Below are 55,985 nucleotides of genomic sequence, written 5' to 3' on the forward strand. Positions count from 1 at the left end.
GAGTTCCTCGACGCCCACGGCGCGACAGAGAGCGGGTGATCCCATGGCCGACCTGCGCACCCCACCCGGACGGGCCGGTCGGATGCGGCTGCGCCACAGCCTGGCGGTCGCGCGGCGCGGTGCGGACCTGCTCGACCAGAAACTGCGCATCCTGCGAGCCCGGCACGAGGCGTTGCTGGCTGCCGAGCACACCGCGCAGGGCCGCTGGCACGAGCGGCTGAGGGAGGCCGAGACCTGGCTGCGGCGCGGACTGCTCCTCGGTGGCGAAGCGACCCTGGACGCGCTGCCCCCCACGCGTCCCGCCGAGGTGGAGATCGTATGGACGTCCACGATGGGCGTAGGACACCCGCAGACCGCGTCCTGCGCGGTGCCGGAGCGCGAGCCGGACGCGCTGTCGCCCGCGAACACCGCCCTGATCCATGCCGAGGCCGCCTACGCCGAGGCCGTGCGGGCCGCCGCCGAGTACGCCGTTGCCCGCGCCGCGGCGCGCGCCGTCGGCGCCGAGGTGCTCAGTACCCGTCAGCGCGTGCGGGCCCTGCAGCGCCACTGGATCCCGCAACTGGAACAGGCGCTGACCCGCGCCGACCTCGCCCTGGAACAGAGCGAGCACGAGGACGCGGTGCGCAGGCGCTGGGCCGCCCGTGTCCTTGAGGACGGCACCTGACGTGGCCGGTCGCACGAACCGCCAGCGAGGACGAGGACCATGCGGAGTGCGGTCGCCGGCCAACCTGGCGATCCTGCGTGGCGCCGTGCGGGCCTTGGCCGCAGTGGTGTGGGGCGTACGGGTTCCGGAACACCCCGGCCTGCGGACACCGTGGGTCATCGGCGAGGACGTGTGCGCCGCCGATCCCGGCACGAACCGGGTGGCCGAAGGCCTGCAAACGTGCCCGCTCGTGGGGTGCCGCCGGCCATGCCGACGTCGTGCTGCCGGTCACGTCCGGGCCGGAAAAGGACGGCACCTTGGTCGACTTCGACCGCCGGTTCCAGCGGGTCCGGCCCGGGTGCGGACGACTCACGCCCGTTTTCGCCGGACTCACCCACGAGCGGCTGGACCGCGCGGGTGCCGTCCCCCGGCCCTGCCCGGAATCGGGACAAAGTCCCGACTCGGGCCGTGGCACTCGGCGCTGGGGCGGCCGCTGTCACTTCGCCGTGAGGACCGCGTCGGCCGGTCGTCGTGGGGTCGGCCGACCGCGGGTGGCGTGGCCGAGGCGCAGGATCATCTGCGGGAACTCTCCGCGGGCGAGCGTCGTGCGTACCTGGGCGCGCAGCCGGGGCACTTCGAGGGGCTGGGTGTGGAAGGCGGCCACGGCCCAGCGGGTCGTCGTGTGCAGCAGGACCCGCTGCAGGGCCTGTCCGGCGCACAGCCAGTCCTCCGGGGTGTCGTGCCGCGTGGTGAGAAGGACGACCAGTCCCGTTCCGGGCTGCCAGACCTCGGGTACGACGGGCGGGGTGCGGGTGAGCCCGAGGAAATCGCGACCGACGAGACCGGTGCGGTCCGGCGAACAGGCGCAGGTGTCCAGGGGGACGCCGTCCGGACGCCCGTCCAGGGTGGCCCGGGTCCAGTGGGCCAGTTCGGCGACGTGTCCGGGATCGTCGCGGTACATGGCTTCGGCAGTGAGGACCAGTTCCGCGAGGTGACGCCGCGCGTGGGTGGATTCCACCGTGTAGAGCTCGGCGCCCTCGGCGCGGGCGTGTCGGCGCAGTTCCCCGATCAGCGGCTGCGGGAGCGGGAAGCGCTGGAACGGGCCGCGGTGCGTGTGCCGTTGCCACAGGGCGCGGTACATCAGGTTGTCGTCGGTGCTCGGCCTGGCGGATGTTCCCCAGCCGACGCGGGCGAGATGGGCCGGGTTCCACGGGTCGGGGATCAGCTGTACGACGGGCTGGGAGCCCAGGTGCCGCATGGCGATCCGCAGGTTGAACAGGGCCGCGCCGCAACTGATGACCTGCTCCCGCCCGTCCGGGTCGGTGAGCGGGAGCCGGCGCGCGGGGTCCGCGTACAGGTCGAGCCCCGTCTCCCGGTTGACGAACAGCCACGGCTGGGTGTTGTGGACCGAGGGCGCGGTGACGGCCGCGCGGACCAGGTGGTTGGCCGCGTGGTCGACCCGGGTGTGTGTTGCGTCCATGGCGGGCACCGCCCTTCGTCGCCGGTTCCTCGCGCGTGGTGGATCACGGCGCGCCCGGGGCGGCGCGGACCAGGTGGGTGGTGGCCCTGCCCTTGACGACCGTCTCGGTCACCTCGTCGCACGCGTCGCCCACGTCGATGCCGAGGACGACGTCACGGTAGGGCGGGAGGAGCGATGCGTTTCCGCCCCCGTCCGGCAGATGCTCGTCCTCGGACCGCTTCCCGGCCTCGACCAGGACGACCGGCCGGGTCGCCCGGGCCACGGCCGCCGGGCCCTCGACCTTCGCGTCGGTGAGCCGCACCTCGGGGCAGGTTCGACCGATGCGGCCCTCAGCCTTGCGCGGGATGCTCCGTCCCACCTGGCGCCGTACCGCGCTCGCCGCGGCGCAGGGCGCCCGATCCGGGCTCTCGGGGGATCCGTCCACTCCTGCGACGACCGGTCGTGACACGGTGTGGCACCTCCGTGGCTCTCGCCTGGGCGGTCTCTCAGTCCTCTCATCGTCGTGCCGGGCCGTCGCCCGGCGGAGGGGCCACCAGTCCCGGGCTTTGGCCCGAAGGACCCCTGCGCGGAGAGCCGCGCTGCGGATGACGGTGGGGCACGGAGGTAGTGGGGTGCTGTGTCCACGTGGGAGGCGAACCGGCATGGGGCGGACGATCGTTGCGGGAGTCGACGGCTCCGCGCGGAGCGGGTTGGCGGCGGACTGGGCGGCGCGGGAGGCTCTCCGGCGCGGACTGCGGTTGCAGGTGGTGCATGTGTCGGGTCCGTCCGTTGAGGACCTGCCCGAGCCGTGGCGCTACCTCCCGGAGGAGCGACCGGGCCGGACAGCGGCCGAACTGACCTCCCACACAGTGGAGTTGGTGGTGGAGGCGATCCGGGTCGAGGGTGAGCCGGCGCCGGAGCTGCTCGCCCTGGGCGCCTCGGCCGAACTGCTCGTGCTCGGGATGCGCGGCGCCGGGGGGTTCGCGGGGCTGGCGGTCGGCTCGGTGGCCCGCACGGTGGCCGAGCGCTCCGCCCGGCCGGTGGTGCTGGTGCCGGGCGGGCCCGCCTGCACGGGCACCGGATGGCGCACGGACAAGGTCGCCATCGGCATCGACGCACGGCAGCCGGACGACGAGGCGATCGATTTCGCCTTCGACAGGGCGAGTCACCTGAACGCCCGCCTGCGCGCGGTGCACGCCTGGAAGATGCCGGAGCCCAAGGCTGCCCCGCCCCTCTTCGCCGCACCGGACAAGGGCCGGGCCGCCCGGGAGGACGACGAGGTACGGCTCCTGTCCGACGCCCTGCGCCCGTGGCGGGAGAAGTACCCGCGGGTGCGGGTCCTGGAGGATGTCGTGCTCTTCGGCGTCGGGGAGGCCCTGGTGCGGGCGTCGGGCCGGGCGGAACTGCTGGTGGCCGGCCGGCGTGGGAACAGGCTCGGCTCCGCTCTGAACAGGCTTGTCGAGCATGCCGGGTGCCCGGTGGCCGTGGTGCCTGTGTGACGAAAGCCGGCTGACCGGTCTGTACCTGGTGCCCCCGCGGCGGACCTGGTGGTCATGACACGCTTCCCTCGCCCGGTTCCGGCCGGTCGGGCCGGATACGGAAGACGGGAACCCGGTCGGCGATCCGGGCGAACTCCTCCAGCGGGGCCCGTCGGTCCACCGGCAGATGCGGCCGGGCTCCCGGTGCGAGGGCGAGGTAGCGTTGCAGAACGGGCGCGCGGGCGCCGACCTCCACCTCTTCGAGACGTACGGCCTCACGTCGGCCGTGCCGCAGTATCACCCGTCCGCCGGCCGCCCGGACGTTGCGCACCCAGTTCGCGTCCCGGCCGAGCATCGCCACCAGATAGCGCTCGCCCTCAAGGTCCGCGACCACCAGAGGCAGCGAGATACGGCGGCCCGTACGGCGCCCGCGCACCTCCATCGTCACCAGGCGCCGCGGTGCCAGCCCCGCAGAAGCGGCGAGTACCGTCTGCCGGTTCATCACGCGTGCCAGGCGGCCCGGGCGGCCGCCCCGGTACATCCACCGGTCGAATCGGTGGAGGCGGCGTCCCGCGTCGCGTCCCATGTCTCACACCCGCCTCGGGACGCCACCGCACTCCCGCGGGGCGACACGCCTCCGGGCGAGGAACTCCGCTGCGGCTTGCCTGGTCGTGAGCACGATCGTCCCCTCTCCGCGCCGGACGGGGCCGGACGGTTCACCCCTCGTCCGCCGAACTCCGCTTGATATCTGCCGCTGCCCCGGCCGGAACACCGGCTCCACCCGTTCCGCTCGGCGAACGTCCCGCAGGAACAAGGAGTTCACCCGGGCCTTCGCAGGTTCACCGTCCAGCATCGACGAGTGCGGCCGACGTGTCGAAGGGACCGAACGGCTCCGCGTCGGGGCCGTCCGGCCCGCGCCCGTGAGGCCGGGAGCCGCGGATCCTGGGGGGATGAACCCCGCGTATGCGCCGCAGCGGTCACCACGTGCGATCCCGGGTACCGGGATTGCGGCCCGGAACAGCGGCCCCCACGATGAGGACATGGCCGCCCGCTGCGATCCCCTCCGGGGCCACCCGGCCGCGGTGCCCGAGCCCACGGTCTTACACATGGTGGCGCCGTGACGGCGAGCGGTCCCGCGGTGCAGACCCTGGGTACCCGGGACGTCTTCGCCGCCCTGGACACCTCGCCGCGGGGCCTGCCGCCCGCGGACGCGGCCGTGCGACAGGAGCGGTACGGCCCCAACGAACTGCCGCGGGCCCGGCGCAGGGGCTGGTGGCGGGACCTCGCCGGCCAGTTCACGGACCTGTTCGCGCTGATGCTGGTCATCGCGTCCGCGATCACCTTCCTGGCGTACGGGCTCCAGGACCCCCGGGACACAGGCACCCTGCAGCTCGCCGTGGCGATCCTCTGCGTGGTGCTGCTGAACGCCGCCATCGGCTTCGTCCAGGAGTACTCCGCCGAGCGGACCGCCGAGTCGCTCCAGGCGATGGTGCCGCACACCTGCCGGGTGCTGCGCGGCGGGGAGCGGCAGGAGCTGTCCGCGCGCGACCTGGTCCCCGGGGACGTCGTGGTCCTGGAGGCCGGAGACGCGGTGCCGGCGGACTGCCGTCTCGTGGAGGCACACGAGGTCTCGGTGAACAATGCGTCGTTGACGGGGGAGAGCGACGCCGTCGGCCGCACCCGTCAGCCGGTGGCGGACGGGCCGGTGCTGGAGGCCCGCAACTGCGTGTTCATGGGGACCGATGTCGTGGCCGGCTCCGCGAAGGCCGTGGTCTTCGCGACGGGCGCGGCGACCGAGTTCGGACGGATCTTCCGGCTCGCCTCCGCGGCGCCGCGCCAGAAGACCCCGCTGCAGCGTCAGGTCGCCTCGATGGCCCGCCGGGTGGCGGGCGCGGCGCTGGCGATCGGGGCGCTCCTGTTCGCCGTGCGCCTGCCCGCCGGTGAGCCCCTCGTCGAGACATTCGTCTTCGCGCTCGGCGTGATGGTCGCCCTCGTGCCCGAGGGCCTGCCCGCGACGCTGTCGGTGTCGCTGGCGATCGGCGTGCGGCGCATGGCCCGCCAGCATGCCCTGGTCAAGAAGCTGCTGGCGGTGGAGGCGCTGGGCTCCACCACCGTCGTGTGCACGGACAAGACCGGCACCCTCACCCAGGCCGAGATGACCGTCGTACAGGTGTGGGCGGGCGGCGTCCGGCACCCCGTCTCCGGAGTGGGGTACGCACCGATCGGCGAGGTGACCGACCCGGAGCCGGTGCGCGAGCTCCTGCGGACGGCGGCGCTGTGCTGCGACGCCCGGATGGTTCCGCCGTCGGACCACGAGGGCTGGGGCGTCCTCGGCGACACGACCGAGGGAGCCATACTCGTCGCCGCCGCCAAGGCAGGTCTGGAGCCGGCCGTCGAGGAAGGTGCGACGCCCCGTGTGACGGAGTTCCCCTTCGACTCGACCCGCAAGCTGATGAGTACCGTGCACGACGACCCGCACGGCGGCCACCACGCGTACGTCAAGGGTGCCCCGCAGGAACTGTTGGCCCGCTGCACCGCCGTTGTCTGGAAGGGCGATCGGCAGCCACTGACCGAGGAACTGCGCGCGGCGGTGATCGGCGCCAACGACGAACTGGCCGCCCAGGGACTGCGGGTACTCGCTGCGGCCTCGCGATCCCTGCCCGACGGCCGCCCCACCCAGGACGAGGCCGAATCGGACCTCACCCTGCTGGGCCTCGTCGGCATGCTCGACCCGCCCCGCCCGGAGGTGACCGACGCCGTCGCCGCCTGTCGGCACGCCGGTATCCGCATCGTCATGGTCACCGGCGACCACCCGCTGACCGCGGAAGCCGTCGCCCGCCGGGTGGGCATCGTCCGACAGCCCGATCCCACCGTCGTCACCGGCACCGGGCTGGACACGCTGGACGACGACGCCCTGGACACATTGCTCACCGAGTCGGACGAACTGCTGTTGTGCCGGGTCAGCCCCGAACACAAGATGCGGGTGGTCACCGCCCTGCAGCGGCGCGGCGAGGTCGTCGCCGTCACCGGCGACGGCGCCAACGACGCGCCCGCCCTCAAACACGCCGACATCGGCGTCGCCATGGGTGCCTCCGGAACCGACGTCGCCCGGGAAGCCGCCGTCATGGTGCTGCTGGACGACTCCTTCGCCTCCATCACCACCGCGGTGCGCCTGGGCCGGTCGGTCTACCAGAACATCCGCAAGTTCCTGATCTACCTCTTCAGTCACAACATCGCCGAGCTCGTCCCGATCCTCGCCGCGACCTTCGTGGGGTTCCCGCTGGTCCCGATCACCGCCGTACAGATCCTCGCCATCGACCTGGGCTCCGACGTCCTGCCCGCCCTGGCGCTGGGCGCCGAGCCACCCGAACCCGACGTCATGGACCGCCCGCCGCGCTCCCGGCGTGAACGGCTGTTCTCCACCGCCGTGATGGGCCGGATCCTGTTCCTCGGCGGCATCCAGGCCCTCGGCGTGTGCGCCGTGTTCTTCTGGCACATCCACGCCTCCGGCATCCCGTACGCCGACTTCACCGAGGACGACACCGTCTACCGGGAGGCGATCACCATGGTCCAGGCCGGCATCGTGGTCAGCCAGTTCTTCAACGCGCTCGCCGTGCGCACCGACCGGCAGAGCGTGTTCCGGATCGGCCTGCTGTCCAACCCCTGGCTGCTGGCGGCCGGCTGCTTCGGCATCGCCCTGATGGCGGCCATCAGCTACGCGCCGCCCCTGCAGGCCGTCTTCAACACCGCCCCGCTGGCCGCCGCCGACTGGGCAGTCCTGGCCGGATTCGGCGCACTGCTGCTGGCCGCCGAGGAATCCCGCAAGTGGTGGCTGCGCCGCCGCCGGCCCGTACCCCGGAGGGAAGGAGCGCAATGAGAGTGATCATCGCGGGTTGTGGCCGGGTGGGATCCGCCCTCGCCGTCCAGCTCGTCGCCGAGGGCCACGACGTGCAGCTCATCGACCGCCAACCCAAAACCCGCAGGCTGCTGCCGACCGGCTTCCCCGGCGGCTTCCACCAGGGCAACGCGTACAGCCGTACGGTGCTCGAGGCCGCCGGCATCGAGCACGCCGCCGCGTTCGTCGCCGCCACCTCGGGTGACAACAGCAACATCGTGAGCGCCCGCACGGCCAAGGAGACCTACCGGGTCCCCGTCGTCCTCGCCCGTATCTACGACCCACGCCGCGCCGACATCTACCGCGAGCTCGGCATCCCCACCATCGCCAGCGTCCGCTGGACCGTGCATCAGATCCACCAGATGCTCCTGCACCGCCATCTCACTCCGGAACTCACCTTCGGCAACGGCGAGACCCTGCTGGTCCGCTCCGAACTGCCTCCCTACGTCAGCGGGCGGCGGCTGGCCGAGTTCGACGTGGACGGCGAGATCCGTGTCGTCGAGGTCACCCGCACGGGCCGCTCGCTCGTGCCCGCCCACAGCACCCGCGCCGAGCCCGGGGACGTGGTCACCTTCGCCGTCGCGGCCACCGCGCTCGGCCGCCTGCGCGGCTTTCTGGACAAGGAGCTGGGGACATGAAGGCTCTCATCGCCGGTGCGGGCCGCCTGGGCACCCAGATCGCCCAGGTCCTCGCCGCGGCCCGCAACGAGGTCACCCTCGTCGACATCGACGACGACCGCGTCGCCGAGCTCGAAGGCCGCCTCCCCGTACGCCTCCTGGCCGGGGACGCCTGCGAACCCGGCGTCCTGGAGCACGCGGGTGTCCTCACCGCCGATCTCGTCATCGCGGCCACCGGCGACGACGAGGACAACCTCGTCATCAGCCTGCTCGCCAAGCGGCAGTTCGAGGTGCCCCGGGTCGCGGCACGCGTCAACGACGCGGAGAACACCTGGCTGTTCGACCGGAACTGGGGGGTCGACACCGCGGTCCCCGCGGCCACGCCGCTGATCTCCCTCATCGAGGAGGCCACCGGCGCCACGGACACCGTCGCCCTGCTGCGCCTGAGCAAGGCCGGCGTCGACGTCATCGAAACAGCCATCACAGCGCAGTCCCGCGCCGCGGGGCGCGCCCTCGCCGAGATCACCCTTCCCGCGGGCACCGTCATCGCCACCGTCGTCCGCGACGGCCAGCCCACCGTCCCGACGCCCGAGATGCGGCTCCGGCCCGGCGACGAGCTCCTCGTCGTCTCGCACGCCGCCACCGAACAGGAGATCCACGCCGCCTTCCAGTGACCGTCCCCGCCTCCGGCCACGACGGCTGTTGACCGGCGGAACCGCCCCCAGCTGGGCTTTCGGGGGCGTCCGCGATCAGCCCGTGGTTACTTTCACCGCTCCCCGTAAGCTGGAGACATGGCCTACGAGATTCCGGTGACGCAAGCCAGGGCTGAGCTCGCCGACCTGATCAACCGGGTGGTGTACGGCGGTGAGCGCGTCGTCGTGACGCGGCACGGGAAGCCCCTCGTCGCCCTGGTCTCCGCCGCTGACCTGGAACGACTCGAAGAACTCGACGAGCCGGTCGAGGAGCAGGTGATCAGCGCGGTCTCCAGCGTCCGCGAGGTGGCGTCGGCTCCCCGTGAACGGCAGCGGTTCGGGATCGCGGCGGAACACCGGGGGCCGAACCCCTCGTAGGACGGCCCATGAGCACGCCGTATACGGTCTGCTCCTCGAGCGTGTCCCGGCCGAGGGCCACAGGGCGAGGGCGGCGAGGAGGGGGAGGGGACGACGGCCGCGACGAGGCGGTGAGTGTGTCCTGGCGAGGACGGCGCCGCGCGCTGTTTCGGCCCGCAACGGCTTCCACCTTCGGTCCGACGCCCGTCGATGTCCCCCAGGACGGTCCACGGGCGTTGATGAGCGTGTGGGACACGCCCACCGGCGGCGACAAGCATCACAGCTCGGTTAACTTGCTTGAAACTCGGTCCAACTAGCCTGCCGATCCACGCCACCAGGGACTTTGCCCCGTGGCTGCGGCAACCGGACCCCGCACGGTCCGGAGCGAGGACTGTGAGGTGGGACGTGCAACTGACCCCGCACGAGCAAGAGAGGCTGCTGATCCATGTGGCGGCCGACGTGGCCGAGAAGCGGCGGGCCCGCGGGCTGAAGCTCAACCACCCCGAGGCCGTGGCCCTCATCACCGCACACATCCTCGAAGGCGCACGTGACGGCCGTACCGTCGCCGAACTCATGGCCTCCGGGCGCAAGCTGCTGACCAGGGACGACGTCATGGTGGGCATCCCCGAGATGATCCACGACGTGCAGGTCGAGGCGACCTTCCCGGACGGCACCAAGCTCGTCACCGTCCACGACCCCATCGTCTGACGGAGGAGGCCGCCGTGATTCCCGGAGAGATCCTGTTCGCCGAGGACCCGATCGTCTACAACGAGGGCCTCGACGTCACCAGCCTGACTGTTCTCAACGCCGCCGACCGGCCCGTCCAGGTCGGCTCCCACTACCACTTCGCCGAGGCCAACCCCGGTCTGGACTTCGACCGCGCCGCCGCGCGCGGCAAGCGGCTGAACATCGCCGCCGGGACCGCCGTGCGCTTCGAGCCCGGCATCCCCGTCGACGTCGAACTCGTCCCCCTCGCCGGCGCCCGTGTCGTGCCCGGTCTGCGCGGGGAGACCGGAGGTGCCCTCGATGCCTGAGATCTCGCGTGCCGCGTACGCCGACCTGTTCGGCCCGACCACCGGCGACCGTATCCGGCTCGCCGACACCGACCTGCTGATCGAAATCGAGGAGGATCGTTCCGGTGGCCCCGGGCTCGCCGGTGAGGAGGCCGTGTTCGGCGGCGGCAAGGTCATCCGGGAGTCCATGGGCCAGTCGCGTGCTACGCGCGCAGACGGCACCCCGGACACGGTCATCACCGGTGCCGTGATCGTCGACCACTGGGGGATCGTCAAGGCCGACGTCGGCATCCGCGACGGCCGGATCACCGGCATCGGCAAGGCGGGCAACCCCGACACCATGGACGGGGTGCACCCGGATCTGGTGATCGGCCCGGAGACCGAGATCATCGCCGGCAACGGGCGGATCCTGACCGCCGGCGCGGTCGACGCGCACGTCCACTTCATCTGTCCGCAGATCGCCGACGAGGCGCTGTCCGCCGGAGTCACCACGCTGGTGGGCGGCGGCACCGGTCCGGCCGAGGGCTCGAAGGCCACGACCGTCACGCCCGGTCCCTGGCACCTCGCCCGCATGCTGGAGGCGATGGAGCAGTACCCGCTCAACATCGGCTTCCTCGGCAAGGGCAACACCGTCTCGCACGAGGCGATGCTGTCGCAGATCCGGGGCGGTGCGCTGGGGCTCAAACTGCACGAGGACTGGGGGTCGACCCCGGCCGTCATCGACGCCTCGCTCACGGTGGCCGACCGGACGGGCATCCAGGTCGCCATCCACACCGACACGCTGAACGAGGCCGGGTTCGTCGGTGACACGCTCGCCGCGATCGCCGGGCGCGGGATTCACGCCTACCACACCGAAGGTGCGGGCGGCGGGCACGCTCCGGACATCATGACCGTCGTCTCCGAGCCGCACGTGCTGCCGAGCTCGACCAACCCCACCCGGCCGTACACCGTCAACACCGCCGAGGAACACCTCGACATGCTGATGGTGTGCCACCACCTGAACCCGGCGGTGCCGGAGGATCTGGCCTTCGCCGAGTCGCGGATCCGTCCCTCGACGATCGGGGCGGAGGACATCCTGCACGACCTGGGGGCCATCTCCATCATCTCGTCCGACGCCCAGGCCATGGGCCGGGTCGGCGAGGTCGTCCTCCGGACCTGGCAGACCGCGCATGTCATGAAGCGGCGGCGGGGTGCGCTGCCCGGGGACGGGCGGGCGGACAATCGGCGAGTGCGGCGGTATGTCGCCAAGTACACGATCAACCCGGCGATCGCGCAGGGGCTGGCCCGGGAGATCGGGTCCGTGGAGAGCGGGAAGCTCGCCGACCTCGTGCTGTGGGAACCGGCGTTCTTCGGGGTCAAGCCGCATCTCGTGGTCAAGGGCGGGCAGATCGCGTACGCGCAGATGGGCGACGCCAACGCGTCGATTCCGACGCCTCAGCCGATCCTGCCCCGGCCGATGTACGGGGCGATCGGGCGGGCGCCCACGTCCAACTCGTTCAACTTCGTCGCGCCGCTCGCCATCGAGGACGGCCTGCCGGAGCGGCTGTCGCTGGGCAAGCGGTTCGTGGCCATCGAGTCGACGCGTGGGGTCACCAAGGCCGACATGCGGGAGAACGACGCGCGGCCGCGGGTGCAGGTCGATCCCGACAGCTTCGCCGTGCACATCGACGGGGAGTTGGTCGAGGCGACTCCCGCCGCTGAACTGCCCATGGCTCAGCGGTACTTCCTCTTCTGATGTCCAGGGCGGCACTGCTGATCCTGGCCGACGGCCGCTTCCCCGCCGGAGGGCATGCGCACTCCGGTGGGGCCGAGGCGGCGGTGAAGGCCGGGCGGATCACCGGGGGCGCGAGCCTGGAGGAGTTCTGCCGGGGGCGATTGCACACGGCCGGCCTGGTGGCTGCGTCGCTCGCCGCCGCTGCCGTGCTCGGTGTGGATCCCGGAGAGTTGGACGCGGCCGCGGACGCGCGGACGCCCTCGCCTGCGTTGCGGGTCGCCGCGCGGAAGCTGGGGCGGCAGTTGATGCGGGCCGCTCGGGCCACCTGGCCTTCGGCGGAACTCGACGCCGTGGCGCGGGAGTTTCCCAAGGGGACGCATCAGCCCGTGGTGTTGGGGCTTGCGGCTCGGGTGGCGGGGCTGGGGGCCGTGGACGCGGCTTACTGCGCGGCGTACGAGTGTGTCAGTGGACCGGCCTCGGCGACGGTGCGGTTGTTGAGTCTTGATCCCTTTGACGCCACGGGGGTGTTGGCTCGGTTGGCGCCCGAGGTGGATCGGGTGGTGGACCGGGCGGTGGAGGCGGCGGGGCGGGTGGTCGACGACGGGGTCGATGCGTTGCCCGCGGCTTCGGCGCCGCTGATGGAGATCGCCGCTGAGGTCCATGCCGCGTGGCCTGTACGTCTGTTCGCGTCCTAGAGTCTCGACCCCACCAGGCCGAGAGTGCCTGGACCGCGCTGAAAAGTACCGTGGATACACCGTAGGAGCCGCCCCATGCACCTCGACCACTCCCACGACGGCCCCTCCGCCGTCAGTGCCGATGCGCACCGTCCCGATGGAGCCCGTCGTGCCCTGCGGATCGGGCTCGGTGGTCCCGTCGGGTCCGGGAAGACCGCCACCGTCGCCGCCCTCTGCCGGGCCCTGCGGGACGAGCTGTCGCTTGCCGTCGTCACCAACGACATCTACACCCGCGAGGACGCCGACTTCCTGTTGCGGGAGGCCGTGTTGCCGCCCGAGCGGATCACTGCCGTGGAGACGGGGGCCTGTCCGCACACCGCGATCCGGGACGACATCTCCGCCAATCTGGAGGCGGTGGAGGATCTGGAGGACGAGGTCGGGCCGTTGGATCTGATCCTCGTGGAGTCCGGTGGGGACAATCTCACCGCCACCTTTTCCAAGGGTCTTGTCGATGCTCAGATCTTCGTGATCGACGTCGCGGGGGGTGACGACATCCCGAGGAAGGGCGGGCCCGGTGTGACCACCGCCGATCTGCTCGTCGTCAACAAGACCGATCTCGCGCCGTACGTGGGGTCCGACCTGGAGCGGATGGCGGCCGACGCGAAGGAACAGCGAGCCGAACTGCCCGTTGTTTTCCAGTCGTTGAGGGGCGAGGCGGGGGTCGCGGACGTCGCCGCCTGGGTGCGGGGGCAGCTCGCGGCCTGGGCGGTGTGACCGTGAGCGGGGTGCGGGCCACCGCTCGGATCGTTGCTCGGGCTGATGGGAGGGGCGGTACCTCCCTGCCTGTTCTGGAAGGGGAGGGACCGCTTGCCCTGCGCCGGACCCGGGGGAGTGGCAGCGAGGCTCGGGTCATGCTCGTCGGGGCGATGAGCGGGCCGTTGGGCGGGGACCACTTCGGCGTCGAGGCGGAGGTGGAGGACGGGGCTCGGCTGCGGGTCGGGTCGGCCGCCGCCACCATCGCGTTGCCGGGGCAGGCGAAGGGAGAGGCTCGGTACGACGTGCGGCTGCGGGTGGCCGACGGGGGTGAACTCCAGTGGCTGCCCGAGCAGTTGATCTCCGCCGGTGGGAGCGATCTGCGGGTCGCCACTCGGGTCGATGTCGGTGCGGGGGCTCGGGTCGTGTTGCGGGAGGAGCAGGTGCTCGGGCGGGTCGGGGAGCAACCCGGGCGGTTGAGCAGTCGTCTTGCCGTGCGGATCGAGGGGCGGGTCGTGCTCGATCAGGAGCTCGGGTGCGGGCCCGGTGCGCCCGGCGGCTGGGACGGCCCCGCCGTGCTGGGTGGGAATCGGGCCGTGGGCCAACTCGTCGTCGTCCGGCCGGAGTTCCGGGTGGAGCCGGTGGCGGCCCGGGTGCTGGGGGAGGGGGCCGTACTCGTCCCGTTGGCCGGACCTGCGGTGCTCGTGAGCGCCGTGGCGGATGATGCGCTGCGGCTGCGGCGGGTGTTGGACAAGGCCTTGGCCGGGCTCGGGTGACATTCCGCTGAGCGGGACACGGTAGTCCGTTTATCGGAATGGTAAAGAAGGTCAACCGGACCTGTTCACAGGGTGCTCACAACCGCAAGGATCCCTCTGACAATCGAAGAGTTGGAGGGGGAGGTCCCACTTGAGGGGCATCAGAGCGAACAGGCGAACGACGGCGCTCGGCTCGGCCGGACTGCTCATCACGGCGACGCTGATAGCCGGCGCCGCCGCGGCGCCCATCGCCAGTGCGAGCCCGCGGCACGGGCAGGACCGTGAGGCCCGGGGCGAAGCCATCGCCGCCGCGCGGGCCGCGAAGGCCGGCATCGACTGGCAGGACTGTCCCACCGACTGGGGCTTCGCCAAGCCCATCCAGTGCGGCTGGGTCAGCGTCCCGCTCGACTACGCCAAGCCCAACGGCAAGCAGCTCAAGCTCGCCGTCGACCGCATCGGCAACACGGGGACGAAGGAAGAGCGTCAGGGGGCGCTGGTCTACAACCCGGGCGGGCCCGGCGGCTCCGGCATGCGCTTCCCGACCCGCGTCACCAACAAGAACCCGATCTGGGCCAACGTGGCCAAGGCCTACGACTTCGTGGGCTTCGACCCGCGCGGCGTCGGCCACTCCGCGCCCATCTCCTGCATCGACCCACAGGAGTTCGTCAAGGCGCCCAAGGCCGACCCGGTCCCGGACAGCGAGGCCGACAAGCTCGCCCAGCGCAAGCTGGCCCGTGAGTACGCCGAGGGCTGCGCCGAGCGCAGCGGCAAGGCGATGCTCCAGCAGATGACCACGCCCAACACCGTGCGCGACCTGGACGTCATCCGTGCCGCGCTCGGCGAGAAGAAGCTCAACTACCTGGGCGTCTCCTACGGCACCTACATCGGCGCCGTCTACGGCACGATGTTCCCCGGCCATCTGCGCCGCATGATCGTGGACAGCGTCGTCAACCCCTCGCGGGAGAAGATCTGGTACCAGGCCAACCTGGACCAGGACGTCGCCTTCGAGGGCCGCTGGAAGGACTGGGAGGACTGGGTCGCCGCCAACGACGCCGCCTTCCACCTCGGCACCACCCGCGACGCCGTCCAGGCGAAGTGGCTGGAGCTGCGCGCCACCGCGAAGAAGAACCCCATCGGCGGGGTCGTCGGCCCGGCCGAGCTGATCTCCTTCTTCCAGAGCGCCCCGTACTACGACTCCTCGTGGGTGCCGGTCGCCACGGTCTTCGCCAAGTACGTCGCCGGCGACACCCAGGCCCTGGTCGACGCCGCCGCCCCGGACCTGTCCGACACCGCGGGCAACATCTCCTCGGAGAACGGCAACGCCGTCTACACGGCCGTCGAGTGCACCGACTCCAAGTGGCCCACCAGCTGGAAGAAGTGGGACAAGGACAACACCGAGCTCAACAAGAACTACCCGTTCATGACCTGGGCCAACGCCTGGATGAACCTGCCGTGCGCCACCTGGCCGGTCAAGCAGCAGACGCCCGTGGACGTCAAGACCCACAAGGGCCTGCCGCAGGTCATGATCGTGCAGTCCACCCGTGACGCCGCCACCCCGTACGACGGCGCCGTCGAACTGCACCACCGCTTCAAGGGCTCCCGCCTGATCACCGAGAAGGACGCGGGATCCCACGGCGTGACCGGTCTGGTCAACCCGTGCATCAACCAGCGGGTCGACACCTACCTGCTCACCGGCAAGCTGGACACCGCGGACGTGACCTGCACTCCGCACGCAACGCCCAAGCCGTAAAAGGCGGTTGTACGAAGTGAGGGGCGGCCGGAACACTCCGGCCGCCCCTTGCCCGTGCTCGGACCGCCCTATCCCAGCGGCATCCGGGGGAACTTGCGCTCCTTCTCGGCGATCCCGGCCGCCTCGGCCTGCTGCGCCTTGACGACGGCCGCGTACTCGTCGACGTACTCCTGCTCGGAGAGCTTCAGGATGGCGTACATGATCTCGTCGGTGATGGCCCGCAGGATCGCCTTCTCGTTCTCCATGCCGGCATAGCGGGAGAAGTCGAGGGGCTTGCCGAAGCGGATGACGACGGGGTGGAGGTTCGGGATGACCTTGCCGGGCGGCTGCGCCTCGAAGGTGCCGATCATCGCGCAGGGGATGACCGGGACCTGGGCCTTGAGTGCCATGACGGCGACGCCGACCTTGCCCTTGTAGAGGCGGCCGTCGTGCGAGCGGGTGCCCTCGGGGTAGATGCCGAGCAGCTCGTTCTTGCGCAGCACGCCGAGGCCCTCACGAATGGCGGCCTGGCCCGCCTCCTTGCCGGTGCGGTCGACCGGGATCTGTCCGGCGCTGCGGAAGAAGGTCGCGGTGAGCCGGCCCCTGATGCCGGGACCGGTGAAGTACTCCTTCTTCGCCAGGAACGTGATGCGGCGCTTGAGGATCGCCGGCATCAGGAAGTGGTCCGAGAAGGAGAGATGGTTGCCGGCGACGATGGCCGGGCCCTCGGCCGGTACGTGTTCGAGGCCTTCGATCCGAGGCCTGAAGACCAGTCTCAGCAGAGGTCCCAGCAACACGTATTTGAGCAGGTAGTAGAACAAAAGGGTCGCTCCTCACTCCGGCGGGTCGCCTGGGCCGCCGCGTTCCAGCAGGTCAACCGGCGTGTTGTGGGGCTGCCAGTGTATGTCCAGGCGCAGTTCGCCGGAACACGGCGGACGCCGCGTGGCGTGCGGGGGGACAACTGCGGGACCAGCCTCCTGTTACTGATCGGTACAGATCAAGCTGAACGCCCAGTTCGGCGCGATCGTCCCCGTGGGCAACCGCGATCGCCCCTGTGAAAAACCGCGCGCGCAGACCGGCCCGGCGGCGATACGGTCCCCGAATGCTCGATGAAGACGGCTACTTCGGAGAAGACGTCGCGGCCCGGTACGACGACTCGTCGGCCGACATGTTCCGCCCCGAGGCGGTGAGCCCGGCGGTGGACCTGCTGGCGGAACTGGCCGGCGACGGCCGAGCGCTGGAGTTCGGCATCGGCACCGGCCGGATCGCCCTCCCGCTGGCCCGCCGCGGCATCCCGGTGCACGGCATCGATCTGTCCCGCGCGATGGTGGCCCGGCTGCGCGCCAAGCCGGGCGGCGAGGGTGTCGGCGTGACGATCGGCGACTTCGCGACGGCCGAGGTGGAGGGGGAGTTCTCCGTCGCCTACCTGGTCTTCAACACGATCATGAACCTGACCACGCAGGACACCCAGGTGGAGTGCTTCCGCAATGTCGCACGCCACCTGCGGCCGGGCGGCTGTTTCGTCGTCGAGGTGATGGTGCCCGAACTGCGCAAACTGCCGCACGGGCAGAATGCCGTGCCGTTCACCATCAGTTCCACCAAATGGGCCTTCGACGCGTACGACGTCGCCACCCAGGCGATGAGCTCGAACTACGTCACCATCCGCGACGGACACGCCGAGCACTGGTCCATCCCGTTCCGCTACGTGTGGCCGGCCGAGCTGGACCTGATGGCGAGGCTGGCCGGAATGCGGCTGCGCGACCGGTGGGAGGACTGGACGCGGAAGCCCTTCACGGCGGAGAGCCCCCGGCATGTCTCGGTGTGAGAGAAGGCGGCGGACTGACCCGCCCTGCACGGGCAGGTGGTGCAGGACGTCGTTCTCCGCGATCATGCGGTCCTGGAGGGCCGTGACGACGGTCCTGTCCCGGCCCATCCGCAGATAACGTCCGCGGCGCCCGCCCCCAGGTCCGGGCGCGCCCGACGGCCCGGCCGCCGTACGCCGTCACGCCGGTCGGCGGTACGCCAGTTGAGGCGCAGCATGCCCAACTCGGCGGGATCGCAGATGAGTTGGGCGAGCGTCCTGATGGCCTGCTACCTCTCGGGCAGAAGGCGGCCATTTGACGTCCTCTCCTCTTAGCCATGCCGTTGCGTTCCGCGGCGTTGACGCCGCCCGTGTATGTGGTCATGCCGACGACGCTGCGAATCCCGCCGGCGCCGGACCATGGCCCTGTGCCCCCGCCCGCAGGTGTACGTGACGACACCCCGGCGCTCACAGCCGCACGATCACCAGCGCCGTGTCGTCCGTCGCGCCCCCCGGCGGCAGCAGCTCCAGCAGGACGGCGTCCGCCAGGCGCTCGGGGTCCAGGGCGCGGTGCCGGGCGAGGGAGTCGGCGAGGCGGGTCAGGCCGGTGTCGATGTCCTCGTGGCGGCGTTCGATCAGGCCGTCGGTGTAGAGGGCGAGGGTGGCTCCCGCCGTGTAGGCCGTAGAGGCCTGGGGTCTGGGGGCCGGGTCGGGGTGGGCGTCGAGCGGCGGGTCGGTGGCCTTGTCGAGGAACTCCACACGGCCGTCCGGGTGGACGAGGACCGGAGGGGGGTGGCCCGCGCTGCTGTAGGTGATGGTGTGGTCGTCGAAGTCGATGAAGGTGGTGACGGCGGTGGCCGACTCGGCGCCGTCGACCACGTTCGCGTACCGGCCCAGGACGTTCAGTGCCTCGGCCGGGCCCGCCGCGACACGGGAGGCGGCGCTCAGCGCACTGCGCAGCTGGCCCATCACCCCGGCGGCCGCCAGGCCGTGCCCGACCACGTCGCCCACCGCCACCCCGAGGCGGTTGCCGCCCACCAGGTCGACGAGGTCGTACCAGTCGCCGCAGACGTTCAGCGCGCCGACCGCGGGCCGGTAGCGCACGGCGGCCCCGTGGTGGCCGACCTGTCGGCGGGCGGGGAGCATCGCCTCCTGGAGGGCGAGGGCGACCTCGCGCTCGCGGGCGTGGGCCGCGCGCAGCCGTTCGTTGAGATCCTGCAGTTCACGCGCGCGTGTGTAGAGCTCGGCCTCCAGGACCCGCGCCCGGCCGCTGGTGGGCCCCCCGCGGGCCCGGATCAGCTCGGTGACCTCCTCGACCCGGTGCACCACGAGCACCACCTCGCCGTCCGGGCCGAGCACCGGCGCGTTGACCGGGCTCCAGTAACGCTCCTCCCACTGCCCGGGCCGGTCGGGGTACTCGACGTCGTATCGCTGCAGAGCCATGGTGTCGCGCTCGCCGGTCTCCAGTACCCGGCGCATCGAGTCCCCCACGTTGCGCACCCCCCGCGCGGTCGGGCTGCCCGGGTTCTCCGGGAAGACGTCGAAGATGTAGCGGCCGATCAGCTGCTCGCGCTTGCGTCCGGCGCCGCGCAGGAAGTCCTCGTTGACGTCCGCGTAGATCAGCTCGGGCGTCATCAGCGCCACCATTCCGGGCAGCGCGTGGAACACCGCCGCGTAGTCGATCGCCGGGTCGCTCATGGCACCGCCTCACCGCCAGGTTTGTACTAGTTTTGCACGTCATGTCACAGGGTGGACGGCGGATCCCGTCGGTCAGGCCGGCGGCTCGGTCAGCGACTGCTCGGCCCAGATCACCTTCCCCTCGGGCGCGAACCGGGTACCCCAGCGCTGGGTGAACTGCGAGACCAGCAGCAGTCCGCGGCCGCCCTCGTCGGTGGTGCGGGGATGGCGCAGATGGGGCGCGGTGGCGCCGCCGTCGGAGACCTCGCAGATCAGGGCACGTTCTCTGATCAGCCTGAGCCGGATGGGGCCCTCCGCGTGCCGGATGGCATTGGTGACCAGCTCACTGACCACCAGTTCCGTGGTGAACGCCAGCTCCTCGAGACCCCACTCGGTCAGCTGTCGGGTCGCCTCCTTGCGTGCGTCGGCGACCACGGCCGGGTCGGCGGGCAGGTCCCAGTCGGCGACCTGGTCGGCGCCGAGCAGGCGGGTGCGGGCCATCAGCAGGGCCACGTCGTCGTGCGGCCGGGCCGGGATCAGCGCGTCCACGACGGTCCGGCAGCGCAGGTCGAGCGAGGAGGCGGCACGCTCCAGGGCCCGGCTCAGCCGATCCCGATCCTGGTCGACGGACCAGTCCTGGTCCTCGCGGGCCAGCAGTCCGTCGGTGTGCAGCGCGAGGGTGCTGCCCTCGGCCAGGGCCAGCTCGACGGACTCGAAGGGCGGGCCGCCCGAGCCGAGCGTCGAGCCCTGCGGCAGGTCGACGAAGCTGACGGCACCGTCGGGCAGCACGACCGCTGGGGCGGGATGGCCCGCGGCGGCCATGGTGCACTGTCCGTCGACGGGGTCGTAGACGACGTACACACAGCCGGACCCGGCGACCTGCGGGGCGTCCGGATCGACGCCCTCCTCGAGGGCCGTCCGGGAGGCCAGGTCGTCGAGGTGCGCCAGAACCTCGTCGGGCGGCAGATCGAGCGCGGCGAGGGTGCGTACGGCGGTGCGGAGCCGTCCCATGGCCGCGGCGGCGTCGATGCCGTGCCCGGGCACCTCGCCGACGACCAGGGCGACACGGGCGCCGGACAGCGGAATGAGGTCGTACCAGTCGCCGCCGAGACCGGTGAGCTCGTCGGCGGGGCGGTAGCAGGCGGCCACCTCCACCGCGTCCTGCTCGGGCAGCCGACGCGGCAGCAGGCTGCGCTGGAGCACCAGGGCCGCGTCGCGCTCGCGGGTGTAGCGGCGGGCGTTGTCCACGCAGACCGCGGCCCGCGACACCAGGTCCTCGGCCAACAGCAGGTCGTCCTCGTCGAACGGCTCCTGGCGCCCGCGCCGGAAGAAGCTGGTGACGCCGAGCGTGACGCCCCGCGCGCGGATCGGCACGATCACCACGCTGTGCAGCCCCAGCTCCAGGAAGGTGGCCGTCCGGCCGCCGGGTATGTCGGTCGCCCACTCCTTGGCGAGCGGGTCCAGCCGCCCCTCGCGCCAGGACAGGCCCGTGGTGAGGGAGCGGACCGGTGGCGAACCGGCCAGATAGGCCGCCACCTCGCCGACCTCCACGACGGCCTCCGGGACACCGATGTTCACCGACTGCTGTCCGGCCCGGCGCAGCGGCACCCGGTCCGGGTCGACCGCCGGCCCGGCCGCCGGCTCCGCGCCCTGCAGCACCGAGTCCAGCAGGTCCACGCAGACGAAGTCGGCGAACCCCGGCACGGCCACGTCGGCCAGCTCCTGCGCGGTCCGCGTGATGTCCAGGGTGCGGCCGATGCACTCGCCGGCCCGGTCTAGCAGGGCGAGCCGCTGCCGCGCCCGGTGCTTCTCGGTGATGTCGACGACGGTGTAGTAGACGCCCATCGGGTGGCCGCGTTCGTCCTCCAGGCGGGTGAACGACAACATGTGCGCCGTCTCACGGTGCGGCGCGGAACGCACGTGGCCGACATGCTCGTACCCGACCACCGGCCACCCGGTCTCCAGCACGCGCCGCATCTGGGTCTCGATGCCGGCGAAGTCGATGCCCGGCTGGATCTCCCCGAGCCGCCGCCCGAGCCGCTCCGCGGCGGAGCCGCCGCCGAACCGCTCCAGGGCCGCGTTGGACCACACGCACCGCAGATCGGCGTCCACGATCGCTATGCCGACGGGCGAGCCGGTCACCATCTGCTCCAGGACCGTACGGCTCATGTCCCAGCCGCGTGCCCCGGCCGGCACGTCGGAGAGCAGGACCAGCCAGCGGGGCGCTTCGCCGGGTTCCATCGCCGGGGTGATGCGCACCATGACGCGGACCGGCCGCCCGTCCTTGTGCCGGGCGGTCAGCAGCCCGGCCCAGCCGCCGTCCCTGCGGCACCGTTCGACCAGGTCGGGCACGCGCGCGGCGTCCTCCGCGGCCAGCAGACCGGAGACCGGGGTGCCCACCACCTCGGCCGGCGCGTACGCCAGCAGCCGCTGGGCGTCTCCCGTCCAGCTCCGCACCACACCCTGCGCGTCGAGCAGCAGGGGCGCGGCATCGGCCACGTCGAACCGCTGCCGGGCAGCGTCCCGCTCCTCGTGAGTGCCCACGGCCGACCTCTCTGTCGCTGAGAGTGGTCTACCACCTCTTGACCCAGTCTTCACCCTTCGGGCACGACTGGGGTCGCGGGGACCACCGGCGCCGTACCGGACACCGATCGTCCCCACAGCCCCACCGTGGGTCAGGTGCCCTGGGTCAGCACCCTCTCCAGCGCGCCGAGCGCCCCCTCCAGCTCCTCGCCGGTGATCGTCAGCGGCGGCGCCAGCCGGATCGTCGAGCCGTGGGTGTCCTTGACGAGGACGCCCTCCTCCATGAGACGGGCGCTCACCGCGCGGCCGGTGCCGATGGCCGGATCGATGTCGACGCCCGCCCACAGACCGCGGGAGCGGAAGCCGACGACGCCCTTGCCGACCAGGTTGGTGAGCCCGCCGCGCAGCACCACGCCCAGCTCGGCGGCCCGGCGCTGGAACTCGCCGGTCTCCAGCAGTTCGATCACGGCGGTGCCGACCGCAGCGGCCAACGGGTTGCCGCCGAACGTCGACCCGTGCTCGCCCGGCCGCAGCACCCCGATCACGTCCCGGCGGCCGACCACCGCCGACACGGGGACGATGCCTCCGCCGAGCGCCTTGCCGAGGAGCAGCAGGTCGGGGACGACCGACTCGTGCTCGACGGCGAGCGTACGGCCCGTACGGCCTAGGCCCGACTGGATCTCGTCCGCTATGAACAGGCAGCCCTTGCGCCGGGTCAGCTCCCGGACGCCGGTGAGATAGCCCTCGTCCGGGATGATCACCCCGGCCTCGCCCTGGATGGGCTCGATCAGCACGGCCGCCGTCGTCTCGTCGACCGCCGCCTCCAGCGCCGCCAGGTCGTTGTACGGCACGATCCGGAAACCCGGTGTGAAGGGGCCGAAACCCTGCCGCGCCGTCTCGTCCGTGGAGAAGCTGACAATCGTCGTCGTACGACCGTGGAAGTTCTCCGCGGCGACCACGATCGTCGCCCGGTCGGCCGGGACGCCCTTCACCTCGTACGCCCACTTGCGGGCCACCTTGATGCCGGACTCCACCGCCTCCGCGCCGGTGTTCATCGGCAGCACCATGTCCAGGCCGGTCAACTCGGTCAGCCGCTCGGCGAATTCCGCCAGGCGGTCGTTGTGGAAGGCGCGGGAGGTGAGGGTCAGGCGGTCCAGCTGGTCGTGGGCCGCCTGGATGAGCGCCGGGTGGCGGTGGCCGAAGTTGAGGGCCGAGTAGCCCGCCAGCATGTCCAGGTAGCGGCGGCCCTCGACGTCCTCCACCCAGGTGCCCTCGGCGCGGGCGACGACCACGGGCAGCGGGTGGTAGTTGTGCGCCAGGACCGGTTCCTCGGCGCGGATCAGGTCGGCGGAGGTGCGTGTGGTCACGGGAGCGGTCATGAACGGATCTCCTGGGTGCAGCACTTGATGCCGCCGCCTGCCTTGCGGAACTCGGACAGGTCGACGGGCACGGGGACATAGCCACGTTCGGCGAGGGAGGCGGCGAGGGACTCGGCCTGGGGCGCGATGAACACGTTCCGGCCGTCGGACACGGAGTTGAGGCCGAAGGCCAGCGCGTCGTCGAGGGTGGCCGGCACGGCGTCCGGGTACAGGCGCGCCAGCACCTCACGGCTGCCCGGCGAGAACGCCTCCGGGTAGTACGAGATGTTGTTGCCGTCGGCGGAGTCGTCCAGCACGAACAGCGCCGTGTCCAGGTGGTAGAAGCGCGGGTCCACCAGCGTCAGGCTGATGACCGGGTGCCCGAAGAACTCCTGCACCTCGCGGTGCGCCTCACGGGTCGTACGGAACCCGGTGCCGGCCAGGACATAGCGTCCCGTCCAGACCAGGTCGCCCTCGCCCTCGCAGACCGACGCGGGGCGGTGGACGTCGAAGCCGGCCGACTTGAACCACGTGTCGTAGTGCGTGGACTCGGGGCGCCGCTCGGGCGCGTGGAAGAAGGAGCCGAAGACGCGGCCGTCCACGACGACCGCCGAGTTCGCGGCGAAGACCATGTCCGGGAGACCGGGGGCGGGCTCCAGGGTGTCGACGGTGTGGCCGTGGGTGCGGTAGGCGCCGATCAGCGCCTGCCACTGTTCCTGGGCCAGGTCCACGTCGACGCGGACATCGGGTTGCATCCAGGGATTGATCGCGTACTGCACGGCGAAATGTCTGGGTTCGCAGACGAGGTACCGCCGCCGGCGCGGCACACGGGAGTCGGACACAGAGGGGTTCCTCCGCTTCCTGCGTGATGTCGACTGAGGGTTGACACCAAGGTAGGAAGTGACGGAGAGGGGCGACAAGCAACGAGAATTGCGTGTCCGCGCAGGAATGCTGCGTCTTTGAGCGGTGTGACGCAGGACTGCTGCGTACTCGGATGTTTATTCGGGAGCGGGCTGGGTCGCGCCCGCCTCGGGGCTTTCCGGGAGCAGATGGGACAGCACCATCACACTGATCGTCTTCCGGATGAACGGCTCGACCCGGATGCGCTCCAGCACCTCCTCGAAGTGCTCGACGTCCCGCGCCCGCACGTGCAGCAACGCGTCCGCGCCGCCTGTCACGGTCATCGCCGCGGTGATCTCCGGATGGTTGCGGACCACCTCCGCGAGCCTCCGGGGCGGCGCGGCGCCCTCGCAGTACACCTCGACGTACGCCTCGGTCCGCCAGCCCAGCGCCGACGGCTCGACCGTCGCCGTGAACCCGGTGATCACGCCCGTCTCGCGCAGCCGGTCCACGCGCCGCTTCACCGCCGTCGACGACAGCCCCACGGCCGCGCCGATCTCGGCGAAGCTGGTGCGCGCGTTCGCCATCAGAGCGGTGATGATCTTCCGGTCCAGCTCGTCGAAAGGGGCGGGCCTGCTGTTCATGGGGGCACTGTATCCAGCACGAACGTCCACACCCCGGTACATGTCCACGCGTGCTGATTGCTCCTACACTCCGGGTTCATGCTGCGCGCCCTCGCCGTCGACGACGAACGCCCCTCCCTGGAGGAACTGCTGTATCTGCTGAACGCCGATCCACGGATAGGCAGCGCGGAGGGCGCAGGCGACGCGACAGTGGCGCTGCGGCGTCTCAACCGGGCGCTGGAGTCCGGCCCGGGCGGTCCCGAGGCCATCGACGTCGTCTTCCTCGACATCCAGATGCCCGGCCTCGACGGCCTCGACCTGGCCCGGCTGCTGACCGGGTTCGCCCAGCCGCCGCTGGTCGTGTTCGTCACCGCCCACGAGGACTTCGCCGTGCAGGCCTTCGACCTCAAGGCCGTCGACTACGTCCTCAAGCCGGTACGGAAGGAACGCCTCGCCGAGGCCATCCGCCGGGCCGCCGAACTCACCGAGAACACCCCGCGCATCCCCGTCCACGAGCCCGACCCCGACCACATACCCGTCGAACTCGGCGGTGTGACCCGCTTCGTCGCCGTCGACGACATCACCCATGTCGAGGCCCAGGGTGACTACGCCCGCCTGCACACCGACAAGGGCAGCCACCTCGTACGCATCCCGCTGTCCACCCTGGAGGACCGCTGGCGCTTCCGCGGCTTCGTCCGCATCCACCGCCGTCACCTGGTGGCGCTGCGCCACGTCGGCGAACTCCGCCTGGACGCGGGTACGGTGAGCGTGCTCGTCGGCGGCGAGGAGCTCCAGGTCAGCCGACGTCACGCACGCGAGCTGCGGGACCTGCTGATGAGGAGGCCCTGACCATGCCCAACCAGGACCCCGCCGAGCGCCGCGTCGTCGTCACCGGCCCGCCCCGCCGCACCAAGCGCGCCTCCGGCTACTACCGCCCGCGCACCGAGATCGACGAGCAGACCACCCTCGGTCACACCTACGTCCGCTCCCTGATGCGCACCCAACTCCGCGCCGCCCTCGCGGTGTTCGCGGTCCTCGGCCTGCTCATCGGCCCGTTGCCCCTGGTCTTCGCCGCCATGCCGGACGCCCGCCGCCTCGAATGGGCCGTCCTCGGCTTCTGCCTCTACGCCCCGCTCGTCCTGCTCGCCCTCTGGTACGTACGGCGTGCCGAACGCAACGAGCGGGACTTCGTGCGGCTCGTGGAAGACCGATGAAGTAGCGGACGATGAACTCCAGTTACGCGGTCCCCGCGGTCGCCCTGGTCGTGGTGGCGACCGTCCTCGTCGGCGCCTTCGGCCTGCGCATATCCCGCACCACCTCCGACTTCTACGTCGCCTCCCGCACCGTCGGCCCCCGCCTCAACGCGGCCGCCATCAGCGGCGAGTACCTCTCCGCCGCGTCCTTCCTGGGCATCGCGGGCCTGGTCCTGATCCAGGGCCCGGACATGCTCTGGTACCCGGTCGGCTACACCGCCGGCTACCTGGTGCTGCTCCTCTTCGTCGCCGCCCCACTGCGCCGCTCGGGCGCCTACACCCTCCCCGACTTCGCGGAGGCGCGGCTCGCCTCGCACGGCGTACGGCGGCTGGCCGGGGCCTTCGTCGTCGGCGTCGGCTGGCTCTATCTGCTGCCCCAACTCCAGGGCGCGGGACTGACGTTGACCGTGCTCACCGGTGCACCGGACTCCCTCGGCGGGCTGATCGTGGCCGTCGTCGTGGTCGCCACCGTCGCCGCCGGCGGCATGCGCAGCATCACCTTCGTGCAGGCCTTCCAGTACTGGCTCAAACTCACCGCGCTCCTCGTCCCCGCCCTCTTCCTGGTCCTCGCCTGGCAGAGCGACGGAGCACCCCGCCACGCCTTCGAGGAACCGGCCACCTTCCGCGAACAGAGTGTCGTCCGCGTCGACGACAGCCTCGCCCTGAAGCTCGCGAAGCCCCTCACCGTCACCGTGACCGGCACGGTCGACGGCCGCGCCCGCGACGACGAACGGATCCGACTCCCGGCCGGGACCCACCACATCCAGCGGGGCACCCGGCTGACCTTCGCCAAGGGCACCGCCGTCCCCGACGCCGACCGGGGCACCAACGGCGGCATGTCGACCTCCCTCGCCGCGGGCCGCGAGGAACGCCCGCTGTACGCCACGTACGGGCTGATCCTCGCCACCTTCCTCGGCACCATGGGTCTGCCGCACGTCGTCGTGCGCTTCTACACCAGCCCGCACGGCGTCGCCGCCCGTCGCACCACGGTCGCCGTCCTCGGCCTGATCGGCGCGTTCTACCTCCTGCCGCCCCTCTACGGCGCTCTCGGCCGCCTCTACACCCCCGAACTCGCCCTCACCGGCGACGCGGACGCCTCCGTCCTGCTGCTGCCGGACCGCATGATCGGGGGCGTCGGCGGCGACCTGCTCGGCGCGTTGGTGGCGGGCGGGGCCTTCGCCGCGTTCCTCTCCACCGCCTCCGGGCTGACCATGGCCGTCGCGGGCGTCCTCACCCAGGACGTCCTCCCGACGCGCGGCGTACGGCACTTCAGGCTCGGGACGGTGCTGGCGATGGCCGTACCGCTCGCCGCGAGCGTGCTGGTGGGCGGTCTTCCGGTGGCCGACGCGGTGGGGCTGGCCTTCGCGGTGTCCGCCTCCTCCTTCTGCCCTCTCCTCGTGCTCGGCATCTGGTGGCGGCGGCTGACCCCGCCGGGCGCGGCGGCCGGGATGCTGGTCGGGGGCGGGGCGGCGTTCGTGGCGGTGGCGGCGACGATGGCGGGATTCCCGGGCGGCGGCCCCCTGCACGCTTTACTGGCCTGGCCCGCCCTCTGGTCGGTTCCGCTGGGCTTCCTCACCATGGTGCTGGTGTCGTTGGCGACCCCGGGTCGGGTGCCGACGGGGACGGAGGCGATCCTGGCGAGGTTCCATCTGCCGGAGGAGCTGCGGGCGGAGGTGAAGGCATGAGCGGATTCCTGGCCGGCCTGTGCGTGGCCGTACTCCCGCTGCTGGCCGCCGGGTTCTGGCTCGGCCGGCGCACGGCCCGCCCCGAGAGCCTCGGCGGACTCGGCACCCCCGTCGAGCACGCCACCTTCCAGACCCTGCACACCGCCTCCCTGGCCGCGCCCCCACTCCGGGCAGGCCTGACCGAGGAGACCGCCCGCAAGTCGGCCCGTCGGCTGCGCTCGCTGCTCGGCACGGACGCGCTGTGTCTGACCGACCAGAAGGAGGTCCTGGTCTGGGACGGCGTCGGCGGCCATCACCGTACGGAGATCATGGAACGCCTCGCCGGACCGCTGGAGACCGGCCGCGGCGAGGCCTTCCGGCTGAAGTGCGACCACCCGGACTGCCCGGTCCGCTGGGCCGTCGTCGCCCCGCTCACCGTCGACGACCGCGTCCACGGCGCCCTGGTCGCCTGCGCCCCGCGCGAGTCCGCCGTCCTGGTGAGGGCTGCGGGCGAGGTGGCCCGATGGGTGAACGTCCAGCTGGAGTTGGCCGATCTCGACCAGTCCCGCACCCGGCTGATCGAGGCCGAGATCAAGGCGCTTCGGGCCCAGATCTCCCCGCATTTCATCTTCAACTCGCTCGCGGTCATCGCCAGCTTCGTCCGCACCGACCCCGAGCGCGCCCGCGAACTCCTCCTGGAATTCGCCGACTTCACCCGCTACTCGTTCCGCAGGCACGGCGACTTCACCACCCTGGCCGACGAACTCCACGCCATCGACCACTACTTGGCGCTGGTCCGGGCCCGCTTCGGTGACCGTCTCCGGGTCACCCTGCAGATCGCCCCGGAGGTACTACCGGTCACCCTCCCCTTCCTCTGCCTCCAGCCGCTCGTCGAGAACGCCGTCAAGCACGGCCTGGAGGGCAAGGCCGTGAGCGCCGGGGGCAAGTGCCACATCAGCATCACCGCCCAGGACGCCGGCGCCGAGGCCCTGGTCGTCATCGAGGACGACGGAGTCGGCATGGACCCGGTCCTGCTCCGCCGTATCCTCGCGGGCGACGCCAGCCCGTCCGGAGGCATCGGGCTGTCCAACGTCGACGACCGGCTCCGGCAGGTCTACGGCGACGACTACGGGCTCGTGATCGAGACGGCCGTGGGAGCGGGCATGAAAGTGTCCGCCCGGCTGCCGAAATACCAGCCGGGCGTGCACTCCGCCGGGCGGATCGCCCAGGAGTACTCAGCGGACTGAGCCTCAGGGAGCGCTGCGGGTGGCGATCATCCCCAGGGTCAGCAGTCCCAGCACGACCCAGCCGAACCACAGCCAGCCGTTGGAGCCGAGCGCCGCCGTGTAGGCGGTCACCACGACGAGGCCGCCGACGGTGAGCACCCCCATCGCCTTCGTAGAACCGTCCGTGGAACCGGGCATCGCAACACCCTCCTCAGGATTCGTCCCCCTCCATGGTGCCTCCGTTCTGCTTCCGGACGGTGCACACGACGAAATGCGTGCCCGACTTCCACGGTCCCTGACTGGTCCAGGAGCCGGAGGTGTAGACCGACGGGTCGAAGCCGTAGTCGCGTGGCGCCACGTCCTTCCCGCAGGCCGTGTCCGACTCCGTACGGGCCTCGGCGAGCGTGACACCCGTGCCGAGCCGGGTGAAGCCGAGCACCTGCTCGTTGTGCGGGCCGGAGCAGGCGACCAGCCGGGCGTCGCGGTTGGTGCGGGTCTCCAGACAGTCCCGGCGCTGCATGTTCGACGTGTCGACGAAGGCGGAGCCCAGCTTGCGGTGGGCGCCGAGCGGCCCGTACGTGGGCCCGTGCGCGCCCAGCACCAGACAGGCGGTCTGCCGACCCGCGGCCCCGAAGCCGTCGTCGGTCGGCACGATCGCGACCGTCCGCACGTCCGCCAGCCGCTCCCGGACCTCCTGTGTCCGCTCCTCGCACCGCACCGGCCCGCTCTTGCGCGCCTCATCCGCCGACGCGGCCTTCACGAACGCCATCACCTGCCCGTCGGGCGCCTTGCCCTGACAGGGGGAGACCAGCGTCAGACGAGGCGTCCCCCGGAAACGGACGGAGTCCGGCCAGTCGGCGACCACACAGTCGCCGTCCTGGAGCGGCTCGGCCAGCCCCACGGCCGCCCCGTACGGCGCCGCCTTCGTACCGTTGTCGCCGCCCTTCGCCTGGTGGGCCACGGCGTACCAGACCCCGCCCAGGGCCAGCAGCAGGCCGAGGAAGGTGGCGATCACGGCACGCAGGGCGCGGGGGAGTTCACGGCGATGGCGGCCGGGCGCGGGCACGGGCATGAGGACGGGCCCGAAGCCGTCCGGGGAAGCGGCGGCTCCCGCCCACTGCTGCTGCGCCGGTCCAGGCGGAGGCGGGGAGGCCTCGGTCCAGTGCTGCTGCCCCACCCCCGGCGGAGGAGGGACGGTGCCGGACCAAGGCGGCTGCGAGCCGAGGTCGGTCTGGGTCCGTGCGTACGACTCGGCCTGCGGCGTCACGATCCGCGACAGCGCCGTCTCGGCCTCCGTCGCGGACGGCCGCCGCCCCGGATCCTTCTCGAGCAGGCTGCGCAGTACGGGGCCCAGCGCCCCTGCGCGTACGGCCGGGCGCGGCTCCTCCATGACCACGGCCGTCACCTCGGCCAGGTTCGACTCGCGCTCGAAGGGGCCCCGGCCCTCGACGCCGTAGTACAGCGTGCAGCCCAGCGAGAACAGGTCGGTGGCCGGGGTCGGCGGCCCGCCCGTGGCCCGCTCCGGCGCCAGATAGCCGGACGTCCCCACCAGCACGGACGCCAGCGTGTACCGGGTCTCGCCGGCGTCCGGCTGCACCGAGATGCCGTAGTCGGTGAGCAGGATGCGGCCGTACGGCGCTCCGGAGCGGTCCGGCGCGAGCAGGATGTTCGCCGGTTTCACGTCCCGGTGCATCACCCCCCGGTCGTGTCCGGCGGTCAGCGCGTCGAGGACGGCCAGCCCGATGCGGGCGCACTCAGCGGGGGCGAGCGGGCCGCGCTGTTCGACGAGGTCGCGCAGATCGGTGGCGCCCGCCACGTACTCCATCACGATCCACGGCAGCCCCTCGTGCTCCAGCACGTCGTGCACGGTCACCACATGAGGGTGACCGCGCAGGCCTGCCGCGTGCCGGGCCTCCGCGCGCGCCCGGGCGACCCGGGCCTCCCGCTCCTCGCCCGCCGGCTCGGGATCCCGGAACACGATCTCCTTCAGCGCGACCTCGCAGGCGAGTCTCTGGTCGTGGGCGAGCCAGACATGGCCCATGCCGCCGCTGCCGAGCCGGTTCAGCAGCAGATAACGGCCGGCGATGACCCGGCCCACTCCCGACGTCGGTGATCCTGATTGCATCCGGTGACTCCCGGGTTCTGCGGGGGCGCTACGTGAACGCGCTCGACGCGGGCCCCGAGGACGCGGGCTCGCTCGTGGCGGGTGCGCTGCTCGCCGGCTCGCTGGAGGCCGGGGCGCTGGTGGTCTCGGGCGGGGGCGCGCTCCTGGTGACCGGAGTGCTGGGCGGCGGTGGCGCGCTGGTGGTCACCGGAGCGCTCGACGGAGGCGGGGCGGCGCTGCTCGTCACCGGCTCACTGGTCGGGGGCGAGCCGGTCGTCGGGGGCGGTGCGCTCGACGGAGGTTTCTCCGAGCTGGGCGGCGGCGCGCTCGACGCGGGCGCGGAGGACGACGGCCCGGAGCCGCGGCTCGTACCGGACGACGGTGTGGACGGCGACGAGGACGACGGTGGCGCCTTGGACGTCCCGGAGGACGACGAGGACGCCGGGGGAGTGGTCGTCCCCTGGGAAGTGCCCCCGCCCGTACTCCTGGACGACGTCCCGCCGGTCGTGCTCAGCGTCACGTACTGCCCGAACCGCAGCTCGGTCCCCGCTGCCGGATTCGACGCCGTGACCCGCGCGTCGTCGGGCGGCAGGGACGTGCCGGAATACCCGGCCGCCAGCCCCTTGCCGGTCAGCGTCCGGCTCGCCCGGGCGAAGGTCGCGCCGGTGACGTCCGGCACCGTGAGGGGTTCGGCCGCGTCGAACGTCGTGTCGTGCGTGCCCGTCGTGCCCACCGGACGGTCGATGCCCCGGTCGGGACGGTCGACGTCGACGAGGGCGAGCTGTTCCATTTTCCGGGGCGCCGGTCGCACGGCCACCACGGAGGAACGCTCGTATCCCTTCCACTTCCGATTGCCGTTCTCGAACGTGACCGAAATCCGGTTCGTGTCACCGGCGAAGGGCCGCAGCGGATTTCCGCACGAGCACTTCACGGCCGGAAGTCCCTGTTCATCGACGAGAATCGCGATTCCCGCCTGCAGCAGGGAGTCGAAGGGAACAGCCTTTCCCTTCCTGTAGTCATGATTCTGTACGAGAGTGTCGTGACGCAGGAGAACAGGAGTCAGCCGGTCCAGATATCCCGGAATCTGATCGGTGGTGAGATTCAGCGCGGTCGCCCACGCCTGCGCTTTCTGGTGATTCCTGGGATCGGTGAGGAATGCCTTGAGTTTCCTGACGTCACAGATGGTCGGCTTGCGCGTGCCCCCGTACAGCCCTGGCGTGTCCCCCTGTTGCAGGCTGCCGTGCACGGCCTGGGTGCGAAGCGCCTGGTCATGGCCGAGCCCGCTGTTCTCGTCGAAGAACGGCGCGAGGGACGGAACCCCCGCGGCCACCGCCTTCACGAGGGTCAGTGGCGTACTTCGACCACATGCACCGACCGCGAGCACGAGGACGAGTAGGACGGCGATCCTCCGAATCACCGATTTTCCGGCCCTTTGCATAAATGCGCGAAGTGTCATCACCGCTCCCCCCTGCGGTTTCCCCCTTGCGCTTCATGCTACTGAAAGCCGCCGAATGGCGAAGCCTTCAACGCCCGCGTGCGTTCAATGAGGCCAAATAGGCGTTGTATGCCTCGAGTTCCTTGTCGCCGTCGCGATCGGCGGCCCGGTCCTTGCGTTTGGCCTGCCGTTGCTCCGAGCTGTACCACTGGAACAGCAGGGCGAGGAGCACCAGTACGGACGGGACCTCACTGAATGCCCAGGCGATGCCGCCGGCCGCCGTCTGGTCGGAGAGCGCGTCGATGCCGAGCGAGGCGGGCGGGTTCTTGAACGTCTCGACCATCGGGGTCGACGCCATCATCAGCGCGATGCCGAAGAACGCGTGGAACGGCATGCCCGCGAACAGCTCCAGCATCCGCATCAGATAGCCCGGCCGCTGCGGGCCGGGGTCCACGCCGATGATGGGCCAGAAGAAGACGACGCCGACCGCGAGGAAGTGCACCATCATCGCGATGTGCCCCGTCTTCGACCCCATCAGGAAGTCGAAGATCGGGGTGAAGTACAGCGCGTACAGGCTCGCGATGAACAGTGGGATGGTGAACGCCGGGTGCGTGATGATCCGCATGTACCGGCTGTGGAGCAGCATCAGCAGCAGCTCACGCGGTCCCTTGCGGCCCTTGCCGGCGGTCGGCAGCGCGCGCAGGGCGAGGGTGACGGGGGCGCCGAGCAGGATCAGGATCGGCGACAGCATGCTGATGACCATGTGCTGCACCATGTGCACGCTGAACATGACCATGCCGTAGTCATTCAGCTTGGTGCACATCACGAGCCCGATGGTCAGCACACCGATGACGAACGAGACGGTCCGCGCCGGAGACCACTTGTCACCGCGCCGCCGCAGCCTCACGACGCCGTACGCGTACAGCGCGAGCCCCACCAGGCAGGCCACGAGGAAGAACGGGTCCGCCGACCACTGAAGACCCCGTCCCAGCGTGAACGGCGGCAGATCCATGGTCATGCCGTGCCCGCTGTGATCCATCCAACGGCTCCTGGTTCGTGGGGGTTGTGCAAGTCTGTCCGCACACAGACTAGAACCGCGCCCCGCGGCGGCCGCGACCGGGGCCGAGCTTCACTCGCCCCGGCGCAGTACCGTCTTCTCCCACAGGGCCGTCGCCTCCCGCGCCGCCTCCGGGGCGACGAGCAGCAACGGGGTGTCGTACGCGGGCAGCTCGGGCACCGCCACCGCGCCCGCCTCCGTCGCGATCAGCAGCGGCGGCAGGGCGTCCACCGGGTGGAACTCGCCGATGGCCGCCGCGACGGCACGGCCCGCGGCGACCTGGACCAGGGACAGGGCCGTCGAGCCCATGACCCGTACCGTGCAGTGGCGGGCGGAGAGCTCCCGCAGCAGCTCGTCCATGCCGGGCCAGTGGGCGTGGGCCGCCCACTCGGTCAGGAAGGCGTGGCCCGTCAGGGTGTCATGGGCGGCCGCGTGGATCGGGCGGCCGTCCAGCCGGGCGCCGCCGCCCTTGGTGGCCGAGAAGATCTCCCCGCGCCAGGGGTCGGCCACCACACCGAGCAGCGGCGCGCCCCGCTCGGTGGCCAGGCCCAGGGAGAACGAGCACCAGCCGATGCCGTGCGCGTAGTTCGTCGTACCGTCCACCGGGTCGATCACCCAGTGCGGGGCGCCGGGCGTGCCCTCGTGGACGCCGTACTCCTCGCCCTCGATGCCGTACTCCGGGAACTCGCGGGCGAGGACGGCCCGGACGTGCGACTCCACCGCCTCGTCCGTGTCGGTCACGATGTCGGCCGGGGAGGCCTTCTCCCGCACCTCGTCCGTGGCGCGCGGCCGGCGGATGCGCTCCGAGGCCCACGCGGCGAGCTCGGTCGCGATCGCGAGTTCCCGGTCCATGCCTAGAGCACGCACTCCGCTTCGTCGTAACGCTCGGACGGGACGGTCTTGAGCGTCTCGACGGCCTTCGCGAGCGACACCATCACGATGTCGGTGCCGCGCAGGGCCGTCATCGTGCCGAACTCGCCCCGGTGCACGGCCTCCACCGCGTGCCAGCCGAAGCGGGTCGCGAGCACACGGTCGTACGCGGTGGGCGTACCGCCGCGCTGGACGTGCCCGAGGATGACCGGCCGGGCTTCCTTCCCCAGCCGCTCCTCCAGCTCGATCGACAGCTGGCGGGCGATCCCGGCGAAGCGCTCGTGACCGTAGATGTCCCTGCCGCCCTCGTCGAACTCCATGGACCCGGCCTTCGGCTTGGCGCCCTCGGCCGCGACGACGATCGCGAACCGCTTGCCGGCCTCGAACCGCTCGCCGACCTTGCGGGCCAGCTCCTCGATGTCGAAGGGCCGTTCCGGTACGACGATGGCGTGGGCGCCGGCTGCCATGCCGGAGTGCAGGGCGATCCAGCCGGTGTGGCGGCCCATGACCTCCACGACCAGCACGCGCTGGTGGGACTCGGCGGTGGTCTTCAGCCGGTCGAGGGCCTCGGTCGCGACGCCCACGGCCGTGTCGAAGCCGAAGGTGACGTCCGTGACGGCGATGTCGTTGTCGATGGTCTTCGGGACGCCGACGATCGGCAGGCCGTTGTCGTACATCAGCCGGGCCGCCTTGAGCGTGCCCTCGCCGCCGATCGGGATGATCGCGTCCAGACCGAGCTCCTCGAGATGGCCCTTGGCCCGCTCCACGCCGTCCCGCAGATGTGAGGGCTGGACCCGGGAGGAGCCGAGGATCGTGCCGCCGCGGGCGAGGATGCCGCTCACCGCGTCGAGGTCGAGCTTGAGGTAGTCGCACTCCAGGAGGCCCTTCCAGCCGTCCCGGAAGCCGATGACCTCGTCGCCGTGGTCGACGACGGCACGGTGCACGACGGACCGGATGACGGCGTTCAGGCCGGGGCAGTCGCCGCCGGACGTGAGGACACCAATGCGCATAGCCCGAAAAACCTTTTCCACGTGGTCGGGTCCGGACCACGCTGTCCGGCTCGAACCCCGCCACCCTAGCGGCAGGAGGGGGCGGGTCCGTAGCGTGCGTCCGACTGCTGGACGACCCCGCTCACCTGTGCGGACTTATCGTCAGACGGGCTGGTGACGTCTGGCTTGAGTACAGGTGTACACGCAGGTCACGCAGGGTGCTGCGCCACCGTTTCTACGCGGGCTGCTGGGCCGCCGCGATGCGTTCGTTGCGCAGCGCCTCGTACCAGCGGTCGTCGGTCGGCGGCAGCGCGTTCACGTCGAGCGCCAGCTTCAGCAGCAGGTCCGCGATGAGCGGGTTCCGCGCCAGCACCGGGCCGTGCATGTACGTACCGAAGACCGTGTCGTTGTACGCGCCCTCCGTGCCGTCCCCCGTGCCGTTGCCGTTGCCGAGCTTGACCTGGGCGAGGGGGCGGGCGGTCGGGCCGAGGTGGGTGACGCCCTGGTGGTTCTCGAAGCCGGTCAGCGGGGGCAGGCCGAGGCGCGGGTCGATGTCGGCGAGCACGTCACCGACGCACCGGGCGCCCTCGCCACGGACCGAGACCACGTCCAGCAGCCCGAGACCCGGCTCACGCTGACCGAGGTCGTTGATGAACTCGTGGCCGAGGATCTGGTAGCCGGCACAGACGGAGAAGACGATCGCGCCGTTCTCCACGGCCCGGTGCAGTCCGCCGTCACGGCGCAGCCGCTCGGCCGCGAGCCGCTGGGGCCGGTCCTCGCCGCCGCCGATGAGGTAGATGTCACCCGAGGTCGGGATCGGCTGGTCGCTGCGTACGTCGAGGCGGGCCACGTCGAGGCCGCGCTGCCGGGCGCGGCGCTCCACGACGAGGACGTTGCCCTGGTCGCCGTAGGTGGAGAGCAGGTCGGGGTAGATCCAGACGACCCGCAGGCTGTTGTCGCTCACAAAAGTCCCCTGAGTTGTCAGTTGCCGACGCGGCGGCGCAGGTCCTGGAAGGCGGTGTAGTTGGCGATGACCTCGATCCGGCCGGGCGGGCTCATCTGCACCGCCTGGTCGAGGTTCTCGCACACCTGGAAGTTCTGGTTGGCGACCTCCAGCCGCACCGCGAGGTCCAGCTTGCGGTCGCCGATCACACAGATCGGGTGGCCCGACAGGCGGGTGTAGTCGACGTCCCAGAGCCAGGAGGTGTCGGTGCCGTCGGCGCCGCGCGCGTTCACGGAGAGGATCACCGGAGTGGGCGGAGGATCGATCAGGCTGAACGTTTCGAGCCAGCCCGCCGGGTTCTTCGCGAGCAGCAGTCGCAGGTCGCGCTGCTGGAACTGGACGACGTCGTACCGCCCGGCGACGGCCTGCACCTGCCACATGCGCTCCAGGGCGACCTGCGGCGGCACACCGAACACGGCGGCGACGGCGGCGGACGAGGCTGCGTTCGCCTTGTTCGCACGGCCGGGCAGCTGGAGATGGATGGGCCAGGCGGAGCCGTGCGGGTCGAGCACATGGTCACCGGAGAGCGCCCAGCTCGGCGTCGGCCGCCGGAACCCGCACTCGCCGCAGAACCAGTCGTCACCGGGCCGCTGCATCACGCCACCGCAGGACGGGCAGGACCAGGCGTCGTCCTTCCACATCTGGCCGGCGGCGACCCAGATGACGTTCGGGGACGAGGAAGCGGCCCAGACCACCAGCGGGTCGTCGGCGTTGGCGACGATGACGGCCTTCGAACCGGCCAGCCCCTCGCGCCAGTTCTCCGCGAGCATGCGGGTCTCGGCGGCGCGGTCGAGCTGGTCGCGGGAGAGGTTGAGCAGGGCGATGCACTTCGGGTCGGTGTCCCGGGCCACGCCCGCGAGGTACTTCTCGTCGACCTCGATGACGCCGTACCGCGCGTCGGAGCTGCCGGCGAGCGCCGAGGTGATGCCGGCCGGCATGTTGGCGCCGAGGGCGTTGGAGACCACGGGCCCGGCGGCGCGCAGCGCCTCGGCGATGAGCCGGGTCGTGGTGGTCTTGCCGTTGGTCGCCGAGACCAGGGTCACATCCAGGTTCTGGGCGAGCCGTGCGAGGAGGTCGGGGTCGAGCTTGAGCGCCACCCGGCCGCCGATCACCGAACCGCTGCCGCGCCCCGCGGCTCGCGATGCCGCTGCGACCGCCTTGCCCGCGGTCACGGCCAGCTTGGCCCGCGGCGTGAGCGGGTCCGAGTTGCCTGACATCAGTTCTCGATCCTCCTTGCGTACGCGCCGCGCCTCAGCCTGACGGCAACGTGGTGTGAACCTCAGCCTATCGAGATCCACTCACACTCCCGAACCACGGCACTGCCAAGACCTGCGCGACCGTACGCTTGCGGCCATGCGAAACGGCTCCATCCCGGGCGCCCACGGGCGTGTCCGGCCCCTCACCCTGCTCGGGAACCCGACCCTGCACGCCCCGTGTACGGAGGTCACCGACTTCGGCCCCGAACTGGCGACGCTGGTGGACGACTTGTTCGCGACGATGTACGCGGCCCAGGGCGTGGGCCTCGCCGCGAACCAGGTGGGGGAGTCGTTGCGGGTGTTCGTCTACGACTGCCCGGACGACGACGATGTTCGTCACCTGGGCCATGTGGTGAACCCCCGCCTGGTGGAGGCCGACGGTGTGGTGCTCCGGGGCCCGGAAGGCTGCCTGTCACTGCCGGGCCTGGAGGCGGGGACGGAACGCTACGACCATGCGGTGGTGGAGGGTTGCACGGTGACCGGAGCGCCGGTCACCGTGCACGGGACGGGGTTCTTCGCCAGGTGCCTGCAGCACGAGTGCGACCACCTGGAGGGCCGTGTCTATGTGGAGCACCTCACGGGGTGGCGAAAGCGGAAGGTGCTCCGCCAGGCGAGCAAGGCTTCCTGGAGCCGTCGGGGTTAGAAGCCCGGTCCGCCTATCTTGTCGCCCGCCGCGGCCAGCCGTCCCCACAACAGGTCGGCCAGGCTGCGCACCAACTCCGCACGCGAGCAGGGCCGTTCGCCGAGCCACCAGTCGCCCGCCGCGTGCATCATCCCGACGATTCCGTGACCCCAGACCCTGGCCAGCTGCTGGCTCTCCGGACCGAGGTCCAAGCGGTCCCCGATGACCTGGGCCAGCTCCTCGCCCATCCGCCGAAGCAGCGGTGCCGAGTGCTTGCCCACATCGAAGCCCTGCTCAGCCGCTGTACCGCCCTCTGCCGGATGCATCAGAAACCGGTACACCTGAGGCCGCGCCTCGATCGCCGCGAGGTACGTGTCCAGCGTCGCCTCGACCCGGTCGCGTCTGTCCGCGGGAGCGTCCAGCGCAGCCCGCAGCGAGTTCAGCAACGCGTCCGTGTGCCGCTTGGCCAACGCGGCGTAGAGTCCGCTCTTGTCACCGAAGTGCCGGTACAGGATCGGCTTGGTGATGCCCGCCTCCGCCGCGATGGCGTTCATCGAGGCCTGTGGGCCATCCCGTAGCACCACCCGGTCCGCGGCCTCCAGCAGCTCGCGCCGACGTCGGTCGGCGGACCGCTGCTGCTCGGTCCGCTGTGTGGTGTCCATGAACTCTCCCCACCCGTGCTGAATCGGTAACGCCTGCGCAAACTAACACCCGACCTGCCCGGAGCATCGAACAGGCTGCCGGGCAGCATCAGGAGTTGACTTTTCCTACCGGCCGGTAACAAACTAGGGTTACCGCTAGTAACACTTTTGCACGCTGCCGCTGGAGGGGACATGGCCGAGTTCACCATGGAGCTCAACGACGAACAGAAGGAGGTCCGCGACTGGTTGCACGGCTTCGCCGCCGACGTCATCCGCCCCGCGGCCGCCGAATGGGACGAGCGTGAGGAGACTCCCTGGCCGGTCATCCAGGAGGCCGCGAAGGTTGGCATCTACTCCCTCGACTTCTACGCCCAGCAGTATTTCGACCCCACCGGACTCGGTATCCCGATGGCCATGGAGGAGCTGTTCTGGGGCGACGCGGGCATCGCCCTGTCGATCGTAGGCACGGGTCTGGCCGCCGTGGGCGTTCTTGCCAACGGAACCGAGGAACAGATCGGCACCTGGATCCCGCAGATGTACGGCGACGCCAACGATGTAAAGGTCGCCGCGTTCTGCTCCTCCGAACCCGACGCCGGCTCCGACGTGGCCTCCATGCGCACGCGTGCCGTGTACGACGAGGCCAAGGACGAGTGGGTGATCAACGGCACGAAGACCTGGGCGACCAACGGCGGCATCGCCAACGTCCATGTCGTCGTCGCCGTCGTCGACCCGGAGATCGGCTCCAAGGGCCACGCCTCCTTCATCATCCCGCCGAACACCCCCGGCCTGTCCCAGGGCCAGAAGTTCAAGAAGCACGGCATCCGCGCCTCGCACACCGCCGAGGTCGTCCTGGAGAACGTGCGCGTCCCCGGCTCCTGCCTCCTCGGCGGCAAGGAGAAGCTCGACGAGCGCCTCGCCCGGGCCCGCGAGCGGGCCAAGGCCGGCAACGGCGAGCGCGTGAAGAACGCCGCGATGGCCACGTTCGAGGCGTCCCGCCCGGCCGTCGGCGCGATGGCGGTCGGCACCGCCCGGGCCGCGTACGAGGTCGCCCTCGACTACGCCAAGACGCGTGAGCAGTTCGGCCGCCCGATCATCGACAACCAGGGCGTCGCCTTCCAGCTCGCGGACATGCGGACGTCCATCGACGCGGCCCGGCTGCTGGTCTGGCGCGCTTCCTGGATGGCGATCAACGGCAAGCGGTTCACGGCCGCCGAGGGCTCCATGTCCAAACTGTTCGCGAGCGAGACCGCGAAGCAGGTCACCGCGCAGGCGGTCCAGATACTGGGCGGCAACGGCTACACCCGGGAGTACCCGGTGGAGCGCATGCACCGCGACGCGGCGATCTACACCATCTTCGAGGGCACGAGCGAGATCCAGCGCCTGGTGATCGCCCGCACACTGTCGGGGATGCCGATCCGCTAGCTCACCGGCCTCCGCGCGGGACGACCAGCCCGCTGTCGTACGCCAGGATGACGGCCTGGACCCGGTCGCGGAGGTCGTACTTCTCCAGGATGTGGGCGACGTGCGTCTTCACCGTCGCCTCGCCCACGCCGAGTTCGAGGGCTATCTCGGCGTTCGACAGGCCGCGGGTGAGCGCTCGCAGCACGTCGAGTTCGCGGCCCGTGAGGGCGTCCAGCTGCGCCGGCACAGGCGCTTCCGCCGGCGCGCCCAGGTGGGCGAAGCGGTCGAGCAGCCGGTGGGTGATACGCGGCGACAGCACCGCGTCCCCGTCGGCGACCGTACGGATCGCACCCATCAGGGAGTCCGCGGGCCCGTCCTTCACCAGGAACCCGCTGGCCCCGGCGCGCAGCGCGTCCACCACATGGGCGTCCAGGTCGAAGGTCGTCAGGATGACGATCCTGCTGGGCGATCCCGAGCGCACGATGCGCCGCGTGGCCTCGACGCCGTCCATGCGCGGCATCCGGATGTCCATCAGGACGACGTCGGGGCACAGGGCCTCGACGCGCTCGACGGCCTCCGTGCCGTCCGCCGCCTCGCCCACGACGGTGATGTCCGGCTCTGCTTCGAGGATGAGCCGGAAGCCCGTCCGGATCATGGGCTGGTCATCGACCAGCAGGACGCGGATGACCTGCATACGGGGTGTGCCCTTCGTGCTGGGGTTCGGATGCCGGGAGCGGGATGACGGCGTGCACGCAGTAGCCGCCGCCGGGCCGGGCGCCGGTGTGCAGCGAACCGCCCACCGCGCCGACCCGCTCACGCATGCCGACCAGGCCGTGCCCGGTGCCATGCGTCGCGACCGGCGGCCGTACCGGCTCGCCGTCGGCCGGCGGACCGTCGTCGCACAGCCGTACGCTCAGCCGCTCGCGCTCCGGCTCCCAGGCGACGGTGAGCGCGGTCCGGGTGCGGCCCGCGTGCTTGAGGGTGTTGGTGAGGGCCTCCTGCACGACCCGGTACACGGTCAGGTGTGACCCCGCCGGCAGGTCGGCGGGCGTGCCGCTGGTGCTGAAGTCGACCTGGAGCCCGGCCGAGCGCACCGACTCCACCAGCGCGGGCAGGGCGTCGACTCTCGGCTGCGGCGGCTCCTTGCTCGGGTCGCCCTCGGCATCCTCGTCGGTACGCAGCACGTCGAGCAGACGGCGCAGCTCGGTGACGGTGGCCCGCCCGGTCTCCTCGATGGCGCCGTGCAGTTCATGGGCCTTGTCCGCGTCCCGGTCCTGGACCCGGTCGGCGGCGATGGTCTGCACGACCATCAGGCTGACGTTGTGCGCGACGATGTCGTGCAACTCGCGGGCGATCCGCGCCCGTTCCTCCATGACCGCCGCCCGCGCGTCGGCGGCCTGCTCCCGCTCCAGCGCGGCGGCCCGCTCCAACGCCTGGTCCCGGATCGCCGCACGGGCCCGGGCGAGCCGCCCCAGCGCCCACGCGGCGACCAGGATCACCGACTCGGTGAGCAGGGTGGCGATGCGGTACCCGTCCGGGGCCAGGACCGCCTCGGTGACGGCCGCGGCCGGGACGATCACCGCCGCGACCAGGCCCGAGACCCTGGGCGTACTGCGGTTGGCGGTCAGGAAGACGGCCGCGGCGACGCTCAGGTACGTCGGCCCGATGGACGTGCCGTCCGGCCCGGACAGCTCCGGCACATAGCGCAGGCCCTGGATCACGCCCGCGGCCGACGTCACCACCAGCAGGGCGGGCAGCGGAGCCAGGCGGTGCAGGGCGACCGGAAGCGTGATCAGCAGGACGAGTACGACCCACAGCGCGTTCGGCGTGCGCAGCGCGGGGCCGTTCGGCGGCATCGCCAGCGGCAGGGCCACACACCCGGCGGTGAGCAGCAGGGCGAGGGCCGTGTCGGTGACGGCACGCGGAATGTGGCGCCCCGCGAACGACTCCATCCGGTCCATGCCGTCACGTTAGCCGCATCGCCAACGCCCGTGATCTCACCCTGGGTTGAAAGTCCACCGCCGATCTCCCCCGTGAAGGCTCCTCCGCAAGGAGGAGACGTCGGACCCCCTCGCCCGACCGGCGGAGCCGACGCCTCGACTGTGTGGCAGAGGCCAAGTCCCCATGACACCGATGGACTTGAGGCACCACTGAAGGACGGTCGCTCAGGGAGTCACGGTGCACGCAAGCCGGTACGCGGTCCAACTCACGGACGTGACAAAGCGGTACGGGGAGGGACCGGACGCCGTCCTCGCCCTCGACAAGGTCGGTGCGGGCATCGAGTCCGGCACCTTCACGGCGGTGATGGGCCCCTCGGGCTCCGGCAAGAGCACCTTCCTGCACTGCGCGGCCGGACTCGACCGGCCCACGGCGGGCGAGGTGCGCCTCGGCGACCAGGACCTCTCGGTACTGCGCGAACGGCGCCTCACGGAACTGCGGCGGACCCGGATCGGCTTCGTCTTCCAGGCCTTCAACCTGCTCCCGTCGCTGACCGTCGAGCAGAACATCGCCCTGCCGCTGCGCCTGGCCGGCCGACAGCCCGAGGAGGCCTGGCTGCGGCACATCGTCGCCGCCGTGGACCTGGGCGACCGACTCGCCCGCCGCCCCGCCCAGCTCTCCGGCGGCCAGCAGCAGCGCGTGGCGATCGCCCGCGCCCTGGTCACCCGCCCCGAGGTCATCTTCGCCGACGAGCCCACCGGCGCCCTCGACCCGGAGACCGCCCGCGACATCCTGGTCCTGCTGCGGCAGGCCGTCACCGATCTCCACCAGACGGTCGTGATGGTCACCCACGACCCGGTCGCCGCCGCCCACACCGACCAGGTGCTCTTCCTCAGCGGCGGCCGCATCGTCGACGGCATGGTCGGCCCCAGCGCGGACCGGGTCGCCGAGGTCATGTCCGGCCTGCGGAGGGCGGTGTGATCCTCACCCTCGCACTGCAGACCCTCAAGGCCCGCAAGGGAGGCTTCGCCGGCACCTTCGTGGCCCTGCTGCTCGGCGCCGCCGTGCTCAGTGCCTGCGGCATCCTCCTGGAGTCCGGCATCCGCGCGGGCTCCCCGGCCGAACGGTACGCGGCGGCGGACGCGGTGGTCACCGGCCGCCAGGAGGCCACGCTCACCCTGAAGGACCTGGACGGCTCGACCATGAAGGAGTCCCAGCCGCTGCCCGAACGCGTCCCGCTCACGGCGTCTCCGGCCGACCGCATCCGGCGGGCCGACGGTGTCCGCACGGTGATCGAGGACGACGGTGCGACGGTACGCCCGGCGACCACCGACGGCCGCCCCGTACCGGGGCACGACGGCACCGCGCCCGAGGCCCACAGCTGGTCGACCCTGCCCCTCGGCGACTTCCGGCTGACCAAGGGCCACGCGCCCCGCACGGCCCACGAGATCGTCCTCGACACCGAACTCGCCGCACGCGCGGGCACCGGCCCCGGCGACGAGATCCGCCTGATGAGCACGTCCGCGCCCCGCACCTACACCGTCACGGGCCTCGTCGCCCTGAAGGACGGCCGGGCCCCCCGCCGGTCGGTGCTCTTCCTCTCCGACGCGGGCCTGCGCCACCTCGCGCCCTCCATCTACGCGTTCGGAGTCCTGGCCACGCCGGGCACCTCGCCCGGACAGCTGGCCGACGCGATCCGTGCCTCCCTCGGCGACGACCGTCTCGCCGTACACACCGGCGACGGACGCGGCCGGGCCGAGTTCCTCGACGTCGTCGTCAGCGGGTCCAACCTCGTGGTGCTGGCCGCCGCGGTCGGCGGAAACGTCCTGCTCATCGCCGTCTTCGTCCTCTACGCCACCACATCCCTGTCCGTCCGGCACCGGCGCCGGGAGATCGCCCTGCTGCGGGCGATCGGCACCACGCCGGGCCAGCTGCGACGCATGCTGGCGGCGGAGGCGGCCGCCACCGGGCCGGCCGCCGGGGTGCTGGGGTGCCCGCTCGGACTGGTCCTGGTGTACTGGCTGCGCGACCGGTTCGCCGGACACGGCATCGTGCCGCCCGACTTCGCCCTGGCGCTCAGCCCGCTGCCGTTCCTCGGGGCGGTCCTGGTGACCACCCTGACCGCACTGGTCGCCGCTCTCGTCTCCGCCCTGCGGGCGACCCGCATCCGGCCGACGGAGGCCCTCGGTGAGGCCGCCGTCGAGCCCTCCGGCCTGAGCCGTGGGCGCAGGATCACCGGCCTGGTGCTGCTGGTGATCGCGGCCGGAGCCTTCGTCACCGGCCTCGTACAGCACGCCGACTTCCTCACCCTCGTCGGCCTCGCCAACTCCATGGTCCTCCTCCTGGTGATCGCCACCGCCGTCCTCGGCCCACTGCTCGCCCGCACAGCCGTACGCCTCCTCGCCCCGCCACTCGCCCGCACCGGCGTCACCGGCCACCTCGCCGCGGCCAACACCCGGGCCAACGCGGGCCGTCTGGCCGGGGCGATCACGCCGCTCGTCCTCGCCGTCTCCTTCGCGTCGACCGTCGTCTTCACCCAGACCACCGCCCTGCGCGAGTCGACCGACCAGGTGCGCTCGGGTCTCGTCGCCGACCACGTGCTCACCGCACCGAACGGGGTCTCGCCCGATCTGGCCGTGAAGGTACGGGAGTTGAAGCAGGTCGAGTCGGCCACCGGACTGGTCAAGTCCAAGGTCGTCGCCGTGGGCGAAATGATGGGCGCCCAGGATGCCGTCTCGCTCGGGGCCCAGGGCGTGGACCCCACCGCACTCGGAACCACCCTCGATCTGCACGCCCGCGACGGCGACCTGACGGAACTGTCGCCCGGCACTCTCGCCCTCAGCACCACCGCGGCCTCCTGGCTCGGCCTCGGCGTCGGCGACACCGCCGGCCTCCGCCTCGGCGACGGAACTCCCTTCCACGGCAAGGTGATCGCCGTCTACACCCGCGGCCTCGGCTTCGCCGACATCACCCTGGACCACGACCTCCTGCTCGCCCACACCACCCAGAAGACCGACGCCTCGGTCCTCGTCCGCTCGACCCCCTCCGCACAGGGCCTCACCCAGGCCCTGTCCCACGTCGCCGCCGCCTACCCCGGCACCGTGCTCCGCGACGGCCTCGCCACCGACGACCAGTTGGCCGAACAACGCGCGAACGCCTGGGTCAACTACCTCGTCGTCGGCGTGATCATCGCCTACACCGCGATCACCGTCGTCAACTCCCTCGCGATGACCACAGCGGCCCGCCGCCGGGAGTTCGCGCTGCTACGGCTGTCCGGCACCGCCCGCCGCCAGGTGGTCGGCATGATGCGCAGGGAGAGCGCCGTCGTCGTCCTGTCCGGGGTGGGGCTCGGCACGCTGCTCTCCGCGTTCCCGCTGATCCTCGTCGCCCTCGCGCTGGGCGGGGCGCCGTGGCCCGCGGTGACCGCGCCGGGCTGTGCGGCGATCGCGGGCGTGACGGCGGCCCTGGCCGTCGCGGGCACGATGGTGCCGGTCCGGGTGCTGCTGCGCATCCGGCCGGTCGAGGCCATCGGGGCCGGGGAGTGAGGTCGGCGCCGTCTCCGTGCCTGCTGTCGCCTCGGGAAGCGGTGCAGTCCACGATCACCCGTGAGGGCGACGAACCCGCGCCGGACTACTCCGTCCCGGGGACACCGTGCCAAGGTCGGAACAGGAGCCCCACATCCGACGGAGGACGCGATGGAGCGCACGGCCACGGACCTGCTGCGAACGACCACCGCCCAGCTGGCCCCCGACCCGCAGGCCAACCCCCTGATCCCCCTGATCGCCTCCGGCGAGGCCCCCCGCGACACCCTCGCCACCCTGGCCCTGGAACAACACTGGGTGATCCCCGCGGACCGCACGGCGTTCCTGCATCTGGCGCAACGAGCGAGGGAGGAGCCGGAGGCGGCGGCGTACTTCGAGATGCTGGCCGAGGGGGAGACGTCGGCGGAGGAACGCCTCGAACCGTTCGCGAGGGCCTGCGGCGTCGACGCGATGCGGACGACGGCCTACGAGCCCCTGCCGGGCTGCCAGGCCTACCCGTCCTACGTGTCCTGGCTGGCCCTGAACGCCTCCCCGACGGACGCGGTCCTGGCCATCACGGCCAACTTCTCGGCGTGGGGCGGCTATTGCGCAACGATCGCCGAGGCACTTCGCACCCACTACGACTTCAAGGCCGAGGCCTGCGCCTTCTTCGACTTCTTCGCGGAACCGGCCCCGGAACTCGACCGCAGGGCGACGGCGGCGGTTCAGGCGGGTCTGGACGCCGGGTTCCTCGACAAGGAACGAGCACACACATACGGCCTCTTGCTGCAGAGCTACGAGGCCATGTTCTGGGCAACGGTCGCGCAGCTCACCTAGGGCCCGCACCCGCCGTCGGTGCTCAGCCACCCCCACTGCTGTGCGCGATGCACGCCACATCAATCCGATCGGCAAGCTTCGCCAGCTCAATCGTCAGCGCGGCCACCGTATCCTCGTCCAGCCCCTCCTCCCCGGCCTCCACAAGATGCAGCCACCGCCCACCCACGGTCCGCAACAACTTGCTGACATCGGCGGCAGCCACCTGCAAGGTCCCGCGGTCGTCGACGATCAGAGGCAGAGTCACTTCGCGGTTCACAACCGGGATGTTAGCCCCGCAACACTCACGCCCCATGCCAAACCGTCGTGATGTTGCAGAACTCCCGGATTCCGTGCCCGGACAGCTCACGCCCGTACCCGGACCGCTTGACCCCGCCGAACGGGAACGCCGGATGGGAGGCGGTCATGCCGTTGAAGAAGACTCCGCCGGCCTCCAGATCCCGTACGAAACGGTCCACCTCCGCCTCGTCCCGCGTCCACACGTTCGAACTCAGCCCGAACGGCGAGTCGTTGGCGATGAGCACGGCCTCGTCGAGATCGGCCGCCCGATACAGCGTGGCGACCGGCCCGAACGCCTCCTCGCGATGGATCCGCATCTCCCGCGTGATCCCGGCGAGCACGGTCGGCGGGTAGTACCACCCGGGCAGTTCGGGCCGCCGCAGCCGATGGCCGCCGCACAGCACCTCGGCCCCGCTCCGCCGCGCGTCCTCGACCAGTTCCTCCAGATCGCCCCGCCCCTGCTCGCTGGCCAGCGGCCCGATCTCGGTGTCCTCCTCCATCGGGTCGCCGACCTTGAGCGCCTTCATGCCCGCCACGAACCGCTCGGCGAAGGCGTCGTAGACATCCGTGTGCACGATGAACCGCTTCGCGGCGATGCACGACTGGCCGTTGTTCTGCACGCGTGCGGTGACCGCGATCCTGGCGGCCCGGTCGACGTCGGCGGACGGCATCACGACGTACGGGTCGCTGCCGCCCAGCTCCAGCACCGTCTTCTTGATCATCTCGCCGGAGGTGGCGGCCACGGCCCGCCCCGCAGGCTCGCTGCCGGTCAGTGTCGCCGCCTTGACGCGGTCGTCACGCAGGATGTCGTCGACCGCGCCGGAGCCGACGAGCAGCGTCTGGAAACAGCCCTCCGGGTAGCCGGCCTGGTGGAACAGGTCCTCCAGGAACAGGGCCGTCTGCGGCACGTTGGACGCGTGCTTGAGCAGCCCCACGTTGCCGGCCATCAGCGCCGGCGCCGCGAAGCGGACGACCTGCCACAGCGGGAAGTTCCACGGCATCACGGCGAGCACGGGCCCGAGCGGGCGGTACCGCACCCGCACGCGTGACGCGCCGGAGTCCTTGACGTCGGAGTCGGAGGGCTCCTCGTCGGCGAGGAGTTCCCCGGCGTGGTCGGCGTACCAGCGCATGGCCCTGGCGCACTTGGCGGCCTCCGCACGGGCCTGCTTGACCGGCTTGCCCATCTCGGTGGTCATGACCTTGGCGATGTCCTGCTGGATGTCGTCGAGCAGCCCGGCGGCCCGGTTCAGGAGGCGCGCCCGCTCCGCGAAGGACGTCGTGCGGTAGGTGCGGAACGTGGCCTCGGCGAGCTGGAGCCGGCGCTCCAGCTCCTCCTCGCCCATGGCCTCGTACGTCTTGAGCGTCTCACCGTTCGCCGGGTTCACCGTCGCGATGGGCATGGCCGACCTCCTGGAGCGGGCTTTGTTACGACCTTCCCGCGCACCACGGGCGACCGCAACGCATGGGCGTCTGCTAGGGCCTGCCTGAGGGCGAGTGCTCCGCCAGCCGGTCGAGAAACGCGGCCTGGGCCTTCACGATCACGTCCCTGGCGCGGTCGATCCCGAACCAGGCCACCCGGTCCAGTTCCGGGAACTCCTGGATCTGTCCGGACTTCGGCGGCCACTCCATCCGGAAGGTACCGGGATCGACGGTCGCCGGGTCGAGGTCGGCCTCGATCGCCCAGGCCGTGACGGTCTTGCCGTTGGTCTGCCGGATCCGGCCGAGTTCCGTCGCTTCTCCGTCCGGCGGTGGCAGCCCGAGCTCCTCCTGGAACTCGCGCCGGGCCGCGTCCCAGGCGGACTCCTCGTCGGGCTCGTACTCACCCTTCGGCACGGACCAGGCCCCGGCGTCCCGCCTGGCGAAGAACGGTCCGCCCATATGGCCGAGCAACACCTCCAGGCCCTGGTCGGTGTGCCGGTACAACAGCAGTCCCGCGCTCCACCTGGCGGTCACGGCCGTACCTCCGGGTGGGCGGCGAGCAGGGTCTCGACGGTGTCCGCCTCCTCGGGGCGCTTGTCCTCGCGGTAGCGGACCACGCGGGCGAAGCGGAGGGTGACGCCGGCCGGGTAGCGGGTGGACCGCTGCAGACCGTCGTAGGCGATCTCGACGACGAGTTCGGGGCGTACGGTCACCACATGGCCGTTGGTGTCGACGGACAGCTCCTGCAGCCGCTCGGTCTGCCAGGTCAGCATCGCGTCGGTCATGCCCTTGAAGGTCTTGCCGAGCATGGCGAAGCCACCGTCGGTCGTGCGGGCGCCGAGGTGGAGGTTGGAGAGCTTGCCGGTGCGGCGGCCGTGGCCCCATTCGGCGGCCAGGACGACGAGGTCGAGGGTGTGCACCGGCTTGACCTTCAGCCAGGACGCGCCGCGCCGCCCCGCGCTGTAGGCGGCGTCCAGCCCCTTGGCCACCACGCCCTCGTGGCCGCGTTTCAGCGTCTGGGCGAGGAAGTCCTCGGCCTGGCCCGCGTCGTCCGGTCCGGACACGAGCGCGCGCCGCACCCGCATCGGCTCGGGCACCAACCGGGCCAGCTCCGCGTGCCGTTCGTCGAACGGCAGGTCGAGCAGGTCGCGGTCGTCCACCGACAGGGCGTCGAAGAAGACGGGGGAGACGGGCACCGACTTGGCGGCCGTGGCCACGTCCACACGCGAGCCGACCCGCCCGGCCGTCTCCTGGAAGGAGCGGGGCCGGCCGTCCTCGCCGAAGGAGATGACCTCGCCGTCCAGGATGAACCGCGCGCCCCTGAGCCGCAGCGCGGCGCCCGTGACTTCGGGCAGCCGGTCGGTGATGTCGTCGAGGGTGCGGGTGTAGATCCGTACGGTGTCGCCGTCGCGGTGGACCTGGACGCGGATGCCGTCCAGCTTCTCCTCGACCGCACAGGCGCCGAGCTTCTCCACCGCCTCGGTGATCGAGGGGGCGGTGTGCGCGAGCATCGGCAGGACCGGGCGGCCGACGGTGAGGCGGAAGCGGTCGAGGGCGGGCGGGCCGTCGGCGAGCAGGGCCTGGGCGACGGTCTGGAGGGAGCCGGCGAGCATCACGGCCCGCCGGACCTCGTCGGCGGGCGCCTCGGTGGCCTGCGCCAGTCCCTCCACGGCCACCGCGTCCAGCGCGCCCTGCCGGACCTCGCCGGTGAGCAGCCCGAACAGGAACCGCTGCTCCTCCTCGGTGGCCGCACCCATCAACTCCCCGACCAGCCGGGCCCGTTCGGCCTGCGAGCCGGTGCCCGAGACCTTGCCGAGGTCGGTGAGGAGGGCGTCCACCTCGTGCACGGTCAGTGACGGCTCGGCGGAAGGTGCGACCGGGTGGCTCAGCACCTTCCAGCCGACGCCGAGCCGCCCCTGCGGCAGCCGTCCCGCCAGATACGGGATCACGATGGGCACGTCGTCCGCCTCGGCGTCCCGGAAGAGCTCGGCGAGCAGAGCGATCTTCCGGGACCGCGCCGGGGTGGCGGCGACCTCCTGGGACACATGGGCCAGCCGGGCAAGCAGCATGCAGCCATGGTGCAACGCGCTGCGCCGGGTTACACCTGGACGGACGGGTTGTGTCTCGTCCGGCGGCCGGCGGGGGCTTGTCGCGCCCACGCGGCGGAGCCGCACCTTGATGCAGCCCCGCGCCCCTTCAGGACCTTGCGTCCAGGTCGGTCATCAGCAGTTCGCCGTTGATCACCGCACCCGCCCGGTAGCCGCCGGCCGCCGCGTTCACGACCTGCTCGGCGAAACCCATGACGTTGCCCGCCGCCCAGACTCCCGGCACGTTCGTCAGGCCCGTCCCGTCGACCACGGGATACGAGCCGAACGGCGTCTCCTGGAGTTCGGCCCCGAGCCGCTCCAGCAGATCCGTCTGCGGGACGGCCCGGGGTGCCACGAACAGCACCTGGCGGTCATGGACCGTGCCGTCGGTGAGGCGAACGCCGGTCAGCCGGTCGTCCTCGACGACCAGCTCCGCGACCTCGCCGGGCACCACCTTCACCCCCGCCGCCGCGAGCCTGCGCAGGTCGTCGTCCGACAGGTCGGACTCGGCGACCGTGTGCAGGAAGAACGTCACGTCCCTCGACCACTGGGACACCATCAGCGCCTGGTGCACGCTCATCGGGGTCGAGGCGAGCACGCCGAAGGCCCGGTCGCGGACCTCCCAGCCGTGGCAGTACGGGCAGTGCAGCACATCCCGGCCGTAGCGCTCGGCGACCCCGGGGACCGTCGGCAGCTCGTCCCGGAGGCCGGTGGCGACCACGAGGGCCCTGCCGTGCACCTGCCGGCCGCTCGCGAGGGTCACCGCGAAGCCCTGCCCCTTCGAGGCGTCCACCGCGCGGTCCCGGACGAGTTCGACGCCGTACCGCGCGATCTCCTCCCGCCCGATCGCCAGGAACTCGCCCGGCGGCATTCCGTCTCGGGACAGGTAGCCCTGCATGTGGGCGGCGGGCGCGTTGCGGGGCTCGCCGGCGTCGACGACCAGGGTGCGGCGCCGGGCCCGGCCCAGGACGAGTGCCGCGGACAGACCTGCCGCCCCGCCGCCGATCACGATCACTTCGTATGTCTCGGTCATGCCGCCACGGTCACTCCGAGGGCGCGGGATTGACAAACGTCTTTGCCGATTCTGCAATACGACACATGACTACTGATGACGTGCTCGCGGAGGTCGGCCCCCGGCTGCGCCGCATCCGCAAGGAACGGGGCGCCACGCTCGCCGGGCTGTCGGAGGCGACCGGGATCTCGGTGAGCACGCTGTCGCGGCTGGAGTCCGGGCTGCGCAAGCCCAGCCTGGAGCTGCTGCTGCCGATCGCGCAGGCCCACCAGGTGCCGCTGGACGAACTGGTCGGGGCGCCCGCGGTGGGGGACCCGCGGGTGCGGAGCAAGCCCCTGGTGCGACACGGCCGCACCTACTGGCCGCTCACCCGGCAGCCCGGTGGCCTTCAGGCCTTCAAGGTGCTGGTGCCGCAGGGCACGGAGGAGCCCGAACCGCGTACCCATGAGGGCTACGAGTGGATGTACGTGCTCTCCGGGCGGCTGCGGGTCGTGCTGGGCGAGCACGACGTGGTGCTCGGGCCGGGCGAGGCCGCCGAGTTCGACACACGGGTACCGCACTGGTTCGGCTCGGCGGGGGACGGGCCGGTGGAGTTCCTGAGCCTGTTCGGGCCGCAGGGCGAGCGGATGCACGTACGGGCACGGCCGAAACAGGCGTGAGATCAGGCCGGGGCGTGCGGACGGCCTCCGGGCCGGGAGCGGTCGGCCTCGGCCTGGGCGAGCAGGGAGAGCAGCGAGGCCACGCTCAGTCCGGCTTCGGCGGGATGGCGCAGCACCTTGCCCGGCTCGATGCGGTAGGTGTTGGTGCGGCCTTCCCGGACGTGGGAGAGATAGCCGTCCTGCTCCAGATCGGAAATGATCTTCTGGACGGCACGTTCGGTGAGTCTGCAGTGTGCGGCGATGTCGCGGATCCGGGCGCTGTGGTTGTCGGCGATCGCGGCCAGCACCCGTGCGTGGTTGGTGAGAAACGTCCATCCGGTGTGTGGCTCCGGCACTCCATCCATGGACCTACTCTAGCGACTGGGTATTCACGCATTCAAAAACCCGAACTTTATTTCATGTATTGGTTGACGTGTGTGGGTCGGACGGGCGAATCTGGGAGCAGGACGCAGGCGAGCACACGAGGGAGAAGGGCCATGCAGGAACCTGCGCACTCGGTGCAGCCCCTCACCGTGCACGACACGAGCGCTCCGTGTCTGGCCACGATCCGGTCCGCGGCCGACGGCGACCGGACGATCGTCACGGTCCGTGGCGAACTCGACATCGGTGCCGGGCACCTCCGGCCCGTGCTGGACGACGCCCTCGACTGCTCGGTCACCGGCGTCGACCTGGATCTGGCCGCGGTCGGATTCTGCGATTGCGGCGGCCTGAACATCCTGCTCGACCTGCGCAAGCGGGCCCTCGCCGAGAGCAAGACCGTCGCCGTCCTGGACTGCGGCCCGGCGGTCGGACGGCTGCTCGACCTGACCGGCACCCGTGAGCTGTTCGTTCCGCCCGGCCCCGGCGGCCCGCACACCCTGCCCGTCGGCGTTCCCGAAGGCGGGGACCGGCGCGGGAAGGTCGATCAGGAGCTGCGCACGGAGGTCGCCCAGCTGCGCCGGGCGATGCAGACCCGGCCGGTCATCGACGTGGCCCGCGGCATTCTGATGGCCACCTTCGGTCTGAGCCCCGAGACCGCCTGGGCCGTGCTCGTCACGGCCTCCCAGAACACCAACACCAAGCTGCACCAACTCGCCCAGGATCTGGTGGGTACCGTCGACGGGGGTCCGTTGCCCGAGGCGGTACGGCAGCAGGTGGCGGCGGCCGTCGCCAGGGCGCAGGAGAGCTCGAAAGGCACCCCGCCCGGCGCGTAGGCCGGGTGTGACGTTCGCGGCAGGGCTGTTCCCTCGAAGGCAAGCGACCGCTTAGTATGCGGTGGACCCCGGTCAGTGGACCGCGGCCCAGACTCCGGTACGACGACGCAGTCCCGTGGAGGCACCGCATGCAGGCATGGCAAGTGCACGAGCTCGGCGAGCCGAGTGAGGTGATGCGGCTGGAGGAGGTGGAGACCCCCACCCCGGGCGACGGCCAGGTCCTGCTGAAGGTGCGTGCCGCCAACATCAACTTCCCGGATGTGCTGATGGTCCGCGGCCACTACCAGGTGCGCCCGCCGCTGCCGTTCACTCCTGGGGTGGAGATCTGCGGTGAGACCGAGGACGGGCGGCGCGTCATCGCCAACCCCGCGCTGCCGTACGGCGGTTTCGCCGAGTACGCCCTCGCGGATGCCGCCGCTCTCCTCCCCGCCCCGGACTCGCTGGACGACGCCGAGGCGGCCGCGCTGCACATCGGCTACCAGACGGGCTGGTTCGGCCTGCACCGCAGGGCTCGGCTGGAGGCCGGCGAGACACTGCTCGTCCACGCTGCCGCGGGAGGGGTCGGCAGCGCGGCCGTGCAGCTCGGCAAGGCGGCCGGCGCGACGGTCATCGGTGTCGTCGGGGGTTCCGAAAAGGCCGCCGTCGCCCGGGAGTTGGGCTGTGACGTCGTCGTCGACCGCAAGAGCGAGGACGTCGTCGCCGCCGTCAAGGAGGCCACCGGCGGCCGGGGCGCCGACGTGATCTACGACCCGGTCGGCGGGGAGGCCTACATCCAGTCGACCAAGGTCGTCGCCTTCGAGGGACGGATCGTGGTCGTCGGCTTCGCCGGTGGGACCATCCCCAGCCCGGGGCTGAACCACGCCCTGGTGAAGAACTACGCGATCCTCGGCCTCCACTGGGGCCTGTACAACACCAAGAACCCGAAGCTGGTCCTGCACTGCCACGAACAGCTCACCGAACTGGCCGCCCGGGGCGCCATCAAGCCGCTGGTGAGCGAGCGCGTCCCGCTGGGCGAGGCCGCCGCCGCCGTGCAGCGCGTCGCCGACGGCGTCACCACGGGTCGGGTCACGATCCTTCCCTCGCTGGACAACGGAGCCGCCGCATGACCGACGCAGCCGAACTCAAGCGCCGCACAGCGGAGTTGCTGGCCGCACACCCGCCCGCCACGACCGACCGCCTGGACTTCCTGCGGGCCCGCTTCGACGCGGGACTGGCCTGGGTGCACTACCCCGAGGGCCTCGGCGGCCTCGGCGCACCGCGCTCCCTCCAGGTCGTCGTGGACGCCGAGCTGGAGGCCGCGGGCGCCCCCGACAACGACCCGCGCCGGATCGGCATCGGCCTCGGCATGGCCGCGCCGACCATCCTCAAGTACGGCACCCAGGAGCAGAAGCAGCGCTATCTGCGGCCCCTGTGGACCGGCGAGGAGGTCTGGTGCCAGCTCTTCAGCGAGCCCGGCGCCGGGTCCGACCTGGCCGCGCTCGGCACCCGGGCCGTCCGTGAGGATGGGGGCCCCTCCCGCCCGAGCGAAGCCGAGAGTGGGGGAGACTGGGTGGTCAACGGGCAGAAGGTGTGGACGTCCAGCGCCCATCTCGCCCGCTGGGCCATCCTCATCGCCCGCACCGACCCGGACGTGCCCAAGCACGCGGGCATCACCTACTTCCTGTGCGACATGACCGACCCGGGTGTCGAGGTCCGTCCGCTGCGCCAGATCACCGGCGAGGCCGAGTTCAACGAGGTCTTCCTCACCGGCGTCCGTATCCCCGACTCCCGCCGCCTCGGCGAGATCGGCGACGGCTGGCGGGTCGCGCAGACCACGCTCAACAACGAGCGCGTCGCCATCGGCGGTATGCGGCTGCCCCGCGAGGGCGGCATGATCGCCCCGGTCGCCAAGACCTGGCGCGAGCGTCCCGAACTGCGCAGCCACGACCTCCACCAGCGGCTGTTGAAGCTCTGGGTCGAGTCCGAGGTCGCCCGCCTCACCGCCGAACGCCTCCGCCAGCAGCTCGTCGCCGGCCAGCCCGGCCCCGAGGGCGCCGGCATGAAGCTCGCCTTCGCCCGCCTCAACCAGGAGATCAGCGGCCTGGAGGTCGAACTCCGCGGCGAGGAGGGCCTGTTGTACGACGACTGGACCATGCGCCGGCCCGAGCTGGTGGACTTCGTCGGCCGGGACGCCGGCTACCGCTACCTCCGCTCCAAGGGGAACAGCATCGAGGGCGGGACCAGCGAGGTCCTGCTGAACATCGTCGCCGAGCGCGTCCTGGGCCTGCCGTCCGAGCCGCGCACCGACAAGGACGTCGCCTGGAAGGACCTCGCACGATGACCGACCTGCTGTACTCCGAGGAGGAAGAGGCGCTGCGGTCCGCCGTACGGGACCTGCTCGCCGACCACTGCGACGCCCCCGGCGTCATCGCCCGCACCGAGTCCGACGCCCCGCACGACCTCGCGGCCTGGAAGGCCCTCGCCGACGGCATGGGCCTCGCGGGCCTGCTGGTGCCCGAGGACAAGGGCGGCCAGGGCGCCACGCACCGCGAAGTCGCCGTCGTGCTGGAGGAGTTGGGCCGCGCCGTGGCCCCCGTGCCCTACCTCACCAGCGCCGTCGTCGCCACCGAGGCGCTGCTCGCCTCGGACGCCGACGACCTGCTCGCCGAGCTGGCGTCCGGGCGGAAGATCGGCGCCCTCGCCGTCTCGCTGAGCGTTGCCCCGGGCAGCGCCTACAAGGTGGTACGCCATGAAGGCGGTGCCCTGCACGGGGAGTTGACCGGCATCGCGGACGCGGCGGTGGCCGACGTGCTGCTGGTCCCCGCCGACGACGGCGGGCTCTACGCGGTGGAGGCGGACGCGGTGACCGTCACCGCGCAGCCGTCCCTGGATCTGACCCGCCCGCTGGCGACCGTCCGGCTGGACGGCGCACCCGGCCGACT

At 71.6% G+C, this 55,985-nt stretch carries 55 protein-coding genes (2 of these 55 running past the window's edge); 29 read left to right on the forward strand and 26 right to left on the reverse strand.

Annotation, left to right across the window (positions count from 1 at the left end; all coding sequences use genetic code 11):
* Both ACWC09_RS05025 and ACWC09_RS05030 read left to right on the forward strand, forming a co-directional pair.
* Positions 1-39 carry the final stretch of a V-type ATP synthase subunit B gene (locus ACWC09_RS05025; RefSeq protein WP_450848579.1) on the forward strand. It extends 1,356 nt beyond the left edge of the window, so 39 of the gene's 1,395 nt are visible here — the last part of the coding sequence; its start codon lies beyond the left edge, outside the window; the stop codon is at positions 37-39.
* A gap of 4 nt (positions 40-43) precedes the next feature.
* A complete protein-coding gene (locus ACWC09_RS05030) occupies positions 44-664 on the forward strand; it encodes a V-type ATP synthase subunit D (RefSeq protein WP_450848581.1) in 621 nt (206 codons plus the stop codon).
* A 475-nt stretch (positions 665-1,139) separates the two neighbouring features.
* On the opposite strand, the gene ACWC09_RS05035 is transcribed toward ACWC09_RS05030, so the two are convergent.
* Together ACWC09_RS05035 and ACWC09_RS05040 are read right to left on the reverse strand one after the other, a co-directional pair.
* The gene (locus tag ACWC09_RS05035) at positions 1,140-2,123 is read right to left on the reverse strand and encodes an Acg family FMN-binding oxidoreductase (protein WP_450848582.1); all 984 of its coding nucleotides are present in this window, start codon (positions 2,121-2,123) and stop codon (positions 1,140-1,142) included.
* A gap of 43 nt (positions 2,124-2,166) precedes the next feature.
* A complete protein-coding gene (locus ACWC09_RS05040; protein WP_450848584.1) occupies positions 2,167-2,571 on the reverse strand; it encodes a hypothetical protein in 405 nt (134 codons plus the stop codon).
* Between the two features lie 193 nt (positions 2,572-2,764).
* On the opposite strand from ACWC09_RS05040, the gene ACWC09_RS05045 reads away from it, so the two are divergent.
* Positions 2,765-3,601: a universal stress protein gene (locus ACWC09_RS05045; protein WP_450848586.1), complete on the forward strand. Its 837-nt coding sequence runs from the start codon at positions 2,765-2,767 to the stop codon at positions 3,599-3,601.
* A gap of 52 nt (positions 3,602-3,653) precedes the next feature.
* Here the strand turns inward: ACWC09_RS05045 and ACWC09_RS05050 are convergent, their stop codons facing one another.
* Complete coding sequence (locus tag ACWC09_RS05050) at positions 3,654-4,166, reverse strand: nitroreductase/quinone reductase family protein (RefSeq protein WP_450848588.1); 513 nt, start codon at positions 4,164-4,166, stop codon at positions 3,654-3,656.
* Positions 4,167-4,697: 531 nt separating this feature from the next.
* Between ACWC09_RS05050 and ACWC09_RS05055 the strand changes: the two genes are divergently transcribed.
* The 11 genes from ACWC09_RS05055 (at position 4,698) to ACWC09_RS05105 (ending at position 15,800) form a co-directional block, all read left to right on the forward strand.
* A complete protein-coding gene (locus ACWC09_RS05055; protein ID WP_450848590.1) occupies positions 4,698-7,457 on the forward strand; it encodes a cation-translocating P-type ATPase in 2,760 nt (919 codons plus the stop codon).
* Positions 7,454-8,113 carry a potassium channel family protein gene (locus ACWC09_RS05060; RefSeq protein ID WP_450848592.1) on the forward strand — a complete coding sequence of 220 codons (660 nt, stop codon included), beginning with the start codon at positions 7,454-7,456 and terminating at the stop codon, positions 8,111-8,113. The genes ACWC09_RS05055 and ACWC09_RS05060 overlap by 4 nt, the downstream gene beginning before the upstream one ends.
* Positions 8,110-8,766 (forward strand): potassium channel family protein, encoded by a 657-nt coding sequence (locus ACWC09_RS05065; RefSeq protein WP_450848594.1) that lies wholly within the window; start codon positions 8,110-8,112, stop codon positions 8,764-8,766. The genes ACWC09_RS05060 and ACWC09_RS05065 overlap by 4 nt, the downstream gene beginning before the upstream one ends.
* A 117-nt stretch (positions 8,767-8,883) precedes the next feature.
* Entirely contained in the window at positions 8,884-9,162 is a 279-nt protein-coding gene (locus ACWC09_RS05070; protein ID WP_450848596.1) for a type II toxin-antitoxin system Phd/YefM family antitoxin, read from the forward strand.
* Between the two features lie 384 nt (positions 9,163-9,546).
* Entirely contained in the window at positions 9,547-9,849 is a 303-nt protein-coding gene (locus tag ACWC09_RS05075; protein WP_450848597.1) for an urease subunit gamma, read from the forward strand.
* Between the two features lie 14 nt (positions 9,850-9,863).
* Positions 9,864-10,175, forward strand: a complete 312-nt coding sequence (locus ACWC09_RS05080; RefSeq protein ID WP_450848599.1) for an urease subunit beta — start codon at positions 9,864-9,866, stop codon at positions 10,173-10,175.
* Positions 10,168-11,889: an urease subunit alpha gene (locus ACWC09_RS05085; RefSeq protein WP_450848601.1), complete on the forward strand. Its 1,722-nt coding sequence runs from the start codon at positions 10,168-10,170 to the stop codon at positions 11,887-11,889. Before ACWC09_RS05080 ends, ACWC09_RS05085 begins: the two co-directional genes overlap by 8 nt.
* Positions 11,889-12,563: an urease accessory protein UreF gene (locus tag ACWC09_RS05090; RefSeq protein WP_450848603.1), complete on the forward strand. Its 675-nt coding sequence runs from the start codon at positions 11,889-11,891 to the stop codon at positions 12,561-12,563. The genes ACWC09_RS05085 and ACWC09_RS05090 overlap by 1 nt, the downstream gene beginning before the upstream one ends.
* A 75-nt stretch (positions 12,564-12,638) precedes the next feature.
* Positions 12,639-13,316, forward strand: a complete 678-nt coding sequence (gene ureG, locus ACWC09_RS05095; protein ID WP_450848605.1) for an urease accessory protein UreG — start codon at positions 12,639-12,641, stop codon at positions 13,314-13,316.
* A complete protein-coding gene (locus ACWC09_RS05100; protein ID WP_450848730.1) occupies positions 13,304-14,071 on the forward strand; it encodes an urease accessory protein UreD in 768 nt (255 codons plus the stop codon). The genes ureG and ACWC09_RS05100 overlap by 13 nt, the downstream gene beginning before the upstream one ends.
* A gap of 130 nt (positions 14,072-14,201) precedes the next feature.
* Entirely contained in the window at positions 14,202-15,800 is a 1,599-nt protein-coding gene (locus ACWC09_RS05105; protein ID WP_450848606.1) for an alpha/beta hydrolase, read from the forward strand.
* Between the two features lie 68 nt (positions 15,801-15,868).
* Here ACWC09_RS05105 and ACWC09_RS05110 read toward each other — a convergent pair whose 3' ends face one another.
* On the reverse strand, positions 15,869-16,600 hold the full coding sequence (locus ACWC09_RS05110) for a lysophospholipid acyltransferase family protein (RefSeq protein WP_450848608.1): 732 nt from the start codon (positions 16,598-16,600) through the stop codon (positions 15,869-15,871).
* Positions 16,601-16,881: 281 nt separating this feature from the next.
* Between ACWC09_RS05110 and ACWC09_RS05115 the strand changes: the two genes are divergently transcribed.
* Positions 16,882-17,604, forward strand: coding sequence for a class I SAM-dependent DNA methyltransferase (locus tag ACWC09_RS05115; protein ID WP_450848610.1), 723 nt, complete (start codon positions 16,882-16,884; stop codon positions 17,602-17,604).
* Positions 17,605-18,048: 444 nt separating this feature from the next.
* Here ACWC09_RS05115 and ACWC09_RS05120 read toward each other — a convergent pair whose 3' ends face one another.
* From ACWC09_RS05120 to ACWC09_RS05140, 5 genes are all read right to left on the reverse strand, one after another.
* Complete coding sequence (locus ACWC09_RS05120; RefSeq protein ID WP_450848612.1) at positions 18,049-19,278, reverse strand: PP2C family protein-serine/threonine phosphatase; 1,230 nt, start codon at positions 19,276-19,278, stop codon at positions 18,049-18,051.
* 72 nt (positions 19,279-19,350) lie between these two features.
* A complete protein-coding gene (locus ACWC09_RS05125; RefSeq protein ID WP_450848614.1) occupies positions 19,351-21,801 on the reverse strand; it encodes a SpoIIE family protein phosphatase in 2,451 nt (816 codons plus the stop codon).
* A gap of 131 nt (positions 21,802-21,932) precedes the next feature.
* Complete coding sequence (rocD, locus tag ACWC09_RS05130; RefSeq protein ID WP_450848616.1) at positions 21,933-23,159, reverse strand: ornithine--oxo-acid transaminase; 1,227 nt, start codon at positions 23,157-23,159, stop codon at positions 21,933-21,935.
* Positions 23,156-23,980: a dimethylargininase gene (gene ddaH, locus ACWC09_RS05135; RefSeq protein ID WP_450848618.1), complete on the reverse strand. Its 825-nt coding sequence runs from the start codon at positions 23,978-23,980 to the stop codon at positions 23,156-23,158. The genes rocD and ddaH overlap by 4 nt, the downstream gene beginning before the upstream one ends.
* Before the next feature lie 156 nt (positions 23,981-24,136).
* Entirely contained in the window at positions 24,137-24,622 is a 486-nt protein-coding gene (locus ACWC09_RS05140; protein WP_450848619.1) for an Lrp/AsnC family transcriptional regulator, read from the reverse strand.
* A gap of 78 nt (positions 24,623-24,700) precedes the next feature.
* Between ACWC09_RS05140 and ACWC09_RS05145 the strand changes: the two genes are divergently transcribed.
* Genes ACWC09_RS05145 through ACWC09_RS05160 form a run of 4 tightly spaced genes read left to right on the forward strand, consistent with a single transcriptional unit; the run spans position 24,701 to position 28,765 of the window.
* Positions 24,701-25,450 carry a LytR/AlgR family response regulator transcription factor gene (locus tag ACWC09_RS05145; protein ID WP_450848621.1) on the forward strand — a complete coding sequence of 250 codons (750 nt, stop codon included), beginning with the start codon at positions 24,701-24,703 and terminating at the stop codon, positions 25,448-25,450.
* A gap of 2 nt (positions 25,451-25,452) precedes the next feature.
* On the forward strand, positions 25,453-25,815 hold the full coding sequence (locus ACWC09_RS05150; protein WP_450848623.1) for a hypothetical protein: 363 nt from the start codon (positions 25,453-25,455) through the stop codon (positions 25,813-25,815).
* 11 nt (positions 25,816-25,826) lie between these two features.
* Positions 25,827-27,539 carry a sodium/solute symporter gene (locus ACWC09_RS05155; RefSeq protein ID WP_450848625.1) on the forward strand — a complete coding sequence of 571 codons (1,713 nt, stop codon included), beginning with the start codon at positions 25,827-25,829 and terminating at the stop codon, positions 27,537-27,539.
* A complete protein-coding gene (locus tag ACWC09_RS05160; protein ID WP_450848627.1) occupies positions 27,536-28,765 on the forward strand; it encodes a sensor histidine kinase in 1,230 nt (409 codons plus the stop codon). Before ACWC09_RS05155 ends, ACWC09_RS05160 begins: the two co-directional genes overlap by 4 nt.
* 3 nt (positions 28,766-28,768) lie before the next feature.
* On the opposite strand, the gene ACWC09_RS05165 is transcribed toward ACWC09_RS05160, so the two are convergent.
* The 8 genes from ACWC09_RS05165 to ACWC09_RS05200 all read right to left on the reverse strand — a co-directional run bounded on the left by ACWC09_RS05165 (position 28,769) and on the right by ACWC09_RS05200 (position 37,419).
* Complete coding sequence (locus ACWC09_RS05165; protein WP_450848629.1) at positions 28,769-28,942, reverse strand: hypothetical protein; 174 nt, start codon at positions 28,940-28,942, stop codon at positions 28,769-28,771.
* Between the two features lie 13 nt (positions 28,943-28,955).
* Complete coding sequence (locus ACWC09_RS05170; protein ID WP_450848631.1) at positions 28,956-30,869, reverse strand: protein kinase domain-containing protein; 1,914 nt, start codon at positions 30,867-30,869, stop codon at positions 28,956-28,958.
* 28 nt (positions 30,870-30,897) lie between these two features.
* Positions 30,898-32,304 carry a DUF6777 domain-containing protein gene (locus ACWC09_RS05175; protein ID WP_450848732.1) on the reverse strand — a complete coding sequence of 469 codons (1,407 nt, stop codon included), beginning with the start codon at positions 32,302-32,304 and terminating at the stop codon, positions 30,898-30,900.
* A 67-nt stretch (positions 32,305-32,371) separates the two neighbouring features.
* Positions 32,372-33,322 carry a cytochrome c oxidase assembly protein gene (locus ACWC09_RS05180; protein WP_450848633.1) on the reverse strand — a complete coding sequence of 317 codons (951 nt, stop codon included), beginning with the start codon at positions 33,320-33,322 and terminating at the stop codon, positions 32,372-32,374.
* A gap of 90 nt (positions 33,323-33,412) precedes the next feature.
* A complete protein-coding gene (locus tag ACWC09_RS05185) occupies positions 33,413-34,192 on the reverse strand; it encodes an inositol monophosphatase family protein (RefSeq protein ID WP_450848635.1) in 780 nt (259 codons plus the stop codon).
* Positions 34,193-34,194: 2 nt separating this feature from the next.
* A complete protein-coding gene (locus ACWC09_RS05190) occupies positions 34,195-35,220 on the reverse strand; it encodes a 6-phosphofructokinase (RefSeq protein ID WP_450848636.1) in 1,026 nt (341 codons plus the stop codon).
* Between the two features lie 214 nt (positions 35,221-35,434).
* Complete coding sequence (locus ACWC09_RS05195) at positions 35,435-36,163, reverse strand: type 1 glutamine amidotransferase (RefSeq protein WP_450848638.1); 729 nt, start codon at positions 36,161-36,163, stop codon at positions 35,435-35,437.
* A gap of 17 nt (positions 36,164-36,180) precedes the next feature.
* On the reverse strand, positions 36,181-37,419 hold the full coding sequence (locus tag ACWC09_RS05200) for a MurT ligase domain-containing protein (protein ID WP_450848640.1): 1,239 nt from the start codon (positions 37,417-37,419) through the stop codon (positions 36,181-36,183).
* 136 nt (positions 37,420-37,555) lie between these two features.
* On the opposite strand from ACWC09_RS05200, the gene def reads away from it, so the two are divergent.
* Positions 37,556-38,101 (forward strand): peptide deformylase, encoded by a 546-nt coding sequence (gene def / locus ACWC09_RS05205; RefSeq protein ID WP_450848642.1) that lies wholly within the window; start codon positions 37,556-37,558, stop codon positions 38,099-38,101.
* On the opposite strand, the gene ACWC09_RS05210 is transcribed toward def, so the two are convergent.
* Entirely contained in the window at positions 38,098-38,742 is a 645-nt protein-coding gene (locus ACWC09_RS05210; RefSeq protein WP_450848644.1) for a TetR family transcriptional regulator, read from the reverse strand. The two genes, def and ACWC09_RS05210, sit on opposite strands and share 4 nt — an antisense overlap.
* A 171-nt stretch (positions 38,743-38,913) precedes the next feature.
* Here ACWC09_RS05210 and ACWC09_RS05215 point away from each other — a divergent pair, with 171 nt between their 5' ends.
* The gene (locus ACWC09_RS05215) at positions 38,914-40,143 is read left to right on the forward strand and encodes an acyl-CoA dehydrogenase family protein (RefSeq protein ID WP_450848646.1); all 1,230 of its coding nucleotides are present in this window, start codon (positions 38,914-38,916) and stop codon (positions 40,141-40,143) included.
* A 1-nt stretch (position 40,144) separates the two neighbouring features.
* On the opposite strand, the gene ACWC09_RS05220 is transcribed toward ACWC09_RS05215, so the two are convergent.
* Positions 40,145-40,816, reverse strand: coding sequence for a response regulator (locus ACWC09_RS05220; RefSeq protein WP_450848648.1), 672 nt, complete (start codon positions 40,814-40,816; stop codon positions 40,145-40,147).
* A complete protein-coding gene (locus ACWC09_RS05225; RefSeq protein ID WP_450848650.1) occupies positions 40,785-42,083 on the reverse strand; it encodes a sensor histidine kinase in 1,299 nt (432 codons plus the stop codon). The genes ACWC09_RS05220 and ACWC09_RS05225 overlap by 32 nt, the downstream gene beginning before the upstream one ends.
* Positions 42,084-42,300: 217 nt before the next feature.
* Here ACWC09_RS05225 and ACWC09_RS05230 point away from each other — a divergent pair, with 217 nt between their 5' ends.
* The 3 genes from ACWC09_RS05230 to ACWC09_RS05240 all read left to right on the forward strand — a co-directional run bounded on the left by ACWC09_RS05230 (position 42,301) and on the right by ACWC09_RS05240 (position 46,418).
* The gene (locus ACWC09_RS05230) at positions 42,301-43,041 is read left to right on the forward strand and encodes an ABC transporter ATP-binding protein (RefSeq protein WP_450848652.1); all 741 of its coding nucleotides are present in this window, start codon (positions 42,301-42,303) and stop codon (positions 43,039-43,041) included.
* Positions 43,038-45,605, forward strand: coding sequence for an FtsX-like permease family protein (locus ACWC09_RS05235; RefSeq protein WP_450848653.1), 2,568 nt, complete (start codon positions 43,038-43,040; stop codon positions 45,603-45,605). Before ACWC09_RS05230 ends, ACWC09_RS05235 begins: the two co-directional genes overlap by 4 nt.
* A 150-nt stretch (positions 45,606-45,755) precedes the next feature.
* Positions 45,756-46,418 (forward strand): thiaminase II/PqqC family protein, encoded by a 663-nt coding sequence (locus tag ACWC09_RS05240; RefSeq protein WP_450848655.1) that lies wholly within the window; start codon positions 45,756-45,758, stop codon positions 46,416-46,418.
* Between the two features lie 22 nt (positions 46,419-46,440).
* Here ACWC09_RS05240 and ACWC09_RS05245 read toward each other — a convergent pair whose 3' ends face one another.
* From ACWC09_RS05245 to ACWC09_RS05265, 5 genes are all read right to left on the reverse strand, one after another.
* On the reverse strand, positions 46,441-46,674 hold the full coding sequence (locus tag ACWC09_RS05245; RefSeq protein ID WP_450848657.1) for a DUF6213 family protein: 234 nt from the start codon (positions 46,672-46,674) through the stop codon (positions 46,441-46,443).
* Between the two features lie 25 nt (positions 46,675-46,699).
* On the reverse strand, positions 46,700-48,094 hold the full coding sequence (locus ACWC09_RS05250) for an NADP-dependent succinic semialdehyde dehydrogenase (RefSeq protein WP_450848659.1): 1,395 nt from the start codon (positions 48,092-48,094) through the stop codon (positions 46,700-46,702).
* A gap of 73 nt (positions 48,095-48,167) precedes the next feature.
* On the reverse strand, positions 48,168-48,647 hold the full coding sequence (locus ACWC09_RS05255) for an NUDIX domain-containing protein (protein ID WP_450848661.1): 480 nt from the start codon (positions 48,645-48,647) through the stop codon (positions 48,168-48,170).
* The gene (locus ACWC09_RS05260; protein ID WP_450848663.1) at positions 48,644-50,182 is read right to left on the reverse strand and encodes an ATP-dependent DNA ligase; all 1,539 of its coding nucleotides are present in this window, start codon (positions 50,180-50,182) and stop codon (positions 48,644-48,646) included. The genes ACWC09_RS05255 and ACWC09_RS05260 overlap by 4 nt, the downstream gene beginning before the upstream one ends.
* Positions 50,183-50,309: 127 nt before the next feature.
* Positions 50,310-51,233 (reverse strand): NAD(P)/FAD-dependent oxidoreductase, encoded by a 924-nt coding sequence (locus ACWC09_RS05265; RefSeq protein WP_450848665.1) that lies wholly within the window; start codon positions 51,231-51,233, stop codon positions 50,310-50,312.
* Positions 51,234-51,298: 65 nt separating this feature from the next.
* On the opposite strand from ACWC09_RS05265, the gene ACWC09_RS05270 reads away from it, so the two are divergent.
* Entirely contained in the window at positions 51,299-51,871 is a 573-nt protein-coding gene (locus ACWC09_RS05270; RefSeq protein ID WP_450848667.1) for a helix-turn-helix domain-containing protein, read from the forward strand.
* A 2-nt stretch (positions 51,872-51,873) separates the two neighbouring features.
* Here ACWC09_RS05270 and ACWC09_RS05275 read toward each other — a convergent pair whose 3' ends face one another.
* Entirely contained in the window at positions 51,874-52,215 is a 342-nt protein-coding gene (locus ACWC09_RS05275; RefSeq protein ID WP_450848668.1) for a helix-turn-helix transcriptional regulator, read from the reverse strand.
* Positions 52,216-52,347: 132 nt separating this feature from the next.
* Between ACWC09_RS05275 and ACWC09_RS05280 the strand changes: the two genes are divergently transcribed.
* The 4 genes from ACWC09_RS05280 to ACWC09_RS05295 form a co-directional block, all read left to right on the forward strand.
* Entirely contained in the window at positions 52,348-53,064 is a 717-nt protein-coding gene (locus ACWC09_RS05280) for an ANTAR domain-containing protein (protein ID WP_450848670.1), read from the forward strand.
* A 128-nt stretch (positions 53,065-53,192) separates the two neighbouring features.
* Positions 53,193-54,170 (forward strand): NADPH:quinone oxidoreductase family protein, encoded by a 978-nt coding sequence (locus ACWC09_RS05285; RefSeq protein WP_450848672.1) that lies wholly within the window; start codon positions 53,193-53,195, stop codon positions 54,168-54,170.
* Complete coding sequence (locus ACWC09_RS05290; protein WP_450848673.1) at positions 54,167-55,384, forward strand: acyl-CoA dehydrogenase family protein; 1,218 nt, start codon at positions 54,167-54,169, stop codon at positions 55,382-55,384. Before ACWC09_RS05285 ends, ACWC09_RS05290 begins: the two co-directional genes overlap by 4 nt.
* Positions 55,381-55,985: the 5' portion of an acyl-CoA dehydrogenase family protein gene (locus tag ACWC09_RS05295; RefSeq protein WP_450848675.1), read on the forward strand. 469 nt of this gene lie beyond the right edge of the window; only the first 605 of its 1,074 coding nucleotides appear in the window; it begins with the start codon at positions 55,381-55,383; the stop codon falls past the right edge of the window. The genes ACWC09_RS05290 and ACWC09_RS05295 overlap by 4 nt, the downstream gene beginning before the upstream one ends.

It is taken from the genome of Streptomyces sp. NPDC001617, from assembly GCF_053596855.1.

Excerpts from the sequence above, each read along its gene's own strand:
- ACWC09_RS05240 (WP_450848655.1), top strand. The coding sequence starts at position 45,756 with ATGGAGCGCACGGCCACGGACCTGCTGCGAACGACCACCGCCCAGCTG.
- ACWC09_RS05210 (WP_450848644.1), bottom strand. The coding sequence starts at position 38,742 with ATGGACACCACACAGCGGACCGAGCAGCAGCGGTCCGCCGACCGACGT.
- ACWC09_RS05190 (WP_450848636.1), bottom strand. The coding sequence starts at position 35,220 with ATGCGCATTGGTGTCCTCACGTCCGGCGGCGACTGCCCCGGCCTGAAC.
- ACWC09_RS05200 (WP_450848640.1), bottom strand. The coding sequence starts at position 37,419 with ATGTCAGGCAACTCGGACCCGCTCACGCCGCGGGCCAAGCTGGCCGTG.
- ACWC09_RS05030 (WP_450848581.1), top strand. The coding sequence starts at position 44 with ATGGCCGACCTGCGCACCCCACCCGGACGGGCCGGTCGGATGCGGCTG.
- ACWC09_RS05165 (WP_450848629.1), bottom strand. The coding sequence starts at position 28,942 with ATGCCCGGTTCCACGGACGGTTCTACGAAGGCGATGGGGGTGCTCACC.
- ACWC09_RS05220 (WP_450848648.1), bottom strand. The coding sequence starts at position 40,816 with ATGCAGGTCATCCGCGTCCTGCTGGTCGATGACCAGCCCATGATCCGG.
- ACWC09_RS05215 (WP_450848646.1), top strand. The coding sequence starts at position 38,914 with ATGGCCGAGTTCACCATGGAGCTCAACGACGAACAGAAGGAGGTCCGC.
- ACWC09_RS05120 (WP_450848612.1), bottom strand. The coding sequence starts at position 19,278 with ATGAGCGACCCGGCGATCGACTACGCGGCGGTGTTCCACGCGCTGCCC.
- ACWC09_RS05225 (WP_450848650.1), bottom strand. The coding sequence starts at position 42,083 with ATGGACCGGATGGAGTCGTTCGCGGGGCGCCACATTCCGCGTGCCGTC.
- ACWC09_RS05275 (WP_450848668.1), bottom strand. The coding sequence starts at position 52,215 with ATGGATGGAGTGCCGGAGCCACACACCGGATGGACGTTTCTCACCAAC.
- ACWC09_RS05185 (WP_450848635.1), bottom strand. The coding sequence starts at position 34,192 with ATGGACCGGGAACTCGCGATCGCGACCGAGCTCGCCGCGTGGGCCTCG.
- ACWC09_RS05175 (WP_450848732.1), bottom strand. The coding sequence starts at position 32,304 with ATGACACTTCGCGCATTTATGCAAAGGGCCGGAAAATCGGTGATTCGG.
- rocD (WP_450848616.1), bottom strand. The coding sequence starts at position 23,159 with ATGACCGCTCCCGTGACCACACGCACCTCCGCCGACCTGATCCGCGCC.
- ACWC09_RS05145 (WP_450848621.1), top strand. The coding sequence starts at position 24,701 with ATGCTGCGCGCCCTCGCCGTCGACGACGAACGCCCCTCCCTGGAGGAA.
- ACWC09_RS05270 (WP_450848667.1), top strand. The coding sequence starts at position 51,299 with ATGACTACTGATGACGTGCTCGCGGAGGTCGGCCCCCGGCTGCGCCGC.
- def (WP_450848642.1), top strand. The coding sequence starts at position 37,556 with ATGCGAAACGGCTCCATCCCGGGCGCCCACGGGCGTGTCCGGCCCCTC.
- ACWC09_RS05085 (WP_450848601.1), top strand. The coding sequence starts at position 10,168 with ATGCCTGAGATCTCGCGTGCCGCGTACGCCGACCTGTTCGGCCCGACC.
- ACWC09_RS05070 (WP_450848596.1), top strand. The coding sequence starts at position 8,884 with ATGGCCTACGAGATTCCGGTGACGCAAGCCAGGGCTGAGCTCGCCGAC.
- ACWC09_RS05060 (WP_450848592.1), top strand. The coding sequence starts at position 7,454 with ATGAGAGTGATCATCGCGGGTTGTGGCCGGGTGGGATCCGCCCTCGCC.
- ACWC09_RS05115 (WP_450848610.1), top strand. The coding sequence starts at position 16,882 with ATGCTCGATGAAGACGGCTACTTCGGAGAAGACGTCGCGGCCCGGTAC.
- ACWC09_RS05065 (WP_450848594.1), top strand. The coding sequence starts at position 8,110 with ATGAAGGCTCTCATCGCCGGTGCGGGCCGCCTGGGCACCCAGATCGCC.
- ACWC09_RS05140 (WP_450848619.1), bottom strand. The coding sequence starts at position 24,622 with ATGAACAGCAGGCCCGCCCCTTTCGACGAGCTGGACCGGAAGATCATC.
- ACWC09_RS05250 (WP_450848659.1), bottom strand. The coding sequence starts at position 48,094 with ATGCCCATCGCGACGGTGAACCCGGCGAACGGTGAGACGCTCAAGACG.
- ACWC09_RS05280 (WP_450848670.1), top strand. The coding sequence starts at position 52,348 with ATGCAGGAACCTGCGCACTCGGTGCAGCCCCTCACCGTGCACGACACG.
- ACWC09_RS05090 (WP_450848603.1), top strand. The coding sequence starts at position 11,889 with ATGTCCAGGGCGGCACTGCTGATCCTGGCCGACGGCCGCTTCCCCGCC.
- ACWC09_RS05160 (WP_450848627.1), top strand. The coding sequence starts at position 27,536 with ATGAGCGGATTCCTGGCCGGCCTGTGCGTGGCCGTACTCCCGCTGCTG.
- ACWC09_RS05260 (WP_450848663.1), bottom strand. The coding sequence starts at position 50,182 with ATGCTGCTTGCCCGGCTGGCCCATGTGTCCCAGGAGGTCGCCGCCACC.
- ACWC09_RS05035 (WP_450848582.1), bottom strand. The coding sequence starts at position 2,123 with ATGGACGCAACACACACCCGGGTCGACCACGCGGCCAACCACCTGGTC.
- ACWC09_RS05050 (WP_450848588.1), bottom strand. The coding sequence starts at position 4,166 with ATGGGACGCGACGCGGGACGCCGCCTCCACCGATTCGACCGGTGGATG.
- ACWC09_RS05045 (WP_450848586.1), top strand. The coding sequence starts at position 2,765 with ATGGGGCGGACGATCGTTGCGGGAGTCGACGGCTCCGCGCGGAGCGGG.
- ACWC09_RS05285 (WP_450848672.1), top strand. The coding sequence starts at position 53,193 with ATGCAGGCATGGCAAGTGCACGAGCTCGGCGAGCCGAGTGAGGTGATG.
- ACWC09_RS05170 (WP_450848631.1), bottom strand. The coding sequence starts at position 30,869 with ATGCAATCAGGATCACCGACGTCGGGAGTGGGCCGGGTCATCGCCGGC.
- ACWC09_RS05265 (WP_450848665.1), bottom strand. The coding sequence starts at position 51,233 with ATGACCGAGACATACGAAGTGATCGTGATCGGCGGCGGGGCGGCAGGT.
- ACWC09_RS05180 (WP_450848633.1), bottom strand. The coding sequence starts at position 33,322 with ATGGATCACAGCGGGCACGGCATGACCATGGATCTGCCGCCGTTCACG.
- ureG (WP_450848605.1), top strand. The coding sequence starts at position 12,639 with ATGCACCTCGACCACTCCCACGACGGCCCCTCCGCCGTCAGTGCCGAT.
- ACWC09_RS05290 (WP_450848673.1), top strand. The coding sequence starts at position 54,167 with ATGACCGACGCAGCCGAACTCAAGCGCCGCACAGCGGAGTTGCTGGCC.
- ACWC09_RS05155 (WP_450848625.1), top strand. The coding sequence starts at position 25,827 with ATGAACTCCAGTTACGCGGTCCCCGCGGTCGCCCTGGTCGTGGTGGCG.
- ACWC09_RS05150 (WP_450848623.1), top strand. The coding sequence starts at position 25,453 with ATGCCCAACCAGGACCCCGCCGAGCGCCGCGTCGTCGTCACCGGCCCG.